Source organism: Enterobacter cloacae complex sp. HYC042_NIDB (assembly GCF_056673315.1).
Genome location: NZ_CP109650.1, coordinates 856674 through 914344, shown reverse-complemented (window position 1 = coordinate 914344; position 57671 = coordinate 856674). Strand labels below are relative to the sequence as shown.

General features: G+C 56.5%; 54 protein-coding genes, 1 pseudogene and 1 other annotated feature (1 of these 56 only partly in view). Of the genes and pseudogenes, 15 read left to right on the top strand and 40 right to left on the bottom strand.

The genetic code is table 11. The annotated features are described in order from the left end of the window. The 4 genes in view from pdxA to apaH are tightly spaced (at most 4 nt apart) and all read left to right on the top strand, a layout consistent with a single transcriptional unit that may run on beyond the window. Window positions 1-5, top strand: partial view of a 4-hydroxythreonine-4-phosphate dehydrogenase PdxA gene (pdxA, locus tag OKF39_RS04400; protein ID WP_059357859.1) — the end only. Its footprint begins 982 nt before the window's first position; 5 of the gene's 987 nt are visible here — the last part of the coding sequence; its start codon lies beyond the left edge, outside the window; its stop codon occupies window positions 3-5. Then, window positions 2-823, top strand: coding sequence for a 16S rRNA (adenine(1518)-N(6)/adenine(1519)-N(6))-dimethyltransferase RsmA (rsmA, locus tag OKF39_RS04395; protein ID WP_028015479.1), 822 nt, complete (start codon window positions 2-4; stop codon window positions 821-823). Before pdxA ends, rsmA begins: the two co-directional genes overlap by 4 nt. A gap of 3 nt (window positions 824-826) precedes the next feature. Next, the gene (gene apaG, locus OKF39_RS04390; RefSeq protein WP_014882505.1) at window positions 827-1204 is read left to right on the top strand and encodes a Co2+/Mg2+ efflux protein ApaG; all 378 of its coding nucleotides are present in this window, start codon (window positions 827-829) and stop codon (window positions 1202-1204) included. A 4-nt stretch (window positions 1205-1208) separates the two neighbouring features. Beyond that, window positions 1209-2057 (top strand): bis(5'-nucleosyl)-tetraphosphatase (symmetrical) ApaH, encoded by an 849-nt coding sequence (apaH, locus tag OKF39_RS04385; RefSeq protein ID WP_252052085.1) that lies wholly within the window; start codon window positions 1209-1211, stop codon window positions 2055-2057. Between the two features lie 35 nt (window positions 2058-2092). On the opposite strand, the gene folA is transcribed toward apaH, so the two are convergent. From folA to OKF39_RS04320, 13 genes and pseudogenes are all read right to left on the bottom strand, one after another. Beyond that, a complete protein-coding gene (gene folA, locus OKF39_RS04380) occupies window positions 2093-2572 on the bottom strand; it encodes a type 3 dihydrofolate reductase (RefSeq protein ID WP_320700731.1) in 480 nt (159 codons plus the stop codon). Between the two features lie 114 nt (window positions 2573-2686). Continuing rightward, window positions 2687-4552, bottom strand: coding sequence for a glutathione-regulated potassium-efflux system protein KefC (kefC, locus tag OKF39_RS04375; protein WP_479983516.1), 1866 nt, complete (start codon window positions 4550-4552; stop codon window positions 2687-2689). Beyond that, entirely contained in the window at window positions 4545-5075 is a 531-nt protein-coding gene (kefF, locus tag OKF39_RS04370; protein ID WP_059355617.1) for a glutathione-regulated potassium-efflux system oxidoreductase KefF, read from the bottom strand. The genes kefC and kefF overlap by 8 nt, the downstream gene beginning before the upstream one ends. Window positions 5076-5180: 105 nt before the next feature. After that, on the bottom strand, window positions 5181-5414 hold the full coding sequence (locus tag OKF39_RS04365) for a YgdI/YgdR family lipoprotein (RefSeq protein WP_003856439.1): 234 nt from the start codon (window positions 5412-5414) through the stop codon (window positions 5181-5183). Between the two features lie 140 nt (window positions 5415-5554). Next, on the bottom strand, window positions 5555-8779 hold the full coding sequence (gene carB / locus OKF39_RS04360; protein WP_041911263.1) for a carbamoyl-phosphate synthase large subunit: 3225 nt from the start codon (window positions 8777-8779) through the stop codon (window positions 5555-5557). 18 nt (window positions 8780-8797) lie between these two features. Then, the gene (carA, locus tag OKF39_RS04355; RefSeq protein WP_028015473.1) at window positions 8798-9946 is read right to left on the bottom strand and encodes a glutamine-hydrolyzing carbamoyl-phosphate synthase small subunit; all 1149 of its coding nucleotides are present in this window, start codon (window positions 9944-9946) and stop codon (window positions 8798-8800) included. 454 nt (window positions 9947-10400) lie between these two features. Then, a complete protein-coding gene (gene dapB, locus OKF39_RS04350; protein ID WP_479983515.1) occupies window positions 10401-11222 on the bottom strand; it encodes a 4-hydroxy-tetrahydrodipicolinate reductase in 822 nt (273 codons plus the stop codon). 205 nt (window positions 11223-11427) lie between these two features. Next, entirely contained in the window at window positions 11428-12378 is a 951-nt protein-coding gene (gene ispH / locus OKF39_RS04345; protein ID WP_028015471.1) for a 4-hydroxy-3-methylbut-2-enyl diphosphate reductase, read from the bottom strand. Between the two features lies 1 nt (window position 12379). Then, window positions 12380-12829 carry an FKBP-type peptidyl-prolyl cis-trans isomerase gene (fkpB, locus tag OKF39_RS04340; RefSeq protein WP_003856450.1) on the bottom strand — a complete coding sequence of 150 codons (450 nt, stop codon included), beginning with the start codon at window positions 12827-12829 and terminating at the stop codon, window positions 12380-12382. 57 nt (window positions 12830-12886) lie between these two features. Further along, window positions 12887-13387, bottom strand: a complete 501-nt coding sequence (lspA, locus tag OKF39_RS04335; RefSeq protein ID WP_028015470.1) for a signal peptidase II — start codon at window positions 13385-13387, stop codon at window positions 12887-12889. Next, window positions 13387-16203, bottom strand: coding sequence for an isoleucine--tRNA ligase (ileS, locus tag OKF39_RS04330; RefSeq protein ID WP_193358531.1), 2817 nt, complete (start codon window positions 16201-16203; stop codon window positions 13387-13389). The genes lspA and ileS overlap by 1 nt, the downstream gene beginning before the upstream one ends. Before the next feature lie 45 nt (window positions 16204-16248). Next, a complete protein-coding gene (gene ribF, locus OKF39_RS04325) occupies window positions 16249-17175 on the bottom strand; it encodes a bifunctional riboflavin kinase/FAD synthetase (protein WP_028015468.1) in 927 nt (308 codons plus the stop codon). Between the two features lie 7 nt (window positions 17176-17182). Continuing rightward, window positions 17183-17401 (bottom strand): annotated as a pseudogene (locus OKF39_RS04320) (DUF2575 domain-containing protein). A 101-nt stretch (window positions 17402-17502) separates the two neighbouring features. On the opposite strand from OKF39_RS04320, the gene rpsT reads away from it, so the two are divergent. After that, window positions 17503-17766, top strand: coding sequence for a 30S ribosomal protein S20 (gene rpsT / locus OKF39_RS04315; RefSeq protein ID WP_003856458.1), 264 nt, complete (start codon window positions 17503-17505; stop codon window positions 17764-17766). A gap of 57 nt (window positions 17767-17823) precedes the next feature. On the opposite strand, the gene nhaR is transcribed toward rpsT, so the two are convergent. From nhaR to dnaK, 4 genes are all read right to left on the bottom strand, one after another. After that, window positions 17824-18723 carry a transcriptional activator NhaR gene (nhaR, locus tag OKF39_RS04310; protein ID WP_028015467.1) on the bottom strand — a complete coding sequence of 300 codons (900 nt, stop codon included), beginning with the start codon at window positions 18721-18723 and terminating at the stop codon, window positions 17824-17826. Between the two features lie 58 nt (window positions 18724-18781). After that, a complete protein-coding gene (gene nhaA, locus OKF39_RS04305; protein WP_041911268.1) occupies window positions 18782-19957 on the bottom strand; it encodes a Na+/H+ antiporter NhaA in 1176 nt (391 codons plus the stop codon). 169 nt (window positions 19958-20126) lie between these two features. Further along, a complete protein-coding gene (dnaJ, locus tag OKF39_RS04300) occupies window positions 20127-21272 on the bottom strand; it encodes a molecular chaperone DnaJ (RefSeq protein WP_008502040.1) in 1146 nt (381 codons plus the stop codon). A gap of 87 nt (window positions 21273-21359) precedes the next feature. Next, entirely contained in the window at window positions 21360-23273 is a 1914-nt protein-coding gene (gene dnaK, locus OKF39_RS04295) for a molecular chaperone DnaK (RefSeq protein WP_028015465.1), read from the bottom strand. 297 nt (window positions 23274-23570) lie between these two features. Here dnaK and satP point away from each other — a divergent pair, with 297 nt between their 5' ends. Next, a complete protein-coding gene (gene satP, locus OKF39_RS04290; RefSeq protein WP_041911269.1) occupies window positions 23571-24137 on the top strand; it encodes an acetate uptake transporter in 567 nt (188 codons plus the stop codon). On the opposite strand, the gene OKF39_RS04285 is transcribed toward satP, so the two are convergent. From OKF39_RS04285 to tal, 3 genes are all read right to left on the bottom strand, one after another. Further along, window positions 24114-25436 carry an MFS transporter gene (locus OKF39_RS04285; RefSeq protein WP_479983514.1) on the bottom strand — a complete coding sequence of 441 codons (1323 nt, stop codon included), beginning with the start codon at window positions 25434-25436 and terminating at the stop codon, window positions 24114-24116. The two genes, satP and OKF39_RS04285, sit on opposite strands and share 24 nt — an antisense overlap. 122 nt (window positions 25437-25558) lie before the next feature. After that, window positions 25559-26146, bottom strand: a complete 588-nt coding sequence (gene mog, locus OKF39_RS04280; protein WP_028015462.1) for a molybdopterin adenylyltransferase — start codon at window positions 26144-26146, stop codon at window positions 25559-25561. A 110-nt stretch (window positions 26147-26256) separates the two neighbouring features. Further along, window positions 26257-27210: a transaldolase gene (tal, locus tag OKF39_RS04275; RefSeq protein ID WP_003856481.1), complete on the bottom strand. Its 954-nt coding sequence runs from the start codon at window positions 27208-27210 to the stop codon at window positions 26257-26259. A 262-nt stretch (window positions 27211-27472) separates the two neighbouring features. Between tal and OKF39_RS04270 the strand changes: the two genes are divergently transcribed. Together OKF39_RS04270 and yaaA are read left to right on the top strand one after the other, a co-directional pair. Continuing rightward, window positions 27473-28903, top strand: coding sequence for an alanine/glycine:cation symporter family protein (locus OKF39_RS04270; protein WP_479983513.1), 1431 nt, complete (start codon window positions 27473-27475; stop codon window positions 28901-28903). Between the two features lie 66 nt (window positions 28904-28969). Next, entirely contained in the window at window positions 28970-29743 is a 774-nt protein-coding gene (gene yaaA, locus OKF39_RS04265) for a peroxide stress protein YaaA (RefSeq protein WP_479983512.1), read from the top strand. 32 nt (window positions 29744-29775) lie between these two features. On the opposite strand, the gene OKF39_RS04260 is transcribed toward yaaA, so the two are convergent. From OKF39_RS04260 to yjjY, 7 genes are all read right to left on the bottom strand, one after another. Beyond that, window positions 29776-30069 carry a DUF2502 domain-containing protein gene (locus tag OKF39_RS04260; RefSeq protein WP_028015459.1) on the bottom strand — a complete coding sequence of 98 codons (294 nt, stop codon included), beginning with the start codon at window positions 30067-30069 and terminating at the stop codon, window positions 29776-29778. 247 nt (window positions 30070-30316) lie between these two features. Beyond that, window positions 30317-31603 (bottom strand): threonine synthase, encoded by a 1287-nt coding sequence (gene thrC, locus OKF39_RS04255; protein WP_479983511.1) that lies wholly within the window; start codon window positions 31601-31603, stop codon window positions 30317-30319. A 3-nt stretch (window positions 31604-31606) separates the two neighbouring features. After that, entirely contained in the window at window positions 31607-32536 is a 930-nt protein-coding gene (gene thrB, locus OKF39_RS04250; RefSeq protein ID WP_041911275.1) for a homoserine kinase, read from the bottom strand. A 1-nt stretch (window position 32537) separates the two neighbouring features. Continuing rightward, a complete protein-coding gene (thrA, locus tag OKF39_RS04245; protein WP_028015456.1) occupies window positions 32538-35000 on the bottom strand; it encodes a bifunctional aspartate kinase/homoserine dehydrogenase I in 2463 nt (820 codons plus the stop codon). A 24-nt stretch (window positions 35001-35024) separates the two neighbouring features. Beyond that, window positions 35025-35142 (bottom strand) — a sequence feature (Thr leader region). Beyond that, window positions 35081-35149, bottom strand: a complete 69-nt coding sequence (gene thrL, locus OKF39_RS04240; RefSeq protein WP_015572623.1) for a thr operon leader peptide — start codon at window positions 35147-35149, stop codon at window positions 35081-35083. It overlaps the preceding feature by 62 nt. A 211-nt stretch (window positions 35150-35360) precedes the next feature. After that, entirely contained in the window at window positions 35361-36047 is a 687-nt protein-coding gene (locus tag OKF39_RS04235) for a tRNA/rRNA methyltransferase (protein WP_059355609.1), read from the bottom strand. Between the two features lie 399 nt (window positions 36048-36446). Continuing rightward, on the bottom strand, window positions 36447-36587 hold the full coding sequence (gene yjjY, locus OKF39_RS04230) for a YjjY family protein (RefSeq protein WP_085928893.1): 141 nt from the start codon (window positions 36585-36587) through the stop codon (window positions 36447-36449). Window positions 36588-36682: 95 nt separating this feature from the next. Here yjjY and arcA point away from each other — a divergent pair, with 95 nt between their 5' ends. Beyond that, window positions 36683-37399, top strand: coding sequence for a two-component system response regulator ArcA (arcA, locus tag OKF39_RS04225; protein WP_003856501.1), 717 nt, complete (start codon window positions 36683-36685; stop codon window positions 37397-37399). 46 nt (window positions 37400-37445) lie between these two features. Here arcA and creD read toward each other — a convergent pair whose 3' ends face one another. Genes creD through creA form a run of 4 tightly spaced genes read right to left on the bottom strand, consistent with a single transcriptional unit; the run spans window position 37446 to window position 41453 of the window. After that, a complete protein-coding gene (gene creD / locus OKF39_RS04220) occupies window positions 37446-38798 on the bottom strand; it encodes a cell envelope integrity protein CreD (protein ID WP_059357850.1) in 1353 nt (450 codons plus the stop codon). Window positions 38799-38854: 56 nt separating this feature from the next. Further along, window positions 38855-40279: a two-component system sensor histidine kinase CreC gene (gene creC, locus OKF39_RS04215; RefSeq protein WP_248071470.1), complete on the bottom strand. Its 1425-nt coding sequence runs from the start codon at window positions 40277-40279 to the stop codon at window positions 38855-38857. Next, window positions 40279-40968 carry a two-component system response regulator CreB gene (gene creB, locus OKF39_RS04210; RefSeq protein ID WP_047363400.1) on the bottom strand — a complete coding sequence of 230 codons (690 nt, stop codon included), beginning with the start codon at window positions 40966-40968 and terminating at the stop codon, window positions 40279-40281. Before creB ends, creC begins: the two co-directional genes overlap by 1 nt. A 14-nt stretch (window positions 40969-40982) precedes the next feature. Next, the gene (creA, locus tag OKF39_RS04205) at window positions 40983-41453 is read right to left on the bottom strand and encodes a protein CreA (RefSeq protein WP_014882476.1); all 471 of its coding nucleotides are present in this window, start codon (window positions 41451-41453) and stop codon (window positions 40983-40985) included. A gap of 211 nt (window positions 41454-41664) precedes the next feature. On the opposite strand from creA, the gene robA reads away from it, so the two are divergent. Next, a complete protein-coding gene (gene robA / locus OKF39_RS04200) occupies window positions 41665-42534 on the top strand; it encodes an MDR efflux pump AcrAB transcriptional activator RobA (RefSeq protein WP_028015450.1) in 870 nt (289 codons plus the stop codon). Here robA and gpmB read toward each other — a convergent pair. Continuing rightward, the gene (gene gpmB / locus OKF39_RS04195; RefSeq protein ID WP_008502057.1) at window positions 42531-43178 is read right to left on the bottom strand and encodes a 2,3-diphosphoglycerate-dependent phosphoglycerate mutase GpmB; all 648 of its coding nucleotides are present in this window, start codon (window positions 43176-43178) and stop codon (window positions 42531-42533) included. The two genes, robA and gpmB, sit on opposite strands and share 4 nt — an antisense overlap. Window positions 43179-43227: 49 nt before the next feature. Between gpmB and yjjX the strand changes: the two genes are divergently transcribed. Continuing rightward, a complete protein-coding gene (gene yjjX / locus OKF39_RS04190; protein WP_045259419.1) occupies window positions 43228-43743 on the top strand; it encodes an inosine/xanthosine triphosphatase in 516 nt (171 codons plus the stop codon). Here yjjX and trpR read toward each other — a convergent pair. Together trpR and sltY are read right to left on the bottom strand one after the other, a co-directional pair. Next, window positions 43734-44063 carry a trp operon repressor gene (trpR, locus tag OKF39_RS04185; RefSeq protein ID WP_024907404.1) on the bottom strand — a complete coding sequence of 110 codons (330 nt, stop codon included), beginning with the start codon at window positions 44061-44063 and terminating at the stop codon, window positions 43734-43736. The two genes, yjjX and trpR, sit on opposite strands and share 10 nt — an antisense overlap. A gap of 55 nt (window positions 44064-44118) precedes the next feature. Then, the gene (gene sltY / locus OKF39_RS04180) at window positions 44119-46056 is read right to left on the bottom strand and encodes a murein transglycosylase (RefSeq protein ID WP_048960647.1); all 1938 of its coding nucleotides are present in this window, start codon (window positions 46054-46056) and stop codon (window positions 44119-44121) included. Between the two features lie 227 nt (window positions 46057-46283). Here sltY and ettA point away from each other — a divergent pair, with 227 nt between their 5' ends. Continuing rightward, a complete protein-coding gene (gene ettA, locus OKF39_RS04175; protein ID WP_003856515.1) occupies window positions 46284-47951 on the top strand; it encodes an energy-dependent translational throttle protein EttA in 1668 nt (555 codons plus the stop codon). 63 nt (window positions 47952-48014) lie between these two features. On the opposite strand, the gene OKF39_RS04170 is transcribed toward ettA, so the two are convergent. Beyond that, a complete protein-coding gene (locus tag OKF39_RS04170; protein ID WP_479983510.1) occupies window positions 48015-48914 on the bottom strand; it encodes a LysR family transcriptional regulator in 900 nt (299 codons plus the stop codon). 108 nt (window positions 48915-49022) lie between these two features. Here OKF39_RS04170 and OKF39_RS04165 point away from each other — a divergent pair, with 108 nt between their 5' ends. After that, window positions 49023-50024 (top strand): zinc-binding alcohol dehydrogenase family protein, encoded by a 1002-nt coding sequence (locus tag OKF39_RS04165; RefSeq protein WP_049137695.1) that lies wholly within the window; start codon window positions 49023-49025, stop codon window positions 50022-50024. Between the two features lie 40 nt (window positions 50025-50064). Here the strand turns inward: OKF39_RS04165 and nadR are convergent, their stop codons facing one another. From nadR to serB, 3 genes are read right to left on the bottom strand one after another with little or no spacing between them, the layout of a single operon-like run. Next, the gene (gene nadR, locus OKF39_RS04160) at window positions 50065-51297 is read right to left on the bottom strand and encodes a multifunctional transcriptional regulator/nicotinamide-nucleotide adenylyltransferase/ribosylnicotinamide kinase NadR (protein ID WP_003856522.1); all 1233 of its coding nucleotides are present in this window, start codon (window positions 51295-51297) and stop codon (window positions 50065-50067) included. Between the two features lie 35 nt (window positions 51298-51332). Beyond that, the gene (radA, locus tag OKF39_RS04155) at window positions 51333-52718 is read right to left on the bottom strand and encodes a DNA repair protein RadA (protein ID WP_003856523.1); all 1386 of its coding nucleotides are present in this window, start codon (window positions 52716-52718) and stop codon (window positions 51333-51335) included. An 11-nt stretch (window positions 52719-52729) separates the two neighbouring features. Beyond that, the gene (serB, locus tag OKF39_RS04150; RefSeq protein WP_028015444.1) at window positions 52730-53698 is read right to left on the bottom strand and encodes a phosphoserine phosphatase; all 969 of its coding nucleotides are present in this window, start codon (window positions 53696-53698) and stop codon (window positions 52730-52732) included. Window positions 53699-53815: 117 nt separating this feature from the next. On the opposite strand from serB, the gene OKF39_RS04145 reads away from it, so the two are divergent. Together OKF39_RS04145 and lplA are read left to right on the top strand one after the other, a co-directional pair. Next, the gene (locus OKF39_RS04145; protein WP_028015443.1) at window positions 53816-54460 is read left to right on the top strand and encodes a YtjB family periplasmic protein; all 645 of its coding nucleotides are present in this window, start codon (window positions 53816-53818) and stop codon (window positions 54458-54460) included. 39 nt (window positions 54461-54499) lie between these two features. After that, window positions 54500-55516, top strand: coding sequence for a lipoate--protein ligase (gene lplA, locus OKF39_RS04140; RefSeq protein WP_028015442.1), 1017 nt, complete (start codon window positions 54500-54502; stop codon window positions 55514-55516). A gap of 85 nt (window positions 55517-55601) precedes the next feature. Here the strand turns inward: lplA and deoD are convergent, their stop codons facing one another. Both deoD and deoB read right to left on the bottom strand, forming a co-directional pair. Beyond that, the gene (gene deoD, locus OKF39_RS04135) at window positions 55602-56321 is read right to left on the bottom strand and encodes a purine-nucleoside phosphorylase (protein ID WP_003856538.1); all 720 of its coding nucleotides are present in this window, start codon (window positions 56319-56321) and stop codon (window positions 55602-55604) included. Between the two features lie 125 nt (window positions 56322-56446). Then, on the bottom strand, window positions 56447-57670 hold the full coding sequence (deoB, locus tag OKF39_RS04130; RefSeq protein ID WP_025912138.1) for a phosphopentomutase: 1224 nt from the start codon (window positions 57668-57670) through the stop codon (window positions 56447-56449). Window position 57671 lies beyond the last annotated feature (1 nt).

Genomic DNA, 57671 nt, shown 5'->3' with positions numbered 1-57671 from the left:
AATGACTAATCGAGTCCATCAGGGCCACTTAGCCCGTAAACGCTTCGGGCAAAACTTTCTCAACGATCAGTTCGTGATCGACAGCATCGTCTCTGCTATTAATCCGCAGAAGGGTCAGGCTATGGTCGAAATCGGCCCGGGCCTTGCCGCACTGACCGAGCCGGTAGGCGAACGCCTCGACGAGCTGACCGTTATCGAACTGGATCGCGACCTTGCCGCACGCCTGCAAACGCACCCGTTCCTCGGACCAAAGCTGACCATCTATCAGCAGGATGCCATGACCATGAACTTTGGCGAACTGTCGGAAAAAATGGGCCAGCCGCTGCGCGTGTTCGGCAACCTGCCGTATAACATCTCCACGCCGCTAATGTTCCACCTCTTTAGCTATACTGATGCCATTGCCGACATGCACTTCATGTTGCAAAAAGAGGTTGTTAACCGTCTGGTTGCAGGGCCGAACAGTAAAGCGTATGGTCGTTTAAGCGTGATGGCACAATATTACTGCAACGTGATCCCGGTACTCGAAGTACCGCCATCAGCGTTCACGCCGCCACCGAAAGTAGATTCTGCGGTTGTGCGCCTTGTGCCGCACAAAACGAAACCGTATCCGGTTAAAGATCTGCGTGTACTGAGCCGCATCACCACGGAAGCCTTTAACCAGCGCCGTAAAACGATCCGTAACAGTCTGAGCAATTCGTTTACCGTTGAGGTGTTAGCAGAGCTGGGGATCGACCCGGCAATGCGTGCGGAAAACATTTCCGTAGAGCAGTACTGCAAGCTGGCTAATTACATCAGCGAAAATGCGCCGCCGAAGGAGAGTTAAGCCATGATTGATTCGCCCCGCGTATGTGTCCATGTACAAAGCGTCTATGTTGAATCGCAATCCTCGCCGGATGAAGAGCGTTTTGTCTTTGCTTACACCGTGACCATTCGCAATCTGGGGCGGATGCCCGTGCAGCTGCGCGGGCGCTACTGGCTTATCACCAACGGCAATGGCCGCGAAATTGAAGTTCAGGGTGAAGGTGTGGTCGGTGAACAGCCCCACATCGCCCCTGGCGAAGAGTATCAGTACACCAGCGGCGCGGTAATTGAAACGCCGCTGGGTACCATGCAAGGCCATTACGAAATGGTCGACGTCGATGGCAATGTGTTCCGCGTTGCTATTCCTGTGTTCCGTCTCGCCGTAACCACACTCATTCATTAATCTAATGTCTACATATCTGATTGGCGACGTTCACGGTTGCTACGATGAACTGATCGCATTGTTAAAACAGGTCGACTTTACGCCAGGACAGGACACGCTCTGGCTGACGGGCGATTTAGTGGCGCGTGGCCCGGGCTCGCTTGAGGTTTTACGTTTCGTCAAATCTCTGGGCGACAGCGTGCGCATGGTGCTGGGCAATCACGATCTTCACCTGTTGGCCGTATTTGCCGGGATCAGCCGCAACAAACCTAAAGATCGCCTCTCTCCCCTGCTGGATGCGGCAGACGCGGACGAACTGATTAACTGGCTGCGCCGCCAGCCTTTACTGCAGGTCGATGAGGAGAAAAAGCTGGTCATGGCTCATGCCGGGATCACCCCGCAATGGGATCTTGAGACGGCTAAAACCTGCGCGCGTGACGTTGAGGCGGTGCTGGCGAGCGACTCGTACCCCTTCTTCCTTGATGCCATGTACGGCGATATGCCGAATCACTGGAGCGAGGATCTCAGCGGTCTGGCCCGCCTGCGCTTTATTACCAACGCTTTTACGCGCATGCGTTTCTGCTTCCCGAACGGGCAGCTGGACATGTATTCCAAAGAGACGCCGGAAAGCGCGCCTGCCCCGCTCAAACCGTGGTTTGCCATTCCTGGACCCGTGACAAGCGAGTACAACGTCGTCTTTGGCCACTGGGCTGCGCTGGAAGGAAAAGGCACGCCGGACGGGATCTACGGTCTGGATACCGGATGCTGCTGGGGCGGAGAGTTGACCTGCTTACGCTGGGAAGATAAAACTTACTTTGTTCAGCCGTCCAACCGACAGCTGGACTTAGGGGGAAGTGAGGCCGTTGCCTCCTGAATCATTCCCTCTCCCGGGCGGGAGAGGGACATCACTTAACGACGTTCCAGAATCTCGAAGCAGTAGCTGTGGGAGTTCTGTGCATCCGCGTCGTGGAACTCGCTGAATATCGATTCCCACTCGTCCGGATCGTAATCCGGGAAATGGGTGTCCCCTTCCACTTCCGCATCAATGTGGGTCAGATACAGCTTCTGCGCTTTTGGCAGGAACTGCTCATACACGCGGCCGCCGCCGATCACCATGATCTCTTCGGCGTCACCGCAGGCGGCAATCGCTTCATCAACGGACTTAACCCATTCGACGCGATCGTCAGTGCCCGGCTGGCTACTGATAACGATATTCTTACGGCCCGGCAATGGACGACCAATCGACTCCCAGGTCAGGCGGCCCATCACTACCGGCTTGTTTAACGTAGTACGTTTAAACCATGCGAGATCGGCAGGCAGGTTCCACGGCATGGCATTTTCCATACCGATAACGCGGTCCACTGCCAGCGCTGCAATCAGACTGATCATTGAAAATTTCCCGGATGCAAAAAATTGCCGCCACTATACGGAAAGCTTAATCTTTCGTCGACTGGCGGCAGAGTAAAGATACAGAAATTTTTTATTATTGCTGGCAACTCCACTTCACGCGGAAGGTTTACTCTCGGGCTCGTCAGCCGGATCGCCGGTATGCTTGCCCTCTTCCGTGCCCTGCCAGCCATGACGTTGGATCAGCGACAGGTGATTGCGGTCCTCGTTAATGATTTCTGTCAGCATGGCGCTGGTGCGTTTAAACACCGCCGCACGCTCCGTGGCCGAACTTCCCGCCATCGCCGCCATCTCTTCCACCATCCCGGTGTTAAAGCGCCGGAACAGGTCCGCACGTTCGCGCGCTTCATACGCGCCGAGCCCCAGATTCTCCAGCGCCAGGCGGCCAGACTTCAGCGCGCCTTCGAACGTTTCACGCTCCGGCGCCTCTACGCCCGCCTGACGCAGCCGGATGTAATGATCCACATCGCGCGCGCGGGAGATAATGGTCAGCCCCGGAAAATGCTCTTTTACCAGCTCCACCATCTGCATGCTGGTCTCAGGATCGTCAATGGCGTTAATCAATACTTCGGCTTTTGCCGCCCCGGCGGATTCCAGCAGATCGACGCGAGTCGCATCGCCGTAAAACACCTTCATATCAAATTTACGCAGGGTATCGACATGGTCAGGATCGTGATCGAGAATCACCATTTTCACCCCGCTTGACAGCAGTAAACGCCCGACGATCTGCCCGTAGCGACCAAATCCGGCGATGATGACGCGCGGCTGCTCCTCATCGATCTCGTCGGCTTCGCGCTCCTGCTCGCTGCCTGATTTTTCCAGACGCGTCAGCACCACCAGTAGAACAGGCGTTGCCGCCATCGACAGCGCGACCGCCAGCGTCAGCGCTTTCGCCCACTCGGGATCGAGCACGTTTGCCATCTGCGCGGCACCAAAGACCACGAATGCAAATTCGCTCCCCTGACCCAGCAGTACGGCAAACCAGCGGCGCTGCTTGTTCGGCACCTTCAATGGACGCGCAATTAGCCACAGCATCGCCATTTTAATCACCAGGAAACCGACGAGCAGGATGACGATCCGCAGCGGGTGCGTGACCAGCGTGCCGAAGTCGACGGACATCCCTACGCCGATGAAAAACAGCCCCAGCAGCAGCCCTTTGAACGGCTCGATATCGCTTTCCAGGGCGTGACGATATTCAGAGCTCGCCAGCAGAACGCCTGCGAGGAACGCCCCCATTGCCATCGACAGCCCGGCTTCCTCCAGCAGCAAACCAAAGCCAAACACCAGGAACAGCGCCACGGCGCTGAACACTTCGCGCAGGCCTGAACGGGCAACAAACCGCAGTAACGGGCGGGTCACGTAGCGGCCAAGCAGGACCACCAGCGCCAGCGCCCCCACGACTTTTAATGCCGACAGCGCAAACGCCCCCAGCGTCGTGGACGAGCCGCTTGCCGCCAGCAGCGGGATCATCGCCACCAGTGGAATAGCGGCAATATCCTGGAACAGCAGCACCGAGAACGCGCTGCGTCCCATCTGCGAGACCGTCAGATTTCGCTCGTTCATCGCCTGCATGGCGATGGCCGTCGAGGAGAGCGCCAGCGTCATGCCGATAAGCTCCGCCACTTTCCAGTCCATGCCCAACAGGATGCAGAACCCACCGAGCAGCAGGCCGCAGGCCACCATCTGCAGCGCGCCTCCGCCAAATACCGAGGCGCGAAGTTTCCATAACCTCTGCGGATCCAGCTCCAGACCAATCACAAACAGCATCAGCACGACGCCAATTTCAGCGAAATGGAGGATCGCCTCCGCATCCGTTACCAGTCGAAAGCCCCAGGGCCCAATGACGCAGCCCGCAATCAGGTAGCCGAGAACCGACCCCAGCCCCAGACGTACCGCCACCGGCACAATCAGCGCCGCCGCGCCGAGATAAATCAGCGCCTGTATCAGCGTATGGCTATCCATGGTGCGTCTCCTGCCACTCGAGTAAGCGTTGTTTATAATGGCGAGCCTGCGCCTGCAGCGTTTCATCGTCGCAAACAAAGGTGCAATGCATCGCAAAAGGCGGGAGCCAGTTCAGCCCGCAGTAAAGCGCCGTAGCCTGCAGCGGCTGCGCCAGGACGTCAAACCCCGGGAAGGTACCAATATCAAAGTGGCTTTCCCCACCGCCGGTGGTAACCGCCCACATCAGGCTTTTGCCTTTTAGCGCATTGCCGTTGTGGCCGTAAGCCCAGCCGTGGGAGAAGACTTTATCAATCCACAGCTTCAGGAGCGGCGGCGTGCTGTACCACTGCATCGGGTGCTGCCAGACGATCAGATCGGCACGGGAGAGCGCCTCCTGTTCAGCGGCGATATCAATATTAAAATCGGGATAGAGTTGATAGAGGGAACGTATCTCTACGTTTTCGAGCGTCCTTGCCTGCTCAAGCATCCGCTTATTCGCATGCGAGTGCTGCGGATAAGGGTGCGCATAAATTATCAGAATCATTGAGTAGCCTGTTGTTTTACTGCCTTCTTTTAACAAAAGAGTGTAGTCAGTAATTCAACAGGCTAATAGTGAATATTATTGACGGGCTTACGTCAGAATTCTGAATTAGTTATCCAGCTCGCCCATGGATTTCACCTGGTCGCGATTGATCTGTTCAGTTTGACCGGTTTCGGCGTTTTTGTACGACACCAGCCCGGTATCGTCATCCACCTGCGGTTTTCCGTCGGTGACAATCGTTTTGCCATCGGTGGTTTTTACGGCCTGATTGGACGAACAGCCCGCGACGGTAAACATTGCGGTGGCAGCCAGAACGGAAGCGATCAGTAGTTTATTTTGCATGGTGTTTTCCCCTGCTCTCAGTTGAATTTTCGTTATCGACCTAACTATTTTAGGCTAACTGACTGAAAGCGGATGAAAAACCAGAAGGTTCTTAAGATGGGAAAATTGCCCGGTAACCGAACGGTACCGGGCAATGGGGGTTACTTGCTAATCTGCGCGTGCATTTCCTGCACCGAAATCACCTTCTCGGTGGCATCCGCATTCAGCGCCATCGCTGTTGCGAAACCGCCGTTCAGGGTGGTGTCGTAGTGCACTTTGTATTGCAGCGCGCTGCGGCGAATCAGCTTGGAGTCTTCAATCGCCTGGCGTCCTGCGGTGGTGTTGATGATGTAGGTATATTCGCCATTCTTGATACGATCCTGAATGTGCGGACGGCCTTCATGCACCTTGTTCACCAGACGCGGGTTAATACCGGCTTCACCCAGCACAATCGCCGTACCGTGGGTCGCGTCCAGCTCGAAGCCTTGTTTCAGCAGCTTGGCGGCCAGGTCAACCACGCGCTCTTTATCGCCTTCACGAACGGAGAGCAGCGCACGGCCCGATTTTCTCATGGTAGAGCTGCTGCCCAGCTGCGCCTTGGCAAACGCTTCTGCGAAGGTGCGGCCCACGCCCATTACTTCCCCGGTTGAGCGCATTTCTGGCCCTAACAGCGGGTCAACGCCCGGGAATTTGTTGAACGGCAGCACCACCTCTTTCACCGAGTAATACGGCGGGATGATCTCTTTTGTCACGCCCTGCTGCGCCAGCGTCTGGCCAGCCATCACGCGCGCCGCCACTTTCGCCAGCGGAATACCGGTCGCTTTAGAGACGAACGGTACGGTACGCGCCGCACGCGGGTTGACTTCAATCAGATAAACTTCGTTGTCTTTCACCGCGAACTGAACGTTCATCAGGCCACGAACCTGCAGCTCAAAGGCCAGCTTCTGCACCTGCTGGCGCATCACGTCCTGAATTTCCTGGCTCAGCGTGTAGGCCGGCAGAGAACAGGCGGAGTCACCGGAGTGCACGCCCGCCTGCTCGATGTGCTCCATGATGCCGCCAATCAGCACCATTTCGCCGTCGCAGATGGCGTCAACGTCCACCTCAACCGCGTCGTCGAGGAAGCGGTCAAGCAGTACGGGCGCATCGTTGGAAACGCTCACCGCCGTCTGGAAGTAGCGACGCAGGTCGGCTTCGTCGTAGACGATTTCCATCGCGCGGCCGCCCAGGACGTAGGAAGGGCGCACCACCAGCGGGTAGCCAATCTCCTTCGCCTTCTCAACGGCCATTTCAATGGCGGTCACGGTGGCGTTCGCCGGCTGCTTCAGCTTGAGACGGTCAACCGCCTGCTGGAAACGCTCACGGTCTTCCGCGCGGTCAATCGCGTCCGGGCTGGTACCGATAACCGGTACGCCTGCCGCTTCCAGCGCGCGCGCCAGCTTCAGCGGGGTCTGACCGCCGTACTGCACGATAACGCCTTTTGGCTTCTCGATGCGCACGATTTCCAGCACGTCTTCCAGGGTAACCGGCTCGAAGTAGAGGCGATCGGAGGTGTCGTAGTCGGTAGAAACGGTTTCCGGGTTACAGTTGACCATGATGGTCTCGTAACCGTCTTCGCGCAGCGCCAGCGAGGCGTGCACGCAGCAGTAGTCGAACTCGATGCCCTGGCCGATACGGTTTGGACCGCCGCCCAGCACCATAATCTTGTCGCGGTCGACGGACGGGTTCGCTTCGCACTCGTCTTCATAGGTGGAGTACATGTACGCGGTATCGGTCGAGAACTCTGCTGCACAGGTGTCCACGCGCTTGTAAACCGGGTGCAGGTCATACTGGTCGCGCAGCTTGCGGATTTCCGCTTCGCGCACGCCCGCCAGCTTAGCCAGACGCGCATCGGCGAAGCCTTTACGCTTCAGCATGCGCAGGAAGTCTGCGTCCAGGCCGTTGATGCCCAGCTCCGCCACTTTCTCTTCCAGACGCACCAGCTCTTCAATCTGCACCAGGAACCAGCGGTCGATGTTGGTCAGGTTAAATACGCCGTCGACGGACAGGCCCGCGCGGAAGGCATCGGCGATGTACCAGATACGCTCTGCGCCCGCGTCCTTCAGCTCGCGGCGGATTTTGGTCAGCGCTTCCGGGTCGTCCAGGCTCACTTTCGGGTCAAAGCCGGTGGCGCCCACTTCCAGACCGCGCAGCGCTTTTTGCAGGGATTCCTGCTGCGTGCGGCCAATCGCCATCACTTCACCCACAGATTTCATCTGGGTCGTCAGACGGTCGTTCGCGCCCGCGAATTTCTCGAAGTTAAAGCGAGGAATTTTAGTCACAACGTAGTCGATGGACGGCTCGAAGGACGCAGGCGTGCGGCCACCGGTGATGTCGTTCATCAGCTCGTCGAGGGTGTAACCCACTGCCAGCTTCGCCGCCACTTTCGCAATCGGGAAGCCGGTGGCTTTGGAGGCCAGCGCGGAGGAGCGGGACACGCGCGGGTTCATTTCGATAACAATCAGACGGCCGGTTTTCGGGTTAACGGAGAACTGCACGTTAGAGCCGCCGGTCTCCACGCCGATTTCACGCAGTACCGCCATCGAGGCGTTACGCATGATTTGATACTCTTTGTCGGTCAGCGTCTGGGCTGGCGCAACGGTGATGGAGTCGCCGGTGTGGATACCCATCGCATCGAAGTTTTCGATGGAGCAGACGATGATGCAGTTGTCGTTTTTATCACGCACCACTTCCATCTCGTACTCTTTCCAGCCAATCAGCGATTCATCAATCAGCAGCTCTTTGGTTGGGGAGAGATCCAGACCGCGCTCGCAAATCTCTTCGAACTCTTCGCGGTTGTAGGCGATACCGCCACCGGTGCCGCCCATGGTGAACGATGGACGGATGATGCACGGATAGCCCACTTCTGCCGCAACGGCCAGCGCCTCTTCCATGTTATGCGCAATACCGGAACGCGCGGTGTCGAGGCCGATTTTCTTCATCGCCACGTCAAAGCGGCGACGGTCTTCTGCTTTATCAATCGCGTCGGCGGTCGCACCAATCATGGTGACGCCAAATTCAGCCAGCACGCCCTGACGCTCCAGCTCCAGCGCGCAGTTCAGCGCCGTCTGGCCGCCCATGGTTGGCAGCACCGCGTCCGGGCGCTCTTTTTCAATGATTTTACGTACCACTTCCCAGTGAATCGGCTCGATGTAGGTGGCATCCGCCATTTCCGGGTCGGTCATGATGGTCGCCGGGTTAGAGTTCACCAGGATAACGCGGTAACCCTCTTCGCGCAGCGCTTTACACGCCTGCGCGCCGGAGTAGTCGAATTCGCAGGCCTGGCCGATGACGATCGGGCCAGCGCCAAGGATCAGGATGCTTTTTATGTCTGTACGTTTTGGCATGGTCTTCTCGGCTCCTGATTATTTAGCGGTCTTACGGTATTGCTCGATAAGTTCGATGAAGTGATCGAACAGCGGCGCGGCGTCGTGCGGGCCCGGGCTGGCTTCCGGGTGGCCCTGGAAGCTGAACGCTGGCTTATCGGTACGGTGGATACCCTGCAGGGTGCCATCGAACAGTGATTTGTGCGTCACGCGCAGGTTAGCCGGCATAGAGGCTTCATCGACGGCGAAACCGTGGTTCTGCGCGGTAATCATCACCGTATTGTTATCAATGTCTTTCACCGGGTGGTTACCACCGTGGTGGCCGAACTTCATCTTGACGGTGTTCGCACCGCTCGCCAGCGCCAGCAGCTGATGGCCGAGGCAGATGCCGAATACCGGAATGTCGGTTTCCAGGAAGGACTTGATGGCGTCGATAGCGTAATCGCACGGTGCCGGGTCGCCTGGGCCGTTAGAGAGGAAGATGCCGTCCGGGTTCATCTTAAGCACCTCTTCAGCGGAGGTTTTCGCTGGTACCACCGTCAGGCGGCAGCCGCGGTCAACCAGCATGCGCAGGATGTTGCGCTTGGCACCAAAATCATAGGCCACCACGTGGAACGGCAGTTCGTTCTCTTTTTTCGCTTCCGGCAGGTCGCCTTCCAGCGTCCAGCTCCCCTGCGTCCAGCTGTAGGCTTCGGCGGTAGTCACTTCTTTCGCCAGGTCCATACCGTTCAGGCCCGGGAAGGCTTTCGCTTTTTCCAGCGCCAGGGCCGCATCGAGGTTATCCCCTGCGATGATGCAGCCGTTTTGTGCCCCCTTCTCGCGCAGCAGACGCGTCAGCTTACGGGTATCGATATCGGCAATCGCCACGATGTTATGGCGCTTCAGGTAAGAAGAGAGGTCTTCAGTGTTGCGGAAGTTGCTGGCAATCAGCGGCAGGTCGCGAATGACCAGGCCTTGCGCATGTACCTGAGAGGATTCTTCGTCAGCCGCATTGGTGCCGACATTGCCGATATGAGGATAAGTAAGAGTAACGATTTGGCGAGAATAGGAAGGATCAGTGAGGATTTCTTGATAACCGGTCATTGAAGTATTGAAAACGACTTCCCCAACCGCCGAACCCGTTGCCCCTATGGCCCGACCGATAAACTGGGTTCCGTCTTCCAGAACCAATAGCGCTGACTTAATCAAAACACCCTCCAGAGAATATTCACTCACTTTATTTGCATATTAATTCATGACTATGTCATAGATCAATGCAAATGTGTTGCCAGCGGATTTTTGGCAAACGGCGGCATTCTGGAGATTTGGTGGGTAAAAGTCAACTTAAAACGGATATTTTGTTTATTCTTTTGCAGGACTGGCAGCCTGAATGGGATTTAACGGGCAAAAAGATCAGGTAAATCATCCTGGAAAACGCTTGCGCGGTAGGTTTTATGGAAATTAAGAGACGAGAGCGACAAAAAGTGGACCAAATGGTCAAAATTTACATTCAATTCACATAATAATGGCATAAAACTCAGATTTATGACCATTAAAAATCAAAATCCATATAAAACAAATAAAATAAGAGGGCAATAAATTATTGCCCTATGCAATCAATATATTACGACTGCAATAACCACATCACGATGGGTAATAAAGCTTACAAATTGTTGAGATCCAGCACATCTCGCATATCAAAAAGGCCCTTTTCTTTCGATTTCAGCCACAATGCGGAGCGTACTGCGCCATTGGCGAACGTCATGCGACTTGACGCTTTGTGCGTAATCTCAACACGTTCACCAATATCGGCGAACATCGCCGTGTGTTCGCCGACGATATCGCCTGCCCGGACGGTTGCGAAACCAATGGTGCCCGGCACGCGTTCTCCGGTATGCCCTTCACGGGAATAGACTGCGATGTCTTTTAAATCTTTATCCATTGCATAAGCAATCGCTTCGCCCATCGCCAGCGCCGTGCCTGATGGAGCATCAACTTTATGGCGGTGGTGCGCTTCAATAATCTCAATGTCGGTGTAGTCGCCCATCACCTTCGCCGCTTTTTCCAGCAGCTTCAGCATGACGTTAACGCCTACGCTAAAGTTCGCGGCAAAGACAATCGCAATGTCGGTGGCTGCATCCTGAATGGCCTGTTTACCCGCATCATCGAAGCCGGTGGTGCCAATCACCATCCCTTTACCGTGCTGGCGGCAAAACGCCAGGTGAGTCAGGGTGCCTTCGGGACGGGTAAAGTCGATGAACACGTCAAAGTCATCTTTCACCGCATCAAGGCTGCTCTGAACGGTAACACCTGTCTTGCCCGCGCCGGCCAGTTCACCCGCATCGGATCCCAGCAGGGATGAACCTTCACGCTCCAGCGCCGCGCCGAGTGCCACGCCATCCATTTGTATTGCCGCCTTAATCAGCTGGCGACCCATACGTCCACCCGCGCCCGCAATGGCGACGCGGATCTGTGCATCATGCATAGTTATTCTCTTACGTTAAAATGATGTAAACCGTTTTCAGATTAACCAGCCTTCGTAAAGGCTGCCAACTGAAAACACCAATAATTAGAATTTAACGTGAAACCGACTCAGATATCAGTAAAAGACATGATTTTGTCGTCACGATAAAGTCCGGGGCAAAAAAAAGGCCAGCACAGGAGGTGCTGGCCTTTCATCAGAAAAGAAATTATTCCACTTCGCGGGCGTCGATACGCAGCTCTTTCGGCACTTCGAAGACGATATTCTCTTCGCGTCCTTCCAGCGGAACCGCTTCGCCCCCGCCCAGCTCCTGCAGACGAGCAATTACGTTCTGCACCAGGATATCCGGCGCGGAAGCGCCTGCGGTAACGCCAACGCAGGCCGCATTTTTCACCCACGCTTCCTGGATGTCCGTCGCGTCGTCGATTAAAAACGCCGCTTTCCCCATACGCTGCGCCAGTTCGGCCAGACGGTTGGAGTTAGAGGAGTTTTTAGAGCCGACAACCAGCACCACGTCCGCCTGTTCAGCCAGCGCGCGCACCGCTTCCTGACGGTTAGTGGTGGCGTAGCAGATATCATCCTTACGCGGCCCGACGATTTTCGGGAAGCGCTGGCGCAGGGCGTCAATCACGTCTGAGGTGTCGTCTACGGAGAGCGTGGTCTGGGTCATAAACGACAGACGCGCTTCGTTTTTCACGTTCAGCGTCAGGACATCTTCCGGCGACTCCACCAGGTACATTCCCCCTTCCGGGTTGCTGTACTGGCCCATGGTGCCTTCAACTTCCGGGTGACCGGCGTGGCCAATCAGAATCGACTCTTCACCGCGACGGCTGGCGCGCGCCACTTCCATATGCACTTTTGTCACTAATGGACAGGTGGCATCGAATACGGTCAGATCGCGGCTTTTCGCTTCGTTACGGACCGCCTGAGAGACGCCGTGCGCAGAGAAGATCAGGATCGCACCGTCCGGCACTTCGCTGATCTGCTCGATGAAAATAGCACCGCGCTCGCGCAGGCTGTCGACCACGTAGCGGTTATGCACCACTTCGTGACGCACGTAAATCGGCGCGCCGTAAATCTCCAGCGCGTTTTCAACAATGCTGATAGCGCGGTCTACACCGGCGCAGAAGCCGCGCGGGTTAGCCAACAGGATCTGCATTTCAGGCCTCCAGTGCCGGATCGATCTCCAGCACTTCAACATCAAAATGAACGGTACGCCCGGCAAGCGGATGGTTGAAGTCAACGGTGATAGAGTCGCCGTTAATCTCGCGGATCACGCCAGGCATTTCGCTGCCGTCCATAGCGGTAAAGAGCATAATCGCCCCGATTTCCGGTTCGCCCGCGTCCATAAACTCGCGGCGCGAGAAATACTGAATCAGGTCCGGGCTTGGCACGCCAAACGCGGCATCCGGCTCCAGCGAGAACGCTTTTTTCTCACCCTCTTTCAGGCCCAGGAGCTGCTGCTCAAGACCTTCAGACAGGGAGGTATCGCCGAGACGAAACAGGGCAGGTTTGCCGTTATTGCGGGTGGATTCAGCCGTGGAGCCGTCATCCAGCTTCAGCGTGAAGTGAACGAGAACCGCGCTGTTGCTCTGTACGGATTTAGACATACACATTGCTCTTTAATGTTGTGCCGGGTGGCGCAGCGCATCACCCGGCATTGACAATTACGCCTGCTCTTTCGCTGCGGGTTTAGGCAAGAAGCCTTCCAGCACGATTAACGCCGCACCGATGCAGATGGCGGTGTCGGCCAGGTTAAAGGTCGCGAAGTGCCAGTCGCCGACGTAGAAGTCGATCATATCGACCACAAAGCCGTGCCACAGGCGGTCAAACAGGTTGCCCAGCGCGCCGCCAATGATCAGCGCGTAGGCGATGTTATTCAGCTTTTGCGTGGCCTTCGAGCGGTACATCAGCACAGCCAGTACCACGCAGATACCGAGAGCGATACCCGCGAAGAACCAGCGCTGCCAGCCACCGCTGTCGGCAAGGAAGCTAAACGCCGCGCCGTAGTTGCGCGCATAGTGCAGGTTAAGCGACGGGAACAGCGAAACCGTCTCCCCCAGAGCGAAATTCTGGAGGATCAGGAACTTGCTGCCCAGATCGATAATCAGCACCACCACAACCAGCCACAGCCAGCGCAGTCCTGTTGAACAGAGAGTTTTACTCATCAGGCAAACTTACGTTTTTCGCCGTCACCGGCGACGTTGCTTACACAGCGTCCGCAGATGTCTGCGTGTTCCGCCACCTGGCCGATATCGGTAGTGTAATGCCAGCAGCGCGGGCACTTCTCACCTTCGGCTTTGCTCAGTGCGACTTTCAGGCCTTTGAGCAACTCGCTCTGCTGAGCATCAGCAGAAGCCTCGGCATAATCCGCAACTTTTGCACCGGAGGTCAACAGGACAAATCGCAATTCATCGCCCAGCGCGGTCAGCTTCGCCGCCAGCTCCGGTTCGGCGTACAGGGTCACTGCCGCTTCCAGAGAGCCACCAACTTTCTTATCCGCACGCGCCTGCTCGATAACCTTGTTCACTTCGCCACGCACTTTCAGCAGCTCGTCCCAGAAGGCATCGTTCATTGCTTCGGTGCTGGAGAGATCGAACAGACCTTCATACCACTCGCCGGTGAAGACATACTTCTCACGGTCGCCCGGCAGATAACCCCAGATTTCATCCGCGGTGAAGGACATGATCGGCGCCATCCAGCGCACCAGCGCTTCTGCGATGTGGAACAGCGCGGACTGGCAGCTACGGCGCGCCACGCTGTCCGCTTTCGCGGTGTACTGGCGGTCTTTGATGATGTCGAGATAGAACGAGCCCATCTCGATGGAGCAGAAGCGCATCAGGCGCTGCACCACTTCGTGGAAGTCGTAAGACTCATAGGCTTTCAGGATATCTTCCTGCGCCGCTTTCGCGCAGCCTACCGCCCAGCGGTCCAGCACGACCATCTCTTCCGGTTTCACCATGTCTTTCACTGGATCGAACCCGTTCAGGTTCGCCAGCAGGAAGCGCGCGGTGTTACGGATACGACGATAGCTGTCGGCAGCACGCTTCAGGATCTCGTCAGACACCGCCATTTCGCCAGTGTAGTCGGTTGAGGCTACCCACAGACGCAGGATGTCCGCGCCCAGCTTGTTCATCACGTCCTGCGGCGAAACGGTGTTGCCGATAGATTTAGACATCTTACGGCCCTGACCATCCACGGTGAAGCCGTGGGTCAGTACCTGACGGTAAGGCGCTTTACCTTTCATCGCGGTGGAGATCATCAGGGATGACATGAACCAGCCGCGGTGTTGGTCGGAACCTTCCAGATACATGTCGGCAGCGTGACCGGCAAACTCCGGACGCACGTCAACTACGGAGGCGTGAGTCGACCCGGAGTCGAACCACACGTCCAGGGTGTCTGGCACTTTCTCATAGTTGTCCGCGTCCGCGCCCAGGATGTCGCGGGCGTCGAGATCCCACCACGCCTGAATGCCGTCAACTTCGACGCGCTTCGCCACTTCTTCCATCAGTTCCAGGGTGTTCGGGTGCAGCTCATGCGTCTCTTTATGCACGAACAGCGACATCGGCACGCCCCAGGTACGCTGACGAGAGATACACCAGTCAGGACGGTTAGCCACCATGGATTCGATACGCGCCTGGCCCCAGTCCGGGATCCACTGCACGCCTTTGATCTCTTTCAGAGACTGCTCGCGCAGGCCTTTCTGATCCATGCTGACGAACCACTGCGGGGTCGCACGGAAGATGATCGGCGTCTTGTGGCGCCAGCAGCACGGATAGCTATGCTGCATTTTTTCAACGTGCAGCAGCGCGCCGCTGGTGCGCAGCATCTCAACGATGATGTCGTTGGCTTTGAAGACGTTGATACCATCCAGCGCCGGGTAGGTGCCAGGCAGGTAAGAACCATCCGGGCCTACCGGGTTGGCAATTTCCAGGCCGTATTTCAGGCTGATGTTGTAGTCGTCAGGACCGTGGCCACCGGCGGTATGTACCGCACCGGTACCCGCGTCCAGCGTGACGTGGTCGCCCAGGATCGCCGGAACGTCGAAGTCCAGGAACGGGTGTTTGAAGCGCATCAGCTCCAGCGCGTCGCCTTTTACGGTGCCCAGCACGGTGTAGTCGGTGATATTCGCGCGTTTCAGCACGCTTTCAACCAGATCTTTCGCCAGGATAACCGCGCGGCCATCAATCTGCACCAGCGCATATTCGAACTCGCCGGAGAGAGAGATTGCACGGTTGGCTGGCAGCGTCCACGGGGTAGTAGTCCAGATCACCAGAGAGATCGGGCCGCTAACGCCAGGCAGACCGAATTTACCTTTAATGGCATCCTGATCGACCGCTTCGAAGGCCACGTCGATTGAAGGTGAAGTTTTGTCGTAATATTCCACTTCCGCTTCTGCCAGCGCAGAACGGCAGTCCACGCACCAGTGCACAGGCTTGGCGCCTTTATGCAGGTGGCCGTTACCGATGATTTTGCCCAGCGCACGGATGATGTTGGCTTCGGTTTTGAAGTCCATGGTCAGGTACGGGTGCGACCAGTCGCCCAGCACGCCCAGACGGATAAAGTCAGCACGCTGGCCTTCAACCTGGGTGGCCGCGTATTCGCGGCACTTCGCGCGGAACTCTGCAGCAGTGAACTTCTCACCTGGCTTGCCAAACTCTTGCTCCACTTTCAGCTCGATCGGCAGACCGTGGCAGTCCCAGCCCGGAACGTAAGGCGAGTCAAAACCTGCGAGTCCTTTGGACTTCACGATAATATCTTTCAGAATCTTGTTTACAGAGTGACCAATATGAATGCTGCCATTCGCATATGGAGGGCCATCATGCAGAATGAAGGTTTTTTTGCCTTTTTTGGCTGCACGAATGATGCCGTACAGGTCATCATCGGTCCAACGCGCCAGCATTCCCGGTTCACGCTTGGCGAGATCGCCGCGCATCGGGAACCCTGTTTCCGGCAAATTCAGGGTTGATTTATAGTCACTCATCAGATTCTCGGTTCCGTATTTATCACGTAGGCAGTTAAGCCGGTTCTAAAGCCCAAAAAACTCGCGGGCCGTTAATTCATCTCGCGCGATTTGCGCCTTAAGTTCATCCAGCGAAGCAAATCGCTGCTCGTTGCGTATTTTTTTACGCAGTATTACATCTATATGGCGACCATAAAGGTCCATTACAACGTCCAGCAGGTGCACTTCTAGCTGTTGACGCACACCGGCAACGGTAGGACGCGTGCCAATGTTGGCAACGCCGTAAAACGACTTATCGCCCAGTCCTGCCACTTCCACCGCATAGACCCCTTTAACCGGGGAAACCTGACGACGCAGCGGTATATTCGCCGTCGGGAAACCAATCGTGCGGCCCAGCGCATCGCCATGAACCACGCGGCCAGAGATGGTGAACGGATGGCCCAGCAAATTTTCTGCCGTCTCCAGTTCATCATTAGCCAGCGCCTGCCGCACCGCCGTGCTGCTGACGCGCACGCCGCCTTCACAGAAGGTCATCGCGCTGGTGACGTCAAAACCGTACTCCAGACCAGCCTTCTGTAATAGCAAGAAATCGCCCTGACGACCAGCGCCAAAGCGGAAATCATCCCCCACGGCGAGAAACTGAACGCCAAGACGCTTAACCAGCAGGTCGCTGACAAAATTTTGTGCTGTCAGTGCGGCAAAGCGGCGATCGAAACGCACACACAATACGTAGTCCACGCCGGACTCCGCCAGGTAGCGCAACTTTTCGCGCAGGCGAGTGAGGCGCGCGGGAGATTTATCGCCCGCGAACAGCTCCAGCGGCTGTGGCTCGAAAATCATCACCACAACGGGCAGGCCACGGGCCTCCCCTTCTTTACGCAATCCCTGCAACAGCGCCTGATGACCACGATGCACGCCGTCGAAATTACCAATGGTCAGCACGCACCCGTGTGGCGCTCTGCTGAGATTATGTATGCCGCGTATCAGCTTCATGTCTGGCTCAAAACAGTGAAAATCGCCAAAGTATACCTTGTACAGCGGTTAAGGTTAACCGGCGATTGTTCGCGCAAAACAGAAAGCCGTAATGATTTCATCAGGCTGACCTTTCACAGCGAAAAAATCTGCCCGTGAACTGCGATTTTTACGCCGAAAGGCTGTATTCACGAAAGACAAGCTGGTAGAATCCTGCGCCATCACTACGTAACGTAGCGTCGCTAATTAACGGCGCTTATTTGCACAAATCCATTGACAAAAGAAGGCAAAGAGGGCATATTCCTCGGCCTTTGAATTGTCCACATAGAACATATTTGGGAGTTGGACTTGGCTAATATCAAATCAGCTAAGAAACGTGCCGTTCAGTCTGAAAAGGCTCGTAAGCACAACGCAAGCCGTCGCTCTATGATGCGTACTTTCATCAAGAAAGTATACGCAGCAATCGAAGCTGGCGACAAAGCTGCAGCGCAGAACGCATTTAACGAAATGCAACCAATCGTGGATCGTCAGGCTGCTAAAGGTCTGATCCACAAAAACAAAGCAGCGCGTCATAAAGCAAACCTGACCGCGCAGATCAACAAACTGGCTTAATCGCTACTTGTTGTTGCTTGTTTAAAGAACCCGCTTAACGCGGGTTTTTTTATGTCTTCAGAATGCCGGTGGCGTAAACAGCGCCGAGTAGTCACGGTTGCAGATTCGCTGCACCGCCGGGTGTTGAATCATCCTTTCGGCGAATATGGCGTGGTACTCCTCCATCACGTTATCTACTCTGCCAATCTCCGTAATCTTATCGTCTGAATAGAGATCGTGCGCGTAGAGCGTTGGCGCCACGAAGATCGCATTATGCGCTTCGCCAAAGGCTTTCATCAGCGCCGCATCGTCGAACTCACCGAGGATCTCCACGTTCAGCCCCTGCGAATTAAACCAGTTCAGCAGCTTGCGTCCGAGCATGGAACGCCTTCCCGGCACCAGCAGGCGACGCTCTTCCAGACAGGCCGGGAAAGGTTTCTCCGGCGGTGGATTGATGCACCAGAAGCTGACGCCGCATTCGCCAATTTTCACCGAGAACAGCCCCTCCTGCTGCGTGGAGTCGATGGGGCAATCCGAGATAATCATGTCCAGCTTGTGCTGGCTCAGTTGCTCCAGCAGCATCTCGTGGGTGGATTCAAAGCAGCGCAGATGGATTTGTTCATCCTCTACCACAGCGGCATCCAGCACGCCGCTTACCAGCCGTTTAGACAGTGCATCCGCCACCCCCACATCAAAGAGCAGGTTCGACTCTTTGCGGTAGTTGACGATATCCAGCATCTCCTGGCTGAGGGTGAACATTTTGTCCGCATAGCGGAAAACCAGTTCACCCAGTTCGCTGGGCTCAATCCCACGGCCCTTGCGCTTGAAGAGCTTACCCTGCAGCCGTTCTTCAAGGGCTTTGATTTGCCCGGTGATGGTTTGCGGCGTCAGGTAAAGCGCCTCTGCAGCCCCCACGACCGAGCCCTGTTTGTAAACGTGCCAGAAGTAGTAAAGATGGTTGTAATTCAAATGAGGCATCGCGTCTTCGCTCCCTGAGTGTGTATCGGGAGAAGAGTGACCTTCTCCCGGTGTTCCGTTATGCCTGGACGGCCTGTCCGGACAACTTCACCTTCAACAAAGTATACCCAATCACTGCCGCCAGTAATGACCCGATGAGAATGCCGAGCTTCGCCCAGACGATGAGCTCTGGCGCGTTTGCACCAAACGCCAGCGTCGAGATAAAGATCGACATGGTGAATCCAATACCGCACAGTATGCCGACGGCCATGATCTGACTAAAGGTTGTACCGTTCGGCAACGATGCCAGCTTCATCTTCAGCGCCAACCAGCAGAAGAGGCTGATCCCCAGCGGCTTACCGATAAACAGCCCGGCAATAATGCCCAGTGGCAGGACAGACGTCAGCCCGTCCAGCGTGACCCCCTGCAGGGAAACGCCAGCGTTGGCAAACGCAAACAGCGGCAGGATCATAAAGGCGACCCACGGGTGCAGCACATGTTCCAGCTGTTTAGCGGGTGACTTACCGTCCTGCGGCTTAAGCGGCACGAAGAAGCCCACAATCACGCCGGCCAGCGTGGCGTGCACGCCGGATTTCAGCACCGCCGTCCACAGCACCATCCCCACCAGGATATAGATACCGATGCGGCGAACGTTGAAGATGTTCAGCACCGCCAACACCGCAATCGCCCCTGCGGCTACGCTCAGGGACAGGATCGACAGATCGCTGGTGTAGAACAGCGCGATAATCACAATGGCGCCCAGGTCATCAATGATCGCCAGCGCCATCAGGAAGATTTTCAGCGCAACCGGCACGCGGCTGCCGAGCAGAGCTAAGACACCGAGCGCAAAGGCGATATCCGTTGCGGCCGGGATAGCCCAGCCGTCACGCGCGACAGGATCCTGCCAGGTAAATGCGAGAAAGAGCAGCGCTGGAACGACCATCCCACCGAGCGCGGCAATAACCGGGAACGCCGCGCGCTGGCGGCTGGCTAGCGAACCTAGCACCAGCTCGCGCTTAACCTCAAGACCAACGAGCAGGAAGAACACCGCCATTAGCGCATCATTGATCCACAGCAGCATGTTCTTGTTAATTTCCAGCGCTCCGACCTTCAGCTCGACGGGCGTTTCCAGAAATGCGTGATAGAGATCGCGGGTCATGCCCAGGTTAGCCAGCACCATCGCGGCGGCCGCGGCAATAATCAGGATCACACCACCGGACGCCTCACTGCTAAAGAAACGGTGTAGTAATTTCATTTTTGTTCTCTCTTTTACAACGATACCTCGATAAAACCATAATACCAAGCCAAATAGCTCGGCAAAAACAGATTAATATTGGGTATAGACTCAGTTTTACCGATCTATAACTGCAAAAAAAAGCCCGGAATCGCTTCCGGGCTTTTTGAAGTTAGACACAGCTAACGAATTAGCGGGTCAAATCATCGAAGAATTTTTTGACGCCATCAAAGAAGCTTTTGGAGCGCGGGCTGTTTTTCTCACCCGTTGGGCCGCCAAAGCTCTCCTGAAGCTCTTTCAACAGCTGTTTCTGCTTGTCGTTCAGGCCAACCGGCGTTTCCACGACGACGCGGCACAGAAGGTCGCCCTGCGCACCACCGCGAACGGATTTCACGCCTTTGCCGCGCATGCGGAACAGCTTGCCGGTCTGGGTTTCACCAGGGATTTTCAGATTGACGCGACCGTCCAGCGTCGGCACTTCGATTTCACCGCCGAGAGCCGCCATCGCGAAGTTGATCGGCACTTCACAGTACAGGTTATTGCCTTCACGCTCGAAGATGGCGTGCTGCTTCACCTGAACCTGAACGTACAGATCGCCTGCCGGCGCGCCGTGCTCGCCTGCTTCGCCCTCACCCGCCAGACGGATGCGGTCGCCCGTATCCACGCCAGCCGGGATCTTAACGGACAGGGTTTTGGTTTTCTCAACGCGACCGTGGCCGTGACACTTGGTGCACGGATCTTTAATCAGCGTACCGCGACCGTGACAGTGCGGACAGGCCTGCTGTACCGCGAAGAAGCCCTGGCGCATCTGTACCTGGCCGGAGCCATGACAGGTTGGACAGGTCTGTGGCTGGGTACCCGCTTTCGCGCCGCTGCCGTGACAAACGTCACACTCTTCCAGCGTCGGGATACGGATCTCTTTCGTGACGCCACGAACGGCCTCTTCAAGAGTGAGATCCATGTTGTAGCGCAGGTCCGCGCCGCGCGCTGCGCGCTGACGACCACGACCGCCGCCGAAGATATCGCCGAACACGTCGCCAAAGATGTCGCTGAAATCCGCACCGCCGCCAAAGCCGCCGCCACCGAATCCACCGCCGCCCATGCCGCCCTGTTCAAAGGCCGCGTGGCCGTACTGGTCATAGGCCGCACGTTTTTGTGCATCGGTCAGGACTTCGTAGGCTTCTTTGATCTCTTTAAATTTTGCTTCAGCCTCTTTGTCACCTTGGTTACGGTCCGGGTGGAATTTCATGGCCAGGCGCTTATACGCCTTTTTGATTTCACGCTCTTCCGCAGTTTTCGGAACGCCTAAAATCTCGTAATAGTCTTGCTTTGCCATTGGTTTTTTTAAGCCCCTTAACATGCGAGCACGGGCGTGGAGAGTTCTCCTACGCCCGTGCCGATTAATTACCCTGCATCAGGGCGATTATTTTTTGTCTTTAACTTCTTCGAACTCAGCGTCGACAACGTCGTCGTCTTTCGCGTTGTTCGCAGAAGCGTCAGCGCCTGCCTGCTGCTGTGCGTGCTGCTGCTGAGCGATTTCCATCAGCTTCTGGGAAGCCTGTGCCAGCTCCTGCATCTTCGCTTCGATATCCGCTTTGTCTTCGCCTTTCAGAGACGTTTCCAGCGCGGTCAGTGCAGCTTCGATAGCAGTTTTGTCTTCCGCTGGCAGTTTATCGCCCGCTTCTTCAACCTGCTTACGGGTGCTGTGCAGCAGATGGTCACCCTGGTTACGGGTCTGAACCAGCTCTTCGAACTTACGGTCGGATTCCGCGTTAGCTTCGGCATCGCGAACCATTTTTTCGATTTCCGCTTCATTCAGGCCAGAAGATGCCTTGATGGTGATCTTCTGCTCTTTACCGCTGTTTTTGTCTTTCGCAGACACGTGCAGGATACCGTCAGCATCGATGTCGAAGGTAACTTCGATTTGCGGCATGCCGCGCGGTGCCGGGTTGATGCCGTCCAGGTTAAACTGACCCAGAGACTTGTTATCAGACGCACGCTTACGCTCACCCTGCAGCACATGGATGGTTACCGCAGACTGGTTGTCTTCAGCGGTAGAGAACACCTGGCTGTGCTTGGTTGGGATGGTGGTGTTTTTGTTGATGAGCGCAGTCATCACACCGCCCATGGTTTCGATACCCAGAGACAGCGGGGTAACGTCCAGCAGCAGTACGTCTTTCACTTCACCGGTCAATACACCACCCTGAACCGCCGCACCGATAGCTACCGCTTCGTCCGGGTTCACGTCTTTACGTGGCTCTTTACCAAAGAATTCAGCCACTTTCTTCTGAACCATTGGCATACGGGTCTGACCACCCACCAGGATAACGTCCTGGATGTCAGATACGGACAGGCCAGCATCCTGCAGTGCAACTTTCAGCGGCTCGATAGAACGGTTCACCAGGTCTTCTACCAGGCTTTCCAGTTTCGCACGGGTCACTTTGATGTTCATGTGTTTAGGACCGGTCGCGTCTGCGGTGATGTACGGCAGGTTCACGTCGGTCTGCTGAGCAGAAGACAGTTCGATCTTCGCTTTCTCAGCGGCTTCTTTCAGGCGCTGCATCGCCAGCGGGTCGTTACGCAGGTCAATGCCCTGATCTTTCTTGAACTCGTCAACGAGGTAGTTGATCAGACGGGTATCGAAGTCTTCACCACCCAGGTGGGTATCACCGTTGGTTGCCAGAACTTCGAAGGTTTTTTCGCCGTCAACTTCGTCGATTTCGATAATAGAGATATCGAAGGTACCACCACCCAGGTCGTAAACCGCGATAGTACGGTTGCCGACTTCTTTATCCAGACCGTAAGCCAGTGCAGCCGCGGTTGGTTCGTTGATGATACGTTTTACTTCCAGACCTGCGATACGGCCAGCATCTTTGGTTGCCTGACGCTGAGCATCGTTGAAGTAAGCAGGAACGGTGATAACAGCTTCAGTTACCGGCTCACCCAGGTAATCTTCAGCGGTTTTCTTCATTTTTTTCAGCACTTCAGCAGAGATCTGCGGTGGTGCCGTTTTGGTGCCTTTCACATCAAGCCACGCATCGCCGTTATCTGCTGCGATGATTTTGTAAGGCATGATAGAAACGTCACGCTGAACTTCTTCGTCCTGGAAGCGGCGGCCAATCAGGCGTTTGATCGCAAACAGGGTGTTTTGCGGGTTTGTCACTGCCTGACGTTTAGCCGGCTGACCAACCAGAGTTTCACCATCCTGGGTATAAGCAATGATAGAAGGCGTGGTGCGATCGCCCTCGGCGTTCTCCAGCACGCGTGCAGTAGTGCCGTCCATAATCGCTACACAAGAGTTGGTAGTACCCAGGTCGATACCAATAATTTTACCCATCTAAACGTCTCCACTAAAAATTCAGTCAACATGTGGTTGTGTACCTGTAATAAGGGCAGAACGTGCTTTTTCAACTGCCCAGATTTGATTTTTTTCAGGTCCACACACTGCGGTTGACTACAAGATGGGGTCGCGACGGCATCCATCAAGGGGCAAGCATAAAAAAAATTTTAATTTCACCCTGATGAGATCATAGACGGCGTCGATGCCGCCCATTATGATGCCGCGCCCCGTCAGGGAGTATTGACGCGGGTTTAACCATTTCACCATTTTAATGATGATTTTTTTTGAGGACTTATGGGCAACACTAAGTTGGCTAATCCGGCTCCGCTGGGCCTGATGGGGTTTGGCATGACCACCATTCTGCTGAACCTGCACAACATCGGGATGTTCCCGATGGACGGCGTAATCCTGGCGATGGGCATTTTTTACGGCGGTATCGCGCAAATCTTCGCGGGCCTGCTGGAATATAAGAAAGGCAACACCTTCGGCTTAACCGCCTTCACCTCTTACGGCTCGTTCTGGCTGACCCTGGTCGCCATCCTGCTGATGCCTAAAATGGGCCTGGCAGACGCGGCAAACGCCCACTTCCTGGGCGTCTATCTGGGCCTGTGGGGCGTCTTTACCCTGTTCATGTTCTTCGGCACCCTGAAAGGCAACCGCGCGCTGCAGTTCGTCTTCCTGAGCCTGACCGTGCTGTTCGCCCTGCTGGCGATTGGCCACCTGGCGGATAACGAAGGCATCGTTCACGTAGCAGGCTGGATTGGCCTGGTGTGCGGCGCAAGCGCTATCTACCTGGCAATGGGTGAAGTGCTGAACGAACAGTTTGACCGCACCATTTTACCTATTGGTGAAAAACACTGATCCCTCTGTCGTGCCCGCCTCGCGGGCACGATATTCCCCCGCCTGACGAAGCCAAACCCCTAATCCCAGCCCCATCAGCGAGAGCGCGAGTACATACCAGGCAGGCGCCATCGGCGACACCCCCATCATGACCGTGACCACTATCGGCGTCAGCCCGCCGAAAATGGCATACGCGACGTTATAAGAGAACGATATCCCGGTGAAGCGAACCTCCGGCGGGAAGGCGCGCACCATGACGTAAGGCACAGCCCCCACGACGCCCACACACAGTCCGACCACGCCGTAAAGCAGGAACAGCTGTTCAGGATGACTGCCCGCAAGATGGTAAAACGCCCAGCTCGACGCGGCCAGCAGCAGGCTGCCGACAATAAAGGTCAGGCTGGCACCGAAACGATCCGCCGCTAGTCCGGCGGCCAGACAGCCAAAGCAGAGCATAATTGTCGCAATACTGTTTGCCTGTAAGGTCACGGCAGGGGCGAAACCGTACTGTTTCTGCAGCCACACCGGCGACATCAAAATCACCACCACGATGCCCGCCGACAGCAGCCAGGTGAGCAGCATCGACACCACCACCGCTTTTTTATGACGCACCACAACGGCTTTGACCGGCAACTCCTGCGCCAGCGCTTTACGCTGCTGCATTTCGAGGAAAATCGGCGTCTCCTGCAGCCAGCGGCGCAGGTACATTGCCACCAGGCCAAACGCCCCGCCCAGCAGGAACGGAACACGCCAGCCCCAGTCGTGCACGGCCTGCTGCGTCATGCTGGTGTTGACTATCGTCGCCACTACCGACCCCAACAGGATCCCGACGGTCAGCCCCGCCGTTAACGTTCCGCAGGCGATCCCGATGCGGCGGGCAGGAACATGCTCCGCCACAAACACCCAGGCCCCCGGCACTTCCCCGCCGATGGCCGCGCCCTGAAGAATGCGCATCAGCAGCAGCAATAGCGGGGCGAGAATGTCCATGGAGGCATAGGTGGGCAGCAGGCCGATGGCCAGCGTCGGCACCGCCATCAGCAGGATGCTCAGGGTAAACATCTTCTTACGCCCGACAAGATCGCCAAAGTGAGCCATGACGATGCCGCCCAGCGGACGTGCCAGATACCCGGCAGCAAAGATGCCGAAGGTTTGCACCTGACGCAGCCATTCCGGAATATCCGCCGGGAAGAAGAGCGCCCCCACCACGGCGGCGAAGAAGACAAAGATGATGAAGTCGTAAAACTCCAGCGCGCCACCTAAGGCGGCGAGCGTAAGCGTTTTGTAGTCCTGTCGATTCAGAGGTCGGGTGTTATGTGACATAGCGAACCATTGTGCATGTGTTGTGGATTATTTTTTACAGCAATCGTAAAGAAAAAATTACTATATCGTAAATCCATTTACACGCTACTGCGGCTGGCGCTAATGTCACATTTTAGTAAATTTCAGGAGATTGTCTCGCGGCGTGCGCTTTTAGGACGAAATGCTGCTACCACTTTGTCGTCAGTTTCCACATACGGCCCGTCAAGCAACTGTATACAATACGGTACACTTGCAAATATGCCGTGCACGATGACGCGACCGTCCTCGGCTTTTAATCCTTCCAGCGTCTCTTTGATCGACTTTGGCTGCCCCGGCAGGTTCAGTATCAGCGCCTGTTTGCGGATCACCCCCACCTGGCGGGAAAGGATTGCCGTCGGGACAAAGTGTAGACTGATCTGGCGCATCTGTTCGCCGAAGCCCGGCATTTCACGGTCGGCGATAGCCAGCGTCGCGTCCGGCGTCACATCACGACGCGCGGGGCCGGTTCCGCCCGTGGTGAGCACTAGGTGACAGCTCATCTCATCCACCAGCTCGCACAGGGTCTGCTCAATGATCGGCTGTTCGTCGGGGATGAGGCGAGTCTGGATCTCAAACGGGGTGGTCAGCGCGCTTGCCAGCCACTCTTCCAGAGCGGGGATGCCTTTATCCTGGTAAACGCCGCTGGAGGCGCGGTCAGAAATCGACACTAAGCCGATGCGTAAGGTATTCATATCCATTCCATTCAAAAAGTACTGATTAAAGGGAATGATACACGCAGAGGGAAAATTCAGACAGAGGACAGAAGAAGACGCGTGACCGGGAGCCCGGTCACGCAGAATGATTACAGCAGGTCGCCGATCATTTTTTCCAGTTTTTCCTGGTCGATAGCAAACTTACGGATACCGTCCGCCAGTTTGTCTACAGCCATTGGATCCTGGTTGTGCTGCCACAGGAACTCGGATTCGGTGATGCGCTCCGGGCGCGCCTTCACTTCGCCGGTGTAAGACAGCTTACGCTCGATAGCACCTTCGCTTTCTGCCAGCTCTTTCAGCAGCGCAGGGGCGATGGTCAGACGATCACAGCCAGCCAGCTCAATGATTTCGCCCACGTTACGGAAGCTTGCACCCATAACCACGGTCTCATAGCCATGCTGTTTGTAGTATTCGTAGATTTCAGTCACGGAAATCACGCCTGGATCTTCAGACGCCGCGTACTCTTTCTTGTCGGTGTTGGCTTTGTACCAGTCCAGAATACGGCCCACGAACGGAGAAATCAGGTACACGCCTGCTTCCGCACATGCACGCGCCTGCGCGAAGGAGAACAGCAGGGTCAGGTTACAGTTGATGCCTTCTTTTTCCAGCTGCTCGGCAGCGCGAATGCCCTGCCAGGTCGACGCCAGTTTGATCAGGATACGGTCGTTGCTGATGCCCGCGTCGTTGTACAGTTTGATCAGGCGTTTTGCTTTCGCGATTGACGCTTCGGTGTCGTAGGAGAGACGTGCATCCACTTCGGTAGAGATACGGCCCGGAACCAGCTTCAGGATTTCCAGACCGATGTTCACTGCCAGTTTATCGGTAGCATCCACAACCTGCTGCGCACGGTCATTGCTCTGTGCTTTCGCCCAGGTCACAGCCTCGTCGATCAGTTTGCGATACTCAGGGATCTGTGCGGCGTTAAGGATCAGAGAAGGGTTAGTTGTGGCATCCTGCGGCTGGTACAGCTTCATTGCCGCGATATCTCCGGTGTCAGCTACGACAGTGGTGAACTGACGAAGGGAGGTCAATTTATCCGTCATGATAGTGTTTCTCTTTTAACGTGCCCTGGATAATTCACGCTACCGACAGCATGCCTGCAGCGGAAAAATGACAGGTTTACTTGTTAGGGGGATGTAACCGGTCTGCCCTGATGATAACACGACGGAGGGGTAGCGCAACCGCAGACAGTGCGCTTAGGCAGAGTATGATAAACTCAAAATATTAACAGGCTGCTAAGCAACAGCATGCCCAATCAGTGGTAGCGCTTACATATTCACGTTGGCATCAACAAGAGGGACGTTAATGCCTGATTTCCTTTTCTTTATTAACGAAGTCCTCTGGGGTTCGATAATGATCTACCTGCTTCTGGGAGCAGGTATCTGGTTTACGCTACGCAGTGGGTTTATCCAGTTTCGCTATATTCGCAAGTTTGGCAGAAGTCTGAAAAACAGCGTCACGCCCCAGCCGGGCGGATTAACGTCGTTCCAGGCGCTGTGTACCAGCCTGGCTGCCCGCCTCGGTAGCGGAAACCTGGCGGGCGTTGCGCTGGCCATCAGCGCCGGTGGGCCAGGCGCGGTGTTCTGGATGTGGGTCACGGCGCTTCTCGGAATGGCTACCTCTTTTGCCGAAAGTTCGCTGGCGCAGCTCTACAAAGAGAAAGACAGAAACGGGCAGTTTCGCGGCGGTCCGGCCTGGTATATGGCGCGTGGCTTAGGAATGCGCTGGATGGGCGTTCTGTTCTCGCTTTTTTTACTGCTCGCGTACGGTCTTATTTTTAATACCGTGCAGTCAAACTCCGTCGCCCATGCCCTGCGCTATACCTTCTCCTGCCCGGAGTGGATCACCGGCATCGGTTTAGCCCTCTTTGTTTTGCTCACCATTTCTGCCGGCCTGAAAGGCGTTGCCCGCATGATGCAGTGGCTGGTTCCCATCATGGCGCTGCTCTGGGTTGCCGCGAGCCTGGTCGTCGCTGCGCTGCATGCCGACCAGGTTCCGGGCGTGATTGCGACCATCTTTAAAAGCGCCTTTGGCTGGCGTGAGGTGGCCTCAGGCGCGCTGGGTTACACCCTGAGCCAGGCGCTGATGGCAGGTTTTCAGCGAGGCATGTTCTCCAATGAAGCCGGGATGGGCTCTACTCCCAACGCCGCCGCGGCCGCCTCTTCCTGGCCGCCGCACCCGGCAGCGCAGGGTATCGTGCAGATGATAGGCGTGTTTATGGATACCGTTATTATCTGTTCCGCCAGCGCCATGATCCTCTTGCTGGCCAGTCCTGTGGCGCATGACTCGGATATCGACGGAATACAGCTTCTCCAGCAGGCGCTGGTGAACCTGACCGGCGGCTGGGGTTCGGGATTTGTCTCGCTCATTCTGATGCTGTTCGCCTTCAGTTCGATTGTGGTGAATTACCTGTACGCCGAAAATAACCTTATCTTCCTGAAATACGACTCTCGTCCGGCCATCCTCCTGCTTCGCCTGGGCGTAGTACTGATGGTGATCGCGGGCTCCCTTCTGAATATGCCGCTGGTCTGGCAGCTGGCGGATGTCATTATGGCGCTAATGGCAATCACTAACCTGACGGCGATCCTGCTGCTCTCGCCCGTTGTGAACCTTATTGCCAGGGATTATCTTCGCCAGCGCAAGCTGGGCGTTCCCCCGGTATTTGATGCCGCACGCTATCCCGAAATTCAGTCACAGCTTGCCCCCGGCACCTGGGATGATTTGCCCCGGCGATAACAGCTATCGATCAATTCAGGGCGATTTTTTGTTAAAGTCGCTCTAAATTTCCTGCAAGGACTGGATATGCTGATTCTGATTTCACCTGCAAAAACGCTCGACTACCAGAGCCCGCTCGCCACCGAGCGTTATACCCAGCCAGAACTGCTGGACTATTCGCAACAGCTGATCCGCGAAGCGCGCAAACTCTCTGCGCCGCAAATCGCCTCGCTGATGAGCATCAGCGACAAGCTGGCAGACCTGAACGCGACCCGGTTCCACGAGTGGCACCCGGATTTCACCCCCGCCAACGCGCGCCAGGCGATCCTGGCGTTTAAGGGCGATGTTTACACCGGCCTGCAGGCGGAAGATTTTAGCGAAGCCGACTTTGATTTTGCCCAGCAGCATCTGCGAATGCTGTCGGGCCTGTATGGCGTACTGCGCCCGCTGGATCTGATGCAGCCATATCGTCTGGAGATGGGGATTCGCCTGGAAAACGCCAAAGGCAAAGACCTTTACCATTTCTGGGGCGACATCATCACCGACAAGCTGAACGCGGCGCTGCATGCTCAGGGTGATAACGTGATGGTTAACCTGGCATCCGATGAGTACTACAAGTCAGTGAAGCCGAAAAAGCTGAACGCGGAGATCGTTAAGCCGGTCTTCCTTGATGAGAAGAACGGCAAGTTCAAGGTCATCAGCTTCTATGCGAAAAAAGCGCGTGGCCTGATGAGCCGCTACATCATTCAGAACCGCCTGACGAAGCCGGAGCAGTTAACGGGATTCAACACCGACGGCTATTTCTTTGACGAGGCGTCGTCAGGGAAAGGTGAGCTGGTATTTAAGCGCCACGAGCATTAACGCAAAACCCCGCCATCTGGCGGGGTTTTGCGTTAATGGTGCTTCCAGTCCGGGCCCGGACGGTGGTCGTCGTGATGATGGTCGTGTCGGTCATCACGATCGCGATGCTCGTCATGCGGACGCCAGTGGTTATCGCGCCAGTCATAATGCGCCTTCCACCAGTCGTGGTCGCGCCAGCGGCCGCCATCCCAGTAATGCCCGCTATTGTCCCGATCGCCAATCTGCAGTTTTACCGCAGGTACGAGAGTAATTTCAGATGCCTGTACCGCCATGGGGGCGACCAGCACAAGAGAAAGCGCAATGAGTGCAGGTTTTAGTGTAGACACAGGTGACTCCTTATTCTTCTTGCCCAACGTGGGCCGATGTAAGGAGAGTACGCGAGGGGAACGGTGGATGTTATTCTCTGCAATCCTAAACGCTAAGTGACCGCATTTATTGGGAATTTCTGCTTTTTTCCTGCAATTTTTCTCCTTAATTTCTTCATAAAAAAGCCGGGTGGTGCTGCGCTTACCCGGCCTACGGTCATCTCGTCGTTGTAGGCCCGGTAAGGCGTAGCGCCACCGGGCAACAAAATCACGCGCGCGTCATCATCAGATTCCGCAGTGCCGCAAAATCCGCCGGCAGCTCATGAGACAGCAGCGGCAGGTCGGCGCGCTCGGCCAGCTCTTTTGGCAGCGGCAGCGTTTCGCCCAGAATATCTTCCACGCTCTCTTTGAACTTCGCCGGATGCGCGGTGCCCAGGAACAGGCCATATTCACCCGGGTTAAGCTGGTCGCGCAGCGCGCGGTAAGCAATTGCCGCGTGCGGCTCAGAGGTGTAGCCCACCGCTTTCAGCTCGCGCATGGTGGCTTTGGTGGTTTCGTCCGTCACCGCAGCGTAGCCCAGGTCACCCAGACGCCACACCTTGCGGCGGAACAGCTCTTCCACGCGCGGCCAGTTGTTCGGCTGCGACACGTCCATGGCATTGGAGAGCGTCGCCTGCGTAGCGTTAGGCGCCCATTTGCCGTCTTTCAGGAAGCGCGGCACGGTATCGTTGGCGTTGGTGGCAGCGATAAAGCGTTTCACCGGCAGACCGAGAGATTTCGCCAGCAGCCCCGCCGTCAGGTCGCCGAAGTTGCCGCTTGGTACGGAAACTACCAGCTGATTGCGCGCTTCCTGCGGCAGCTGAGCCACCGCTTCGAAGTAGTAGCAGATCTGCGCCAGCAGGCGGCTGATGTTGATGGAGTTCGCCGAGTTCAGCCCCAGCGCGGCCTTCAGCTCTTCATCATCGAACGCTTGCTTGACCAGCGCCTGGCAGGCATCGAAATCGCCGTCGATCGCCACGGTTTCAATGTTGCCGCCGAGGGTGCAGAACAGTTTTTCCTGCAACGGGCTGATCTTGCCTTTCGGATAGAGGATCACCACGCGGACGTTTTTCAGGCCGTAGAACGCGTGTGCCACCGCCGCACCGGTATCACCGGAGGTCGCGGTCAGGATGGTCACCGGCTTGTCGCCGCTGATGTGGGTCAGCATCTGCGCCATAAAGCGGCCGCCGAAGTCTTTAAACGCCAGGGTCGGACCGTGGAACAGCTCCAGACAACCGACGTCAGGCTCCACCTGCTTAACCGGAGCCGGGAAAGCAAACGCCGCACGCACGCGCTCTTCCAGCAGCTCCTGCGGGATTTCATCGCCAATAAACGCAGACAGAATTTTGGTGCTGCGGGTGACAAAGTCCAGCTTCAGCAGCTCATCGATTTCGATCAGCTGAAATTCCGGCAGGTCGTGCGGGAAAAACAGCCCCTGATTTTTGCCCAGCCCCTGAGTCACCGCCTGCGCGAAGCTGACCTGCTCGTTATGATCTTTAAGGTTGTAGAGTTTCATTCGTTATCCCAGTACTCGTGCGCCAGCCGTGTCCAGACGGCAAATATGAACAAAGCCTTCCTGATTTTGCAGGTAGTGTTTAGAGAGCCAGTCCGCCACGCGCTGCGCGGTGTCTGGCTTATCGCACAGGGCGAACAGCGTCGGGCCGGAGCCGGAGATGCCGCACGCCTGCGCGCCGATATCCATTGAAGCCTGTCGCGCCTCGTTAAAGCCGGGTAGCAGCTTCGTACGGTACGGCTCGGCAATGACGTCTTTCATCAGTTTCGCCGCCAGCTGCGGCTGGCGGGTGTAGCAGGCGTGAATAAAGCCCGCCAGGTGACGCCCGTGGGCGATACAGTCCTGGCGACGATACTGCGCAGGCAGGATCGCACGTGCTTCCGCGGTAGAGACCTTGATACCCGGATAGGCCAGCACCCACAGCCACTCATCAAACCCTGGCACCTGCTGGCTGATGATGCCATTTTCTTCAATCATCAGTTGCATGCCGCCGAGGAAGCACGGCGCCACGTTATCGTAATGAATACTGCCGGAGATGCGCCCTTCCAGCTCGCCCATCAGCGCCAGCAGACGGCTGTTGTTCAGCGGCTTGCCGCAGTGCTCGTTCATCGCCACCAGCGCGGCGACAACCGAACACGCGCTGGAGCCCAGGCCCGAGCCAATCGGCATGCTTTTTTCCAGCGTCATGGCGACCGGCACGTTTTTGCCGATCTCCTGACAGAAGCGCTCCCAGCACTGATAAACGATATTCTCGCGTGGTTCAGGCGGCAGCTTACTGGCGAAACGGCCAACGTTATTCAGGCTGAAGCTTTCTGCCGCCTCAACCGTTACCGTATCGCCCAGCAGCGAACCGTCCACCGGCGTCACCGCCGCACCCAGCACGTCAAATCCGACGCTCATATTAGCGCTGGAAGCCGGGGCATATACTTTAACCATCTTAAACTCCTAACTTCCATGACAGGGTACGCAGCAGGTCGGCAAACACGCCCGCCGCCGTCACATCATTCCCTGCGCCATAGCCGCGAAGCACCAGCGGCAATGGCTGATAATAGTGGCTGTAAAACGCGAGGGCGTTTTCGCCGTTTTTGACTTTGTACAGCGGGTCGTTACCATCCACTTCGGCAATCTTCACCCGGCATACGCCGTCCTCTTCAATGTTGCCAACATAGCGCAATACCTTACCTTCATCACGGGCTTTCGCAACGCGTGCGGCAAAGGCATCGTCAAGCTGAGGTAAATTCGCCATAAAGGTGCTGACATCGCCGCTGGTGTCAAACTCAGCTGGCAGCACCGGTTCAATCACGATATCCGAAAGCTCCAGCTCGCGGCCCGTTTCGCGCACCAGGATCAGCAGCTTGCGCGCCACGTCCATCCCGGAGAGATCGTCGCGCGGATCTGGCTCGGTGTAGCCCAGCTCGCGCGCGGCACGGGTGGCTTCCGACAGGCTCATCCCTTCATCCAGCTTGCCGAAAATAAACGACAGGGAGCCGGAGAGGATGCCGGAGAAACGCTGCAATTCGTCGCCCGCGTTCAGCAGGTTTTGCAGGTTCTCGATGACCGGCAGGCCGGCGCCGACGTTGGTGTCGTACAGGAACTTGCGGCGCGACTTGCTCGCCGCCAGGCGCAGCTGGTGATAGTAATCCATCGACGAGGTGTTGGCCTTTTTGTTCGGCGTCACCACGTGGAAGCCTTCGCGCAGGAAGTCGGCGTACTGGTCGGCCACCGCCTGGTTCGAGGTACAGTCAACGATAACCGGGTTAAGCAGGTGATACTCTTTCACCAGACGGATCAGGCGCCCCAGGTTGAACGGCTCTTTCGCCTCTTCCAGCTCCGCCTGCCAGTTCTCCAGGTTCAGACCGTGAACGTTAGTAAGCAGCGCTTTCGAGTTCGCAATTCCGCAGACGCGCAGATCGATGTGCTTTTTCTTGAGCCACTCCTGCTGGCGCTTCACCTGCTCCAGCAGCGCACCGCCGACGCCGCCCACGCCAATCAGGAATAGCTCGATAACCTGATCGGTGTTGAACAGCATCTGGTGAACCACGCGCACGCCGGTAGTGGCGTCATCGTTATCCACCACCACGGAGATTGAACGCTCGGACGAGCCCTGGGCAATTGCCACGATGTTGATATTGGCCCGCGCCAGCGCGGCAAAGAATTTGGCGGAGATACCGCGCAGCGTGCGCATACCGTCGCCAACCACGGAAATCACCGCCAGGCGCTCCTGAATAGAGAGCGGCTCCAGCAGTTCCTCTTTCAACTCCAGATAGAACTCTTCTTCCAGCGCGCGGCGGGCGCGCAGACAGTCGACCTGAGGCACGCAGAAGCTGATGCTGTATTCGGAAGAGGACTGGGTGATCAGCACCACCGAGATACCGTTGCGTGACATGGCCGCAAAAACGCGCGCCGCCATGCCGACCATCCCCTTCATCCCCGGACCGGAGACGCTGAACATTGCCATATTATTCAGGTTGGAAATGCCTTTCACCGGCAGACCATCTTCATCGCTGCTGGCACCAATCAACGTGCCTGGCGCCTGCGGGTTACCGGTGTTTTTAATCAGGCATGGGATCTGGAACTGGGCAATGGGGGAGATGGTACGCGGGTGAAGCACTTTGGCGCCGAAGTAGGAAAGCTCCATCGCTTCCTGGTAGGACATCGACTTCAGCAGCCTGGCGTCCGGCACCTGGCGCGGATCGCAGGTATAGACGCCGTCGACGTCAGTCCAGATCTCACAGCAGTCTGCGCGTAAACAGGCGGCCAGCACGGCGGCAGAGTAGTCGGAGCCGTTACGGCCCAGCACTACCAGCTCGCCCTTCTCGTTCCCGGCGGTAAAGCCCGCCATCAGGATCATGTGGTCAGAGGGGATTTTGCTCGCGGCAATACGGCGGGTTGATTCGGCAATATCAACGGTAGATTCGAGGTAGTGGCCCGCTGCCAGCAATTTCTCAACCGGATTGATCACGGTAACGTTGTGGCCGCGCGCTTCCAGCACGCCCGCCATGATGGCGATGGAGAGTTTTTCGCCCCGGCAGATCAGCGCCGCGTTGACGCTGTCCGGGCACTGGCCCAGCAGGCTGATGCCGTGCAGCACATGCTTGATCTGAGCAAACTCCTGCTCAACGAAAGACTTCAGCTGCGCGAGCGGGAAACCAGGCTGCGCCTCTGCCAGCCCCTGCAACAGCTCGGCGAAGATACGCTCGGCATCGCTGATGTTCGGGAGTGCATCCTGGCCACCGATGGTCTTTTCAATCATCGCCACCAGATGGTTTGTGATTTTTGCCGGGGCAGAGAGCACGGTCGCAACCTGCCCCTGCCTGGCGTTGCTCTCCAGGATATCGGCAACACGCAGAAAACGTTCTGCATTTGCCACTGATGTACCGCCGAACTTCAACACTCGCATGGTTCTACCTCGTTTCCTTTAGCCGAAAAAAAAGCCCGCACTGTTCAGGTGCGGGCTTTTTTCTGTTTTTCCTGTACGCGTCAGCCCGCATCGTTACCTGTGGTAATGATGATGGTTGTGGTAATGGTGGTGATGCTGATGCGTTTCATGGATGTTGTGTACTCTGTCATTATTATCTGTCTGTGCTGTATTCTTTTAGGGTTAAAGGATCGGGCACCTTAAGTCAATGAATTTTTAATTTGATCACAATTCCGCGGACGTTCACGTCACGCTGCGTGACGTTTTATTTTCATCCGAATCCCCCAGCCGCAACCCACCACGACAGACCTTTTCGCCATAGTAAAAACTTATGACAGCATTTTACTCGGCCAATTTTTTTTCAATATCGTGCAGCAAACGGTGCAACATGGCGGTGTCCCGCTGCTCAAGACGTCCAAGGCGCTGCTGTAGCCAGTCGGCCATTTTTTGATCGTCCGCAACGCCAAGGCTCGATAAAAGACGCTCTACGCGAGCACGAAGCGCGGCCAGCTGATTTTCATTGGCGGCTTCCGTCTGGGATTGAGGGATTTGCATTAGGGAAGCTAATTGATAGCAATAGACCATTACCGCCTGGCCTAAATTCAGGGAAGGATAATCGGCTACCATCGGCGCACCGGTGAGAACGTCCGCCAGCTCAAGCTCTTCGTTGGTAAGCCCGGAATCTTCACGACCAAATACCAGCGCGGCTTTCTCAAGCCACTGGCTTTTCTCTTCCAGCATGGGCACCAGTTCAGCAGGCGTGGCGTAGTAGTGGAACTTCGCCCGGCTGCGTGCTGTGGTGGCAACGGTAAATGAAATGTCATGCAGCGCGTCGGCAAGCGTAGCGTAAGTCGTTATATTATCGAGAATATCCCCCGAACCGTGCGCCACCCAGCGGGCGGCAGGCTCCAGGTGCGCAGTGCTGTCCACAATACGTAAATCGGTAAAACCCATGGTCTTCATGGCACGCGCCGCAGCGCCTATATTTTCGGCTCTGGCTGGAGCGACCAGTACAATCGACAGATGCATTTATGCTCTCTTTTTAATCAGTTAGCGGAGAAAAGTGTGATGCACTTCAACATATTACGCAGCACGAATTTACAAATTTGCAACACAAATCACCGAAATAGCGTTTCATAACAAATTAAAGACGCTAAACTATTTTGTGTCTGAACAATCAGTTAGAATGTTAACAGAAGCCTATTATCCCTATGTTTTATAATGATAATGGCAACGTGAATACCCTGTTCTGATTGGATTCGCTTTGTTTATAAATCAATCTCCGCAACTAGTTGGTTTATTGAAAAATTGTGACAAAGGCTAGCATTCGGCTACGATGATTTCATCAAACTGTTAACGTGCTACAATTGAACTTGATATATGTCAACGAAGCGTAGTTTTATTGGGTGTCTGGTGTCACTTAGCCTGTTATGTTGCTGTTAAAATGGTTAGGATGACAGCCGTTTTTGACACTGTCGGGTCCAAAGGGAAAGTACCCAAGACCAAGCTAATGATGTTGTTGACGTTGATGGAAAGTGCATCAAGAACGCAATTACGTACTTTAGTCACGTTAAGCCGATCATGTTAATTTGCGACATGTATCAGGCAGGTCAGGGACTTTTGTACTTCCTGTTTCGATTTAGTTGGCAATTTAGGTAGCAAACATGCAGACCCCGCACATTCTTATCGTTGAAGACGAGTTGGTAACACGCAACACGTTAAAGAGCATTTTCGAAGCAGAAGGCTACGATGTCTTTGAAGCGACCGATGGCGCAGAGATGCATCAGATCCTTTCTGAAAATGATATCAACCTGGTGATCATGGATATCAACCTGCCGGGCAAAAACGGTCTTCTGCTGGCGCGCGAACTGCGTGAACAGGCGAACGTCGCGTTAATGTTCCTGACGGGTCGTGATAACGAAGTTGATAAAATTCTTGGCCTGGAGATCGGTGCGGATGACTACATCACCAAACCGTTCAACCCTCGCGAGTTAACCATTCGTGCACGCAACCTGCTGTCCCGCACCATGAACCTGGGCACGGTCAGCGAAGAGCGTCGTAGCGTCGACAGCTACAAATTCAACGGCTGGGAACTTGATATCAATAGCCGTTCGCTGATTAGCCCGAACGGTGAGCAGTATAAGCTGCCGCGCAGCGAATTCCGCGCGATGCTGCACTTCTGCGAAAATCCGGGCAAAATTCAGTCCCGTGCAGAACTGCTGAAGAAAATGACCGGTCGTGAGCTGAAGCCTCATGACCGTACCGTAGACGTGACCATCCGTCGTATTCGTAAGCATTTCGAATCGACGCCTGATACGCCGGAAATCATCGCCACCATCCACGGCGAAGGGTACCGTTTCTGCGGTGATCTGCAGGAGTAATCCCGCAGTTAACGCATGAAAAAACGGCGCATTTGCGCCGTTTTTTTTATTTCCAGATCCGCATTGTGTCGTTATCAGGTTCTGCGGGCGGCGCAGGTCGCTTCGGCTGTGAAAGCGAATACCAGTCGAAATGACGAGTCAGGTACATGACGGCGAACAGCGCCAGCGCGAGAACCGCAGACCCCAACAGCAGTGCACTATCCTCCGAGCGCAGCAGGAACCACATCACCACGTCCAGCCCCAGCAAGGCCAGCACAAACAGTCCGCTGCGCTTCCAGCTTTTCAGCACGGCCTGCAGGTACATTCCGTTCATCGCCGCACCAACCAAACTTGCAACTACCCAGGCTGGCGTAAACCCGACATGTTCTGATAGCGCCAGCAGCACCAGATAGAACAGCACCAGCGACAGCCCCACCAGCAGATACTGCATCGGATGCAGGCGCAGCCCAGTTAAGGTCTCGAAAACAAAGAAGGCCATAAACGTCAGCGCAATCAGCAAAATGGCGTACTTGATCGCCCGATCAGTCAGTTGATACTGATCGGCGGGCGTGGCTACCGTAACGCTGAAGGCGGGGATCGACTCCCATGACGGCGACTCACTTCCGTTGAACCAGCTCTCAAGATTGTTCGCAAACCAGCTGCTCTGCCAGTTCGCCTGAAAACCGGCGTCACCAATTTTATGCTTCACCGGCAGATAATTACCCATAAAGCCAGGATGCGGCCAGTTGCTGTTCAGCGCCATTTCACTGCTACGTCCTACAGGTACCACGGCAAAACTTCCTGTCCCCGTCAGATTCAGCGAAATATCCATAGCAAACGTTTTTAATTCCAGCGCTTTGTCAGTCAGCGGGATATGGATACCGGGAAGCGCGCCATACACGCCTGTACCCGGCTCCACACTTAGCGTCTCGCCGTTGATACTGGAGACTTTCACCGTGCCAATGCCTCGAGCATCGCCCACGCCAACAACGATAAACGGCTGCCCCAGGGTCATCGACTCCCCTTTCAGCTGCGTCATTTTTTCCGTGTTGAATCGGGCTTTTATGTTGAGGTCGGTATTCCAGATCTGTCCGTCATAGATGCCGATATTTCGCGACTCAACGCGCTGGTTACCCTCAACGCGCAGAGACTCCGGCAGGATAAAATGCATATAGCTTTTCTTGTACTCGACTTTTTTCTCATCCTCTAACTTGTAAAAAACCTCGGTTACCGGGATCGCAATCAGCGGGCCGACCAATTTTTGCGGCCCGCTGGTGCTCTGGCGAAGCGTATTTTCGACATCGTTGCGGTAGCTTTCACGCTCTGAAATGAGGTTACTCACCATAAACAGTGGGACTAACAACAGCAGGATGCACCCCAGCAGGGTGCTTACTTTCCAGAACAGGGGGGATTTCATCATTACGTCTCCTTTGTGATGTGGAGAGCGTAACCAGGCTGTGTGGGGCCAGTTTGAAGTTATGTGAAGGGACGGTGAAGTGTCAGCGTGGCTATCACGCCACCTTCATCACGATTACGCAATGTAATCTCTCCGTGGTGCAGACGCGCCACCTCCTGAACAAACGCCAGCCCGAGTCCGCTACTTTTCAACCCGTTCTCGCGCGGCAGGGAATAAAAGCGCTCAAAAATACGCTCCAGCGCATAATCCGGGATCCCGCTTCCGCTGTCGGTGACGATCAGCCGTATCTGCCCCTGCTCTTCCCGGGCCGCCAGTTCAATGGCACCGCCCTGTGGGGTAAAATCGATAGCATTATCCAGTAAATTACCGAGCGCCTGTTCGAGCAGGTCGGGATCGCCTTCAACAAGAAGCGAAGCGGGCTGGAGGGTCAGCGCAATCTTTTTTGCCGCCAATAGCGCCGAACGCGCGTCGGCAAGCCGTGTAAACAGCAGGTCGACGCGGACGGCCTGGGGCGTAATCTCGACCCGATTTTCAAGCCGCGCCTGAGTCAGCAGTTTTTCAACCAGCGACTGCATACGCGCGTTTTGCACCAGAATATTATCGATAAACCGCGCGGCCACCTGCGGCGGCGGCTGCTCGGTGAGGATTTCTGCCGCGCCGCGTATGGCGGCTATTGGGCTTTTCAGCTCGTGGGTCAGCGCATGGACATAGTGTTCAATGTAGTTTTTCCCCTCAAGGCGAATACGCATATTTTCCAGCGCCTGAGCCAGCTTGTGCAGTTCGCTACTGCCTGGATTAGGCAGCGGGAGAGGCGTATCAGTGGTCACCGAGTCGGCATAGCGCGATAACGTACTGATGGAACGATTGATCCACCAGGCGACGAGAAAACCGATCAGTAAAGCAATGCCAAGCAGCGCCCCGCCTGCCCACAATATCCGTCGCTCGCTGCGGTGAATCACCGGTGCCATCGCGCTGTTCGGTTTCCCCACCGACAGCACGCCGATAATCTTGCCCTGCTCAACAACCGGTGCGGCAACATACATCACCGTGCTCTCCGGATCGTCGGGATGGCTCTGGGTACTGCGCGCGCCGTATTGGCCGCGAAGCGTCAGCCAGACATCGTTCCAGCGAGAGTAATCTTGCCCCACGGCCAGGCCGGCAGAATCAAACACGACGCGGCCCTGCGCATCGGTCATGTAGACGTGATACTCGTTGCGCACCTTATGAATGCCGCCGATATTGGCGCGGAAAGGCCGCTGATGGAGCTGTAAAAAGGCCTGCGCCAGTCTGCCCTGCTGCGCATTGCCCGAAAGAAGATCCTCACGCCCAACTTCGGCGAGCAAGGTCGCGGTATCGATCAACGTGCCCTCGGTTGCCCTGCGCACGCCGGGCTTCACTTCCTGAACAAAGATCGACAGCACAAACCATGCGGCGATGGCGACGATCAGGAAGTACCCCAGCAGCAAACGCATTCCGATGCGCATTAATAAAGCCCCAGGCTATAGCCCATACCGCGATGGGTGCTGATGGGTGACAGTTCCTCATTCACTGCCCGCAGCTTGGCGCGAAGGGTCTTGATGTGAGTGTCCACGGTACGATCGTAACTGTCGCCGTCTTCGCCCCACACCTTGTCCATTAACTGTTGCCGAGAGAAAACCCTTCCCGGAGCCTGTAGTAACGTTTTAAGCAGCAAAAACTCATAGCGCGTGAGCGGTAATGCTTCACCGCACCAGCTAATTCGGGCAGCAGCTTCGTTCAGCTCAAACTGTCCGATACGCACCGTCTCCGCTGGGGCGGCGGATTTTTGCATCCGCCGTAAAATGGTCCTTACCCGGGCGCACACCTCACGCGGGGAGAAAGGCTTGGCGACGTAGTCGTCTGCGCCCATTTCCAGGCCGAGGAGTTTATCCACTTCGTCACTGCGTGCCGTCAGAAACAGCACGGGCAGTGACGGATGCTGCGCCAGAAGCTGGCGGCAGAGCTCAAAGCCGCTGATGTCCGGCAGCCCGACGTCAAGAATGGCGAGCGCCGGAGCCTGCTGGCGCGCCGCCTCCAGCACCGGTAAACCGCGCTCAAACGCTTTTACTGCAAATCCTTCCTGCTGAAGCATGTAGATTAGCGTATCGGCGATACTGGTTTCGTCTTCAACCAGCCAGACTACAGGTCGTTGCATGGTTCATCCCTGAATTAATGCCACGGCATAATCGGCACCGCACTAATGGCGTTTTTCGGTGACCCTTCCACCACTTTATCGGAATACGCCAGGTAGGCCAGGGTGTTGCGTTTTGCATCATAGAAACGCACCACCTGCAGCTTTTTAAACACCAGCGAGGTCCGTTTCTGGAACACCACGTCGCCCTGCGCTTTGCCGTTTTTAATTTTATCGCTCAGCTCAACCGGTCCCACCTGCTGACAGGAGATCGCCGCATCGGAAGTGTCTTCCGCCAGCCCCAGGCCGCCTTTAATACCGCCCGTCTTCGCACGGCTGACGTAGCAGGTGACGTTTTTCACGTCCGGATCGTCAAACGCCTCCACCACAATTTTGTGGTCCGGACCGAACATTTTGAACACGGTATCGACAGAACCAATCTGTTCCGCCTGCGCCGCACGGCCCGCTACCAGTAACAGGGCAGTAAGAAGCAAAGTCTTGTATTTCATATTGTTACCATTCTTTAAAATTGCATTGAGCGATTATTCAACACGTTAGTCAAAAATGTAGCAAGATCACAGGATTAGAATATATTCACCCAAAATGAGAGAGAAAAGGCATTAATGCGCAAAAAAAACACTGAATGCTAAAACATCAAAAAATGCTATTATCCGCTAACCTGTTATCAGGCACCTGCTGTTTTAAGGATGAGGATAGTATATGGATCAGGCTGGAATTATTCGCGACCTGCTCACCTGGCTGGAAGGTCATCTCGACCAGCCTTTGTCACTGGATAATGTGGCGGCTAAAGCGGGCTATTCCAAGTGGCATCTGCAAAGGATGTTCAAGGATGTCACCGGTCATGCTATCGGTGCCTATATTCGCGCACGTCGTTTATCGAAATCTGCGGTGGCTTTGCGCCTGACCGCGCGGCCAATTCTGGATATTGCCCTGCAGTACCGTTTTGATTCGCAGCAGACCTTCACCCGCGCCTTTAAAAAACAGTTCTCGTTGACGCCAGCGCTCTATCGCCGCTCGCCTGACTGGAGCTCGTTTGGCATGCGTCCGCCGCTGCGTCTGGGCGAGTTCGCAATGCCGAAATACGAAATGGTCACTCTGCCGGAAACCCATCTGATCGGTACAACCCAGAGCTACTCGTGCTCTCTGGAGCAGATTTCTGAGTTCCGCCATCAGATGCGCGTCCAGTTCTGGCGCGATTTCCTGAGCCATGCGCCGGCCATTCCGCCGATCCTGTATGGCCTCAACGAAACGCACCCAAGCCAGGAAAAAGACGACGAGCAGGAGGTGTTTTACACCACCGCGCTGACGCCGGAGCTGGCGAATGGCTACATTCAGGGTTCGAAGCCGGTCGTGCTGGAAGGCGGCGAGTACGTGATGTTCTCGTATGAAGGACTGGGTACGGGCGTCCAGGAGTTTATCCTGACCGTTTACGGGACGTGCATGCCAATGCTGAATCTGAATCGCCGTAAAGGTCAGGATATCGAGCGCTACTACCCGGCGCAGGATGCCAAACCGGAAGAAGGCCCAATCAATCTGCGTATGGAATTCTTGATTCCTGTCCGTCGTTAACGCTGCAGTTCATCAAGCGCAGGGGCATCGAGATGCGAAATGTCCCCTGCCATCTCCACGACCCAGCCCGACGCCAGCCACGCGCTTTCCTGATAATCAATCCGGGAAATGGAGCAGTTACGCAGGCGTAACCGACGCTCAGCGTAAGCCGGTAACCCCAGAATGGTGCTCACCAGGCAGCCGAGCGCGATACCGTGACTCACCAGCAGCGGACGGCTGCCTGCCGGAAGCTTGAGGCATTCCGCCAGCGCGGCATGCATACGCACGCTCAGCTCCTGCATGGATTCCCCTTCAGGAATACGACCATCTTCGGTACCGTTCACCAGCGTGCGGCGCCAGCCCTCTTCCGTTTCCGTCAGCGTATCAATATGGCGCTTTTCCAGCACACCCATATCCAGCTCGCGCAGGCGCGGCTCAAGCATCACATCGCAGCCGCAGGCGTCGGCAATGATGCGCGCCGTCTGCTGTGTGCGACCTAAATCGCTGGTAATAACGTGGGTAATGCCCAGCGTTCTGGCGCGTTCCGCCACCTGCCACGCTTGCTGCACACCCTTCTCGGTGAGAGGACTGTCTGACTGGCCTTGAATACGTCGCTCGGCGTTCCACTGCGTTTCACCGTGGCGAACAAGGTATACCTGTAACATGCTTTTTTTCCGTTATACTGCGATGAGTTTTTTTGAATCGAGCTTAATTATGCACCATGTTGTCTCTGCTACCACCAATCCTGCCAAAATTCAGGCAATTCTAAAGGCTTTTGAAGAGATTTTCGGCGAAGGATCCTGCCATATTGAGGCCATCGGCGTCGAGAGTGGCGTACCTGAACAGCCGTTTGGCAGCGAGGAAACGCGCGCTGGCGCACGAAATCGCGTGGCAAATGCAAAAGCCGCGGCCCCGAAGGCTGACTACTGGGTCGCCATTGAAGCAGGCATCGACGAAGGCGCAACCTTTAGCTGGGTGGTGATTGAAAGCCGTGAGCAGCGCGGCGAAGCACGCTCAGCCACCCTGCCGCTGCCGGAGATCATTCTGGAAAAAGTCCGTGCAGGTGAAGCGCTCGGGCCGGTGATGTCACAGTACACCGGCATTGATGAGATTGGGCGTAAAGAAGGGGCGATTGGCGTCTTTACGGCGGGTAAGCTCACGCGTTCAGGGGTTTACCATCAGGCGGTGATCCTGGCGCTGAGCCCGTTTCATAACGCCATTTATCGTTGATCGCTCAATAAGACTGATTCGAGCCACTGGCGCAGCTCAACCGGCGCAGACTTCAGGCTGTTCGATCCACGGGTGATCGTCGCGATGCCCGCGCCCAGCTCGTTTTTCAGCTCGCGCTGGCTCATCTCACCGCGCAATAGCTCTTCAATAATCCGCACGCGCGTGCCCAGCGCCTCACGCTCGTCCGGCGTAAGCATCAGCTGCATAAGGGGTAGGTGCAAATCCTGCTCGTAAGACTGGCGAAGCAGCTCCACAAAACGAAGCCACTCCTGGTGACGCTGTTCGGCCATTGCCGAGGAATACGGGGAATGCTGGGTCATGTTATGCTGCCTCTTGTACTCTTTAGCGAGTACAGCATAACACAACCCATGCCGATCAGTAACGTCTCTGCCACTCGGCATCGCTCATCAGGGTATCTTTCTGTCCCATGAAGTAGCGATAGTAGGCGTCATAAGCCAGCACGTTCTTCACGTAGCCGCGCGTTTCCGAGAACGGAATGCTCTCCACGAACGCCACTGCGTCAATGCGTCCTGCACTGTTGCCAAGCCAGGTGCGCACGCGGCCCGGACCGGCGTTATACGCCGCCGACGCGAAGATGCGGTTATTGCCAAACTGCTGATAGACATACTGCAAATAGCTGGTGCCGATGTTGATGTTGGTATCCGGATCGAGAAGCTGTGACGGGCTGCTGTAACCTGGAATGTTGAACATCTTCACCGTATGCGTCGCCGTCCCCGGCATAATTTGCATCAGCCCGCTGGCACCCACCGGTGAACGAACTTTCGGGTTCCAGGCGCTCTCCTGACGGGCAATCGCCATGGCGTAGCTTTGCGGGATATCTTTGCCGCTGGTGTAGCGGTCAAACAGATCTTTATACGCCAGCGGGAAACGCTCTTCGAGATGGTCCCACAGCTTGCCTGAAATCGTCGCCTGCACGCTCAGATCCCACCAGCGATTATCAAACGCATAGCGGGCAAGCTGCGCTTTTTCATCCGTGGTGCGGCTGGTCACCAGGTTGGCCCACTCGCTGCGCGCGGTGTTATCCATGTTCCAGTACATCAGCTCGCGCACGCGCGCCATCTCTGGCCCCTGCGTCAGCGCGGGGTTCGCGTTAGCGGGCGCTTTGTCGATCTTAAGCGTGTACTCCTCGCCCAGCCGTTGCGCCGCCGCCATCGGGTAGAACCCGCGCTGCTGCATCAGCGAGTGAAGAATCTCTTTGGCTTCGTCTTCACGACCGCGCTCCATCAGCAGATCGGCCTGCCAGTAGCGCCATTCGTCCTTCTCTTTGGCTTCCATCGGCAAACGCGCGAGCCAGGTGTTGAGGCCACGGCGGTCGCCGGTGCCCAGCGCCATGCGCACGCGGCGCTCGACAAGCGAGGTCGAGTTTGAGCGCATGATCGCATCGTCACGCCAGCGCGCCTGTTCGTCGGTCACGTCCGTGCCCATCAGTCGCCAGGCCACGATGTCGCGCAGCTCCTGGGTTTGATCTTCATTCAGCTGCTGCGCCTGCACCAGCTGCGGGATCATCAGCCGCGCGTTTTCGACATCGTCACGCGCCACGCTGGCAAAAGCCACCGCCGCCATCTGGCGGGTAAAATCGGTCGAGCCCGTGCTGCGGGCAAAGGTCAGGACGCTGTTCGGATCGTTTGCCAGCGCGATAACCGCCGAGGAGATCGTCTGGTAATCGGACGGCATCTGCCCTGCCAGTGCGGTTACCAGACGCGTGTTGCCGGCTTTCATCGCCAGGCGGATGCGCTCAAGGTAGGCCAGCGGATCCTGCTTGCCGGAAGCGCGCCATGCGCCGAACAGGGAATCACAGGCGTTCGGCTGGCTTTTGCCGGTCAGCCACAGATCTTTCGCCCCGGCCCAGGCCTCTTCCTGCTGCCCGGTCGCCCATTTCGCATAGTAGTAATTACACTGCGCTTCGGTGGTATTCGGCTTGTCAGGGCTAAACGCCAGCAGGCCTCGCCAGTCTTCACGTCGCGCCAGCTCATTCACAAAACGAGACTGGAGATTTCGGGCAGGCGGCAGGGTCGGGTTCGCCTGAATGAAATTATTCACGGTGACGGTCGGCTGGTTCATCAGATCGTCGGTAATCTGGCGATACTCCAGATACGGATACAGCGGATAATCCTTGAGCGTCGGCATCAGCGCCTGCACGGTATCCATCTGCTTATTGTCCCACGCCTGTTTAATCTGGGCGTAGCGGTTACGTTGTTCATCCAGTGAATCGGCATGCACCGCCTGGCTTACCGCCATTACGCATACGCTGGCAGCCAGCAGACGCCAGACCACCCGTTTGGCTTTTTCCACAAGCTCTTCCTCATTGTTTTTTCGTCAATTGCAGCGTCTTGCCACGTCAAAGTCACAACAACTTATGCTAACCAGGCATCCAGCAACGCGCCACGTCATGGACACTTTTTTACCTTTCTTGCGCGTTTTAACACTCCCGACGTTCCTGGCTGGGATTAGGGCGTGAAAAAGGCTACACTTCGAGGCTGAAATTCCTTCTCATTTACGATAAAAGAGGCGAAGTCCACGTGGCTCAATTCGTTTATACCATGCATCGTGTCGGCAAAGTTGTCCCGCCGAAACGTCATATTCTTAAAAATATCTCGCTGAGCTTCTTCCCGGGCGCAAAAATTGGTGTGCTGGGTCTCAACGGTGCCGGTAAGTCCACCCTGCTGCGCATCATGGCCGGCATCGATACAGACATCGAAGGTGAAGCCCGTCCGCAGCCAGGCATCAAGATCGGCTACCTGCCGCAGGAACCTCAGCTGAACCCGGAACACACCGTACGTGAATCCGTTGAAGAAGCGGTATCCGAAGTGGTTAACGCGCTGAAAGGTCTGGATGAAGTGTATGCCAAATACGCCGAGCCGGATGCGGACTTCGACAAACTGGCCGCTCAGCAGGGCAAATATGAAGAGATCATCCAGGCGCACGACGGTCACAACCTGAACGTGCAACTGGAGCGCGCGGCCGATGCCCTGCGTCTGCCGGACTGGGATGCGAAAATCGCGAATCTCTCCGGTGGTGAACGCCGCCGCGTGGCGCTGTGCCGCCTGCTGCTGGAAAAACCAGACATGCTGCTGCTCGACGAACCGACCAACCACCTGGATGCGGAATCCGTGGCGTGGCTGGAGCGCTTCCTGCACGACTTCGAAGGCACCGTGGTGGCAATTACCCACGACCGTTACTTCCTCGACAACGTCGCCGGCTGGATCCTGGAGCTGGACCGCGGTGAAGGTATTCCGTGGGAAGGCAACTACTCTTCCTGGCTGGAGCAAAAAGATCAACGTCTGGCGCAGGAAGCGTCTCAGGAAGCGGCCCGTCGCAAGTCTATCGAGAAAGAGCTGGAGTGGGTTCGTCAGGGCGCGAAAGGCCGTCAGTCTAAGGGCAAAGCCCGTCTGGCACGCTTTGAAGAGCTGAACAACACCGAATACCAGAAACGTAACGAAACCAACGAACTGTTTATTCCACCTGGAGCACGTCTGGGGGATAAAGTGGTTGAAGTGACCAACCTGCGTAAGTCCTACGGTGACCGCGTGCTGATCGACGATCTGACCTTCTCCGTACCGAAAGGCGCTATCGTTGGCATCATCGGTCCGAACGGCGCGGGTAAATCGACCCTGTTCCGCATGATGTCCGGTCAGGAACAGCCAGACAGCGGCTCAATCACCCTGGGTGAAACCGTGAAGCTGGCCTCCGTTGACCAGTTCCGTGACGCGATGGATAACAGCAAAACCGTGTGGGAAGAAGTCTCCGGCGGTCTGGATATCATGCGTATCGGCAACACCGAGATGCCAAGCCGCGCCTACGTTGGCCGCTTTAACTTTAAGGGCACCGACCAGGGCAAACGCGTGGGCGAGCTGTCCGGCGGCGAGCGTGGTCGTCTGCACCTGGCGAAGCTGCTGCAGGTGGGCGGTAACGTTCTGTTGCTCGATGAACCGACCAACGACCTGGATATCGAAACCCTGCGCGCACTGGAAAACGCCCTGCTGGAATTCCCGGGCTGCGCCATGGTTATCTCGCACGACCGCTGGTTCCTGGACCGTATCGCGACCCACATCCTGGACTACCAGGACGAAGGTAAAGTGGAGTTCTTCGAAGGTAACTTCACCGAATACGAAGAGTACAAAAAACGCACGCTGGGCGCAGACGCGCTGGAGCCGAAGCGTATTAAGTACAAGCGTATTGCGAAATAAAAGCAAAACGGCAACCTCGGTTGCCGTTTTTTATTCAGGGTGAGGGCATCAGACCGCACAACATCACCCACCCACGTAATACCGCTTCACCTCATCAAACTGCATCGCAAACTCGATATAGCTCATCAGCGCGGGCGAATTCAGCTTCCGGCTCGGATAGGCCAGCCAGAGATCGTTACCTTCAACGCGCCATTCCGGCAGCACCTGAACCAACGCCCCCTTTTCGATCTTATCTTCCAGCAGAAATGCGGGTAGCAGCGTGATCCCCGCCCCGGCAATCGCGCATTCGCGGGCGTACACCAGATTATCGGTCATGTGGCCGTTGTCCGGCAGGTAGCGGTAATCCTCACCCTCGCTTCGCAGCAGCCATTCCGACCACGCCCGGTGCGTAATACAGCGGTGCTCCACCAGCTGTCGGGGATGGATTAACGGCTCCCGGCGTGCCAGATAATCCGGCGAGGCCAGCATGTAGCGCGGGCAGTGCCCGATCATTCTGCCTATCAGAGAGGAGTCCTGCGGCTTGCCGGTGCGCAGCGCCACGTCAAAACCGGACTCGACCAGGTCCACCACGTCGTCAGAGATCGATACATCGAGCGACACGTCAGGATAGCGAAGCTGAAACTCGGCATTCATATGCGCCAGCAGGGTCGCGCCAATCCCCGCCGGGCAGGTAATACGCAGCCGGCCGCTGGGGTTTTCACGCAGGCGCTGAATGGCGTACTCCGCCCGCTCGCTGGCCGCCAGCATCTCCCGACAGTGCACCAGATAGTGCTCGCCCGCGAACGTCAGGCTGATCCTGCGCGTGGTGCGATTCAGCAGACGGATCCCCACCTGCTGCTCCAGCAGGCTGATCCGCTGGCTGACGCTGGATTTCGGCAGTTCGGCTTTCTGCGCCGCCGCGGTGAAACTGCCCATCTCCGCCACCAGCGCAAACAGCGCCATATCCTGCAGCTGTTTAAACATGATTGTTCACTCTGTACGAACGCTGAGTTCATGATTGTCCATCTTATCATGCGGCTGGCCACTTAATAGACTAGCCTCAACAAAACGCATTCCATTGAGGAGCACACCATGTCAGTGAAAGCCATTGCCGTTAACCCAGAAAATCCGTCCACCTTCATTGAAATCACCCCGCCAATGCCGACGCCCGGCGAACACGATCTGCTGGTAGAGGTGAAAGCCGTATCGATTAACCCGGTTGATACCAAAGTGCATGCAGGCATCGCCAAAAATGGGCTGAACGAGCCGCGAATTCTGGGGTGGGATGCCAGCGGGGTCGTCAAAGCCGCTGGAGCTGGCGTCACCGGCTTCAAACCAGGTGATGAGGTGTGGTACGCGGGCGACATCACCCGCCCGGGCAGCAATACCACTCATCAGCTGATAGATGCGCGCATTGTCGGCCACAAGCCTGCCAGCCTCGGCTGGGCGGCAGCCGCTGCGCTACCCTTAACTGCGCTCACCGCGTGGGAAGGTCTGTTTGAACGGCTGAACATTCAGGATGCCGAAGCGGACAAAACCCTGCTGATCATCGGCGGCGCGGGCGGCGTGGGATCGCTGGCGATCCCGTTTGCGAAGCACAACAGCAAGGTGAAGATTATCGCAACCGCTTCACGAGAAGATTCCGCCCAATGGTGCCGCGATCGCGGTGCTGACGTAGTGGTCAACTACCGCGATCTAAAAGGCGAGCTGGCGAAGCAGGGACTTACCTTCGTGGATTATATTTTCATCCTCAACGACACCGACGGGCATTGGGATGCGGTCAGTGAACTGATTGCGCCGCAGGGGCATATTTGTTCCATCGTTGAGAATGAACATCCGCTGAACCAGGACAAGCTGAAGTCCAAATCCGCCGCCCTGCACTGGGAGTTTATGTACACCCGCAGCATGTACAAGACGGCTGATATGGCGCGTCAGGGTGAGATCTTAAATGAGGTGGCGAAGCTGGTAGATAACGGCGTGGTGGAAAGCTCGCTCAGCGAAACGCTGCACGGGCTGAGCGTGGAAAGCATTACCGAAGCGCACCGTAAGGTGCTGGAGGGGCATATGCGCGGGAAGGTGGTGGTTGAGTTCTGAGGTATTCCCCCCTCACCCCAAAAGGGCGAGGGGGAAGTTATTACCCCTGCTCCCCCATCATCTCCTTCACCAGCTCGACGCAGCGCAGGAAGCGGGTGTCATAATCCGACTCTTCCACATGCACAAACTCAACGTTGTTCTCGTTGAGCATCTCCACCAGCATGGTCTGGAACTCGCGCCTGTCCACCGAGCTGCCCAGGCTGCGCATGCCGTCGGCCACCCACGGGGTGTTGTTTTCCAGCAGGATCACCAGGTCAAAGCGGTATTCGTCAATCAGCGCCTGCACGAACGGGTGCTCGCGCCCCTCGTACTTTTTACAGAACGCCTGCGTGGTGACGAAATCGGTATCAATAAACGCCACTTTGTTAGCGTATTTCACCGCGAAATCAATGTACTGGGCATGCCCGAGCGCGATTTTATCGTAGTCGGAATACTGCAGTGCCATCTCGTCGCCGCCGAGGTGAGAGAATACATAATCGCGTCCATACTCCCACGCGCTGGTGGTGTTGAAGATGTTCGCCAGCTTGTTGACCAGCGTTGATTTACCGCTCGACTCGCCGCCCAGAATAGCCACCGTACGCACGAAGAACGGCTTCACTTCGGTCGGAATATAATCCCAGTAGCGGAACGGGTTCTCGCGGATCTGCGCCCCGCTGATGTTCATAAAGGTGCGTTTCGGGTCGATCAGCACCGTCTCGATGCCCAGATGCTCGCGGAACTGCGGCGCGTCGGACTCTTCAGAGGTGTAGATCCAGTTAGGTGCAATGCCCTTCTCTTCCATAAACGCTTTGATGCCGTTGCTCCACACGTCCCAGCCGTGCGGGTACGGCTCCATGCCCTCTTCGTTAAAGGCATGAATGCGAATGTTTTTCTGGTACTTAAAGGTCTGAAGCAGCCAGCGCAGACGGTCAGGCACGGTGGGCTGCTGCGACATGGCGCTGTCTTCGAAGAGCTGGCGATCGCGCGTTTCGTCGTAGCCCATGATGATGTGCAGCTCGTCCACCTGGCTACAGGCGCGCTGGATCAGATAGATATGCCCGGTATGCAGCGGATAAAACTTGCCGAACACCACGCCGATGTTCTTTTGCATTCGCGGGAACTCCAGCCCCAGAAAGCGGTGCAGCGCTTCAAGCTTCTGCGCGCTGGGGCTTTTGATTTTGGCGTTCAGCAACTGGCTCAGGTAGCCTTTGGTCATGCCGCTGGCGTCCGCCACCTGCTGCAGCGTGCAGCCCTTCTGGCGGATCGCGGTCTTGATGTAGTCAAATGATGACATAAATTACGGTGCCTCCTGCAAAATCGAATACGTAATTATAAGTCGTCAAAGACATTTAACGCATCTGCGAGTTTCTTAACGCCAAAGACCTGCATCCCTTCCGGGATTTTTTTCGGTACGTTGGCGGCGGGAACGATCGCCCGACGGAAGCCGTGCTTTGCCGCCTCGGAGATACGCTCCTGGCCGCTCGGCACCGGACGGATTTCCCCGGCCAGACCCACTTCACCGAAGACGACCAGATCCTGCGGTAGCGGTCTGTCGCGCAGGCTGGAGACCATCGCCAGCAGCAGCGCCAGGTCTGCGCTGGTCTCAGTGACTTTCACCCCGCCAACCACGTTGACGAACACATCCTGATCCGCCATCTGCAGGCCGCCGTGACGGTGCAGCACCGCCAGCAGGATCGCCAGGCGGTTCTGCTCCAGACCGACCGCCACGCGCCGCGGGTTACCCATCATCGAGTGATCCACCAGCGCCTGAATTTCAACCAACAGCGGGCGCGTCCCTTCCCACAGCACCATTACCGAACTGCCGGAGGTGATCTCATCGCCGCGGCTCAGGAAGATGGCCGACGGGTTGCTGACCTCGCGCAGCCCCTGCTCGGTCATAGCAAACACACCCAGCTCATTCACCGCGCCGAAGCGGTTTTTGTGGCTGCGCAGGGTGCGGAAGCGGGAATCCGCGTCGCCGTCGAGCATCACCGAGCAGTCGATACAGTGTTCGAGCACCTTTGGACCCGCCAGAGAGCCATCTTTGGTCACATGGCCGACCATCACAATCGCCACGCCGCGCGTTTTGGCAAAGCGCGTCAGGTAAGCGGCGGTCTCACGCACCTGCGCCACGCTGCCCGGCGAGGACTGAATGTCCGCCATGTGCATTACCTGGATGGAGTCGATCACCATCAGCTTCGGCTGCTCTTCTTCGGCGATCATGCAGATCTGCTCGATGCTGGTTTCCGACAGCATGTTCAGGTTACCGGTCGGCAGGCCGAGACGGTGAGCGCGCATCGCCACCTGCTGGAGGGATTCTTCACCCGTCACGTACAGGGTTTTCATCTGTTCGGCGAGCTTGCAGAGCGTTTGCAGCAGCAGGGTCGATTTCCCCGCCCCCGGGTTACCGCCGATCAGAATCGCGCTGCCCGGCACCACGCCGCCGCCGAGCACGCGGTCAAACTCTTTGAAGCCGGTGGAAAAGCGCGGCAGCGCTTCCAGGCTGATATCAGAAAGCTTTTGCACCTTCGACACGCCTGCATTGCCCGCATAGCCGCTCAGGCGCTCATTGCGGGCCACGCTCGGCGAAGCCGCCACACCACGCACTTCGGTGATGGTGTTCCAGGCATGACAGGCGCTGCATTGCCCCTGCCAGCGCGGATAATCCGCACCACATTCATTACAGACAAATGCGCGTTTTGGAGCTTTCGCCACGGTTTACCTCGTTATTTCTGATTAAGGCTGCCGGAGAGAATGCAGAACACCCCCATCAGGTCAGCGTGACGGATAGTGACTTCCGTCTTTTCATTCACTTTTGGTTTGGCATGGTAGGCAATGCCAAGGCCAGCCACTTTGATCATTGGCAGATCGTTCGCGCCGTCGCCAATGCCGACGGTCTGCTCGACCGGAATCTCATACTTTTCCGCCAGGCGCGTCAGGGTATTGGCTTTGTACTGGGCATCCACGATATCGCCGATCACCTGGCCGGTCAGCTTGCCGTCCATGATTTCCAGCTCGTTAGCGACCACCGTGGTCAGATGCAGTTTCTCGCGTAGATAATCCGCAAAGAAGGTAAAGCCACCGGAGGCGATCGCCACTTTCCAGCCGAGGGACTGGAGCTTCAGCACCAGCTGCGTCAGCCCCGGCATCAGCGGCAGCACGTCGCGCACCTGGCGCAGGATGTTAGCATCGGCCCCTTTCAGGGTCGCCACGCGCTGGCGCAGGCTGGCGGTGAAGTCCAGCTCGCCGCGCATCGCACGCTCGGTGACTTCCGCCACCAGCTCGCCGCTGCCTGCCAGTTTAGCGATCTCGTCAATACATTCGATCTGAATGGCGGTAGAGTCCATGTCCATCACCAGCAGGCCCGGCGTTTTCAGGTGCGGGATCTTGCCGAGCGGGGCAACGTCCAGCCCGGCATCGTGCGCCAGGCGCGTGGCGCGCTGCGTCAGGGAACCCGCGAGGCGAATGACCTGGTAATCTTCCACGCACCAGGCGGCAACAATGACCATCGCCGCGCCCAGTTTGGTTTGATACTGGGTCAGGCGTTGCTTATCCAGACCGCGTCCATAGAGGAGCCAGCCGCTACGGCCAGCGTGGTAATCCAGAGGCATCACCTCATCGCCACTTAACGAGAGCGGCAATCCTGGCCATAAAGAGACATCCGTTGGCAGGTCACACCAGGTAATGTTCGGCATTAAAGCTCCTGTAATTTTGTTCGCGCCGGAAGGTTCCAGAGGGAAAATAACGCATGAGGCTACCCTGTAACCATCACTTCTGGCAACATTAAGCCCTAAATTTTCAGCAGGTGGAATATGGCTCGCGCAAAACTGAAATTCCGGCTTCATCGCGCCGTGATTGTCCTGATCTGTCTCGCACTGTTAGTCGCATTGATGCAAGGGGCATCATGGTTTAGCCAGAATCATCAGCGGCAGCGCAACCCGCAGTTTGAAGAGCTGGCCCGTACCCTGGCGCGTCAGGTGACGCTCAACGTTGCGCCCCTGATGCGCAATGAAACGCCGGACGATAAGCGGATAGGCCAGGTCTTGCGTCAGCTCACGGAAAACAGCCGCATTCTGGATGCGGGCGTGTACGATGAAAAAGGCGACCTGATTGCCCGCGCCGGTGAGCACGTCGACGTGCGCGACAGGCTGGCGCTGGACGGCAAAAAAGCCGGAGGCTATTTCAACCAGCAGATTGTCGAACCCGTTCAGGGTAAAAATGGCCCGCTGGGGTATCTGCGCCTGACGCTGGATACCCACACCCTGCCAACAGAAGCTAAGCAGGTGGATAACACCACCAATATTCTGCGCCTGATGCTGTTACTCTCGCTGGCGATTGGCGTCGTGCTGGCGCGCACGTTGCTTCAGGGCAAGCGTACCCGCTGGCAGCAGTCGCCGTTCCTGCTGACCGCCAGCAGGTCGGTTCCCGAAGACGAAGAGAGCGAGAAGAAGGAATAGTGATAAAGTAGGCGAAAGATATGGAAAAGGAACTCTGCCATGACGACGTTACGCCTGCTTATCTCTGACTCTCACGATCCCTGGTTTAATCTCGCGGTTGAAGAGTGCATCTTCCGCCAGATGCCCGCCACCCAGCGCGTCTTGTTTCTCTGGCGTAACGCCGATACGGTGGTCATCGGCCGCGCGCAAAACCCGTGGAAAGAGTGCAACACCCGGCGTATGGAAGAGGACAACGTCCGTCTCGCACGCAGGAGCAGCGGCGGCGGCGCGGTGTTTCACGATCTGGGCAATACCTGCTTTACCTTTATGGCGGGAAAACCGGAATACGACAAAACTATCTCTACGTCTATTGTGCTCAACGCGCTCAATGCGCTCGGCGTGACGGCTGAAGCCTCGGGGCGGAACGATCTCGTGGTCAAAACGCCCGAGGGCGACCGCAAGATCTCCGGCTCCGCCTACCGCGAAACGATGGATCGCGGGTTCCACCACGGCACCCTGCTGCTGAACGCCGACCTGAGCCGTCTGGCGAACTACCTTAATCCTGATAAGAAAAAGCTCCAGGCTAAGGGCATTACCTCTGTGCGCGGACGCGTGGCGAATCTGGTGGAGCTGCTGCCGGGGATTACGCACGAGCAGATTTGCGACGCGATCCGTGAAGCGTTCTTTGAACATTACGGCGAGCGCGTGGATGCGGAAGTGATTTCGCCGGATAAGACCCCGGATCTGCCTAACTTCGCCGAAACCTTTGCACGCCAGAGCAGCTGGGAATGGAACTTCGGCCAGGCCCCGGCGTTTTCACACCTGCTGGACGAACGTTTTACCTGGGGCGGCGTGGAGCTGCACTTTGACGTGGAGAAAGGCCACATTACCCGTACGCAGGTGTTTACGGACAGCCTCAACCCGGCACCGCTGGAAGCGCTGGCGGCCCGCTTGCAGGGCTGTTTGTATCGGGCGGATATGCTGCAGCAGGAGTGCGACGCGTTAATGGGGGATTTCCCGGAGCAGGAACAAGAGTTGCGGGACTTATCGGCATGGATTGCGCAGGCAGTACGCTAGTAAAAAAGCCCGCTGGCGCTGCGCTTAGCGGGCCTGGAAAACCGTAGGCCGGGTCAGGCGAAGCCGCCACCCGGCACAACAGCTCTTACTCTTTATCGCCCAGCAGAACGGATTCCAGCGCGATTTTGATCATGTCATTGAAGGTGGTCTGACGCTCGGCAGCGGTGGTCTGCTCGTGGGTACGGATGTGGTCAGACACGGTGCAGATGGTCAGCGCTTTCGCACCAAACTCAGCCGCCACGCCGTAGATACCCGCCGCTTCCATTTCCACGCCCAGGATGCCGTATTTTTCCATCACGTCAAACATGTCGCCTTCTGGCGAGTAGAACAGATCGGCAGAGAACAGGTTGCCCACGCGTGCGTCAACGCCCAGCGCTTTTGCCGCGTCAACCGCGTTACGCACCATGTCAAAGTCAGCGATTGCCGCAAAGTCATGATCCTTAAAGCGGATGCGGTTAACTTTAGAGTCGGTACACGCGCCCATGCCGATCACCACGTCACGCAGCTTAACGTCCATACGCACCGCACCGCAGGAGCCTACGCGGATGATTTTCTTCACGCCGAAATCGGTAATCAGCTCTTTGGTGTAGATGGAGCAGGACGGGATACCCATGCCGTGGCCCATAACGGAGATTTTGCGGCCTTTATAGGTACCGGTGAAGCCCAGCATGCCGCGAACGTTGTTCACTTCACGCACGTCTTCGAGGAAGGTTTCTGCAATGTGCTTCGCGCGCAGCGGGTCGCCCGGCATCAATACGACGTCAGCGAAATCACCCATTTCTGCATTAATGTGAGGAGTTGCCATCTTCAGTTCCTTTTACATTGTTGTTTTTGCCGGGTGGCGGCTACGCCTTACCCGGCCTACATTCTGTTCTCCCTCTCCCTGTGGGAGAGGGCCGGGGTGAGGGCATCAGGCCGCACCCAATCCGTTTAGAACATGGCCTTGCCATATTCCATGTCAGACGTACCAAAGTATTTCGCCAGGGTCTGGCCAATGTCCGCGAAGGTTTCACGGTGACCCAGCGAGCCCGGCTTCACTTTCGGGCCGTACACCAGTACCGGAATGTGCTCACGGGTGTGGTCGGTACCGGTCCAGGTTGGGTCACAGCCGTGGTCTGCGGTCAGGATCAGAATGTCATCTTCCCCCACCAGCTCCATCAGCTCCGGCAGACGGCGGTCAAACAGCTCCAGGCCCGCAGCATAACCGGCTACATCGCGACGGTGGCCCCAGGAGGAGTCGAAGTCCACGAAGTTGGTGAAGACAATGGTCTTATCGCCTGCTTCTTTCATCTCTTTGATAGTGGCATCGAACAGCGCATCCAGACCGGTCGCTTTCACTTTTTTGGTGATACCGCAGTTGGCGTAGATATCCGCTATTTTGCCCACGGACACCACGTGACCGCCCTTCTCGTCAACCAGCTTCTGCAGCACGGTTGGCGCCGGTGGCTCAACGGCCAGGTCGTGACGGTTACCGGTACGCTGGAAGTTACCCGCTTTGTCGCCGATAAACGGACGTGCGATAACGCGGCCAATGTTGTAGCCGCCTTCGGTCAGCTCTTCACGGGCGATTTCGCACAGCTCGTAGAGTTTATCCAGGCCAAACGTCTCTTCGTGGCAGGCAATCTGGAACACGGAGTCAGCAGAGGTGTAGAAAATCGGCTTGCCGGTTTTCATGTGCTCTTCGCCGAGCTGATCCAGAATCACGGTGCCGGAAGAGTGGCAGTTACCGAGGTAGCCCGGCAGGTTGGCACGCTTCACCAGCTTATCGAGCAGCTCCTGCGGGAAGCTGTTCTCGTGATCGGAGAAGTAGCCCCAGTCGAACAGCACCGGCACGCCGGCGATTTCCCAGTGACCGGACGGGGTATCTTTCCCGGAAGAGAGCTCGTGCGCCCAGGCGTAGGCGCCCACCACTTCCGCGTTGCCGTCCATACCGGCTGCGATTTTACCGGTAGAGCCTTCATGCGCTTTTACCAGCCCGAGGCGGGTCAGATTAGGTAGAGTCAGAGGGCCTTTACGACCGTTGTCCGCTTCGCCTTTTGCACAGGCTTCCGCGATGTGACCCATGGTATCGGAACCCACGTCACCAAAACGTTCTGCATCTTCGGTTGCGCCGATGCCGAATGAGTCCAGCACCATAATAAATGCACGTTTCATA

Excerpts from the sequence above, each read along its gene's own strand:
- deoD (WP_003856538.1), bottom strand. The coding sequence starts at position 56,321 with ATGGCAACTCCTCACATTAATGCAGAAATGGGTGATTTCGCTGACGTC.
- serB (WP_028015444.1), bottom strand. The coding sequence starts at position 53,698 with ATGCCGAACATTACCTGGTGTGACCTGCCAACGGATGTCTCTTTATGG.
- OKF39_RS04285 (WP_479983514.1), bottom strand. The coding sequence starts at position 25,436 with ATGTCACATAACACCCGACCTCTGAATCGACAGGACTACAAAACGCTT.
- trpR (WP_024907404.1), bottom strand. The coding sequence starts at position 44,063 with ATGACCCAGCATTCCCCGTATTCCTCGGCAATGGCCGAACAGCGTCAC.
- folA (WP_320700731.1), bottom strand. The coding sequence starts at position 2,572 with ATGATCAGTCTGATTGCAGCGCTGGCAGTGGACCGCGTTATCGGTATG.
- kefC (WP_479983516.1), bottom strand. The coding sequence starts at position 4,552 with ATGGATAGCCATACGCTGATACAGGCGCTGATTTATCTCGGCGCGGCG.
- lspA (WP_028015470.1), bottom strand. The coding sequence starts at position 13,387 with ATGAGTAAAACTCTCTGTTCAACAGGACTGCGCTGGCTGTGGCTGGTT.
- nadR (WP_003856522.1), bottom strand. The coding sequence starts at position 51,297 with ATGTCATCATTTGACTACATCAAGACCGCGATCCGCCAGAAGGGCTGC.
- OKF39_RS04235 (WP_059355609.1), bottom strand. The coding sequence starts at position 36,047 with ATGCATCTGTCGATTGTACTGGTCGCTCCAGCCAGAGCCGAAAATATA.
- tal (WP_003856481.1), bottom strand. The coding sequence starts at position 27,210 with ATGACGGATAAATTGACCTCCCTTCGTCAGTTCACCACTGTCGTAGCT.
- dnaK (WP_028015465.1), bottom strand. The coding sequence starts at position 23,273 with ATGGGTAAAATTATTGGTATCGACCTGGGTACTACCAACTCTTGTGTA.
- robA (WP_028015450.1), top strand. The coding sequence starts at position 41,665 with ATGGATCAGGCTGGAATTATTCGCGACCTGCTCACCTGGCTGGAAGGT.
- ispH (WP_028015471.1), bottom strand. The coding sequence starts at position 12,378 with ATGCAGATCCTGTTGGCTAACCCGCGCGGCTTCTGCGCCGGTGTAGAC.
- nhaA (WP_041911268.1), bottom strand. The coding sequence starts at position 19,957 with ATGAAATTACTACACCGTTTCTTTAGCAGTGAGGCGTCCGGTGGTGTG.
- ileS (WP_193358531.1), bottom strand. The coding sequence starts at position 16,203 with ATGAGTGACTATAAATCAACCCTGAATTTGCCGGAAACAGGGTTCCCG.
- rsmA (WP_028015479.1), top strand. The coding sequence starts at position 2 with ATGACTAATCGAGTCCATCAGGGCCACTTAGCCCGTAAACGCTTCGGG.
- satP (WP_041911269.1), top strand. The coding sequence starts at position 23,571 with ATGGGCAACACTAAGTTGGCTAATCCGGCTCCGCTGGGCCTGATGGGG.
- ribF (WP_028015468.1), bottom strand. The coding sequence starts at position 17,175 with ATGAAGCTGATACGCGGCATACATAATCTCAGCAGAGCGCCACACGGG.
- mog (WP_028015462.1), bottom strand. The coding sequence starts at position 26,146 with ATGAATACCTTACGCATCGGCTTAGTGTCGATTTCTGACCGCGCCTCC.
- OKF39_RS04165 (WP_049137695.1), top strand. The coding sequence starts at position 49,023 with ATGTCAGTGAAAGCCATTGCCGTTAACCCAGAAAATCCGTCCACCTTC.
- deoB (WP_025912138.1), bottom strand. The coding sequence starts at position 57,670 with ATGAAACGTGCATTTATTATGGTGCTGGACTCATTCGGCATCGGCGCA.
- apaG (WP_014882505.1), top strand. The coding sequence starts at position 827 with ATGATTGATTCGCCCCGCGTATGTGTCCATGTACAAAGCGTCTATGTT.
- fkpB (WP_003856450.1), bottom strand. The coding sequence starts at position 12,829 with ATGTCTAAATCCGTACAGAGCAACAGCGCGGTTCTCGTTCACTTCACG.
- yjjX (WP_045259419.1), top strand. The coding sequence starts at position 43,228 with ATGCACCATGTTGTCTCTGCTACCACCAATCCTGCCAAAATTCAGGCA.
- creA (WP_014882476.1), bottom strand. The coding sequence starts at position 41,453 with ATGAAATACAAGACTTTGCTTCTTACTGCCCTGTTACTGGTAGCGGGC.
- thrB (WP_041911275.1), bottom strand. The coding sequence starts at position 32,536 with ATGGTTAAAGTATATGCCCCGGCTTCCAGCGCTAATATGAGCGTCGGA.
- creB (WP_047363400.1), bottom strand. The coding sequence starts at position 40,968 with ATGCAACGACCTGTAGTCTGGCTGGTTGAAGACGAAACCAGTATCGCC.
- thrA (WP_028015456.1), bottom strand. The coding sequence starts at position 35,000 with ATGCGAGTGTTGAAGTTCGGCGGTACATCAGTGGCAAATGCAGAACGT.
- creD (WP_059357850.1), bottom strand. The coding sequence starts at position 38,798 with ATGATGAAATCCCCCCTGTTCTGGAAAGTAAGCACCCTGCTGGGGTGC.
- thrC (WP_479983511.1), bottom strand. The coding sequence starts at position 31,603 with ATGAAACTCTACAACCTTAAAGATCATAACGAGCAGGTCAGCTTCGCG.
- kefF (WP_059355617.1), bottom strand. The coding sequence starts at position 5,075 with ATGATTCTGATAATTTATGCGCACCCTTATCCGCAGCACTCGCATGCG.
- OKF39_RS04170 (WP_479983510.1), bottom strand. The coding sequence starts at position 48,914 with ATGTTTAAACAGCTGCAGGATATGGCGCTGTTTGCGCTGGTGGCGGAG.
- creC (WP_248071470.1), bottom strand. The coding sequence starts at position 40,279 with ATGCGCATCGGAATGCGTTTGCTGCTGGGGTACTTCCTGATCGTCGCC.
- dnaJ (WP_008502040.1), bottom strand. The coding sequence starts at position 21,272 with ATGGCAAAGCAAGACTATTACGAGATTTTAGGCGTTCCGAAAACTGCG.
- OKF39_RS04145 (WP_028015443.1), top strand. The coding sequence starts at position 53,816 with ATGGCTCGCGCAAAACTGAAATTCCGGCTTCATCGCGCCGTGATTGTC.
- OKF39_RS04365 (WP_003856439.1), bottom strand. The coding sequence starts at position 5,414 with ATGCAAAATAAACTACTGATCGCTTCCGTTCTGGCTGCCACCGCAATG.
- dapB (WP_479983515.1), bottom strand. The coding sequence starts at position 11,222 with ATGCATGATGCACAGATCCGCGTCGCCATTGCGGGCGCGGGTGGACGT.
- lplA (WP_028015442.1), top strand. The coding sequence starts at position 54,500 with ATGACGACGTTACGCCTGCTTATCTCTGACTCTCACGATCCCTGGTTT.
- OKF39_RS04270 (WP_479983513.1), top strand. The coding sequence starts at position 27,473 with ATGCCTGATTTCCTTTTCTTTATTAACGAAGTCCTCTGGGGTTCGATA.
- arcA (WP_003856501.1), top strand. The coding sequence starts at position 36,683 with ATGCAGACCCCGCACATTCTTATCGTTGAAGACGAGTTGGTAACACGC.
- gpmB (WP_008502057.1), bottom strand. The coding sequence starts at position 43,178 with ATGTTACAGGTATACCTTGTTCGCCACGGTGAAACGCAGTGGAACGCC.
- carB (WP_041911263.1), bottom strand. The coding sequence starts at position 8,779 with ATGCCAAAACGTACAGACATAAAAAGCATCCTGATCCTTGGCGCTGGC.
- apaH (WP_252052085.1), top strand. The coding sequence starts at position 1,209 with ATGTCTACATATCTGATTGGCGACGTTCACGGTTGCTACGATGAACTG.
- nhaR (WP_028015467.1), bottom strand. The coding sequence starts at position 18,723 with ATGCCTCATTTGAATTACAACCATCTTTACTACTTCTGGCACGTTTAC.
- yaaA (WP_479983512.1), top strand. The coding sequence starts at position 28,970 with ATGCTGATTCTGATTTCACCTGCAAAAACGCTCGACTACCAGAGCCCG.